Annotated in this window: 60 protein-coding genes and 4 pseudogenes (1 of these 64 only partly in view); 35 read left to right on the forward strand and 29 right to left on the reverse strand. The window is 58.7% G+C overall.

Annotated elements, in window-relative coordinates:
* Positions 1-72: 72 nt before the first annotated feature.
* The 5 genes from MUU55_RS26210 to MUU55_RS26230 all read right to left on the reverse strand — a co-directional run bounded on the left by MUU55_RS26210 (position 73) and on the right by MUU55_RS26230 (position 7,282).
* A complete protein-coding gene (locus tag MUU55_RS26210) occupies positions 73-1,188 on the reverse strand; it encodes a HEPN/Toprim-associated domain-containing protein (RefSeq protein ID WP_244763731.1) in 1,116 nt (371 codons plus the stop codon).
* A gap of 3 nt (positions 1,189-1,191) precedes the next feature.
* Positions 1,192-2,142, reverse strand: coding sequence for a nucleotidyl transferase AbiEii/AbiGii toxin family protein (locus MUU55_RS26215; protein ID WP_244763732.1), 951 nt, complete (start codon positions 2,140-2,142; stop codon positions 1,192-1,194).
* Complete coding sequence (locus tag MUU55_RS26220; protein WP_244763733.1) at positions 2,132-2,977, reverse strand: type IV toxin-antitoxin system AbiEi family antitoxin domain-containing protein; 846 nt, start codon at positions 2,975-2,977, stop codon at positions 2,132-2,134. The genes MUU55_RS26215 and MUU55_RS26220 overlap by 11 nt, the downstream gene beginning before the upstream one ends.
* Positions 2,978-3,133: 156 nt before the next feature.
* The gene (locus MUU55_RS26225; protein ID WP_244763734.1) at positions 3,134-5,869 is read right to left on the reverse strand and encodes a UvrD-helicase domain-containing protein; all 2,736 of its coding nucleotides are present in this window, start codon (positions 5,867-5,869) and stop codon (positions 3,134-3,136) included.
* Positions 5,870-5,893: 24 nt separating this feature from the next.
* Complete coding sequence (locus tag MUU55_RS26230; protein ID WP_244763735.1) at positions 5,894-7,282, reverse strand: hypothetical protein; 1,389 nt, start codon at positions 7,280-7,282, stop codon at positions 5,894-5,896.
* A gap of 206 nt (positions 7,283-7,488) precedes the next feature.
* Here MUU55_RS26230 and MUU55_RS26235 point away from each other — a divergent pair, with 206 nt between their 5' ends.
* Genes MUU55_RS26235 through MUU55_RS26245 form a run of 3 tightly spaced genes read left to right on the forward strand, consistent with a single transcriptional unit; the run spans position 7,489 to position 9,567 of the window.
* Positions 7,489-8,460: a 3'-5' exonuclease gene (locus tag MUU55_RS26235; protein WP_244763736.1), complete on the forward strand. Its 972-nt coding sequence runs from the start codon at positions 7,489-7,491 to the stop codon at positions 8,458-8,460.
* A gap of 16 nt (positions 8,461-8,476) precedes the next feature.
* Positions 8,477-9,298 (forward strand): DUF429 domain-containing protein, encoded by an 822-nt coding sequence (locus tag MUU55_RS26240; RefSeq protein WP_244763737.1) that lies wholly within the window; start codon positions 8,477-8,479, stop codon positions 9,296-9,298.
* Positions 9,295-9,567 (forward strand): hypothetical protein, encoded by a 273-nt coding sequence (locus MUU55_RS26245; protein WP_244763738.1) that lies wholly within the window; start codon positions 9,295-9,297, stop codon positions 9,565-9,567. Before MUU55_RS26240 ends, MUU55_RS26245 begins: the two co-directional genes overlap by 4 nt.
* A 214-nt stretch (positions 9,568-9,781) precedes the next feature.
* Here the strand turns inward: MUU55_RS26245 and MUU55_RS26250 are convergent, their stop codons facing one another.
* The gene (locus MUU55_RS26250; RefSeq protein WP_244763739.1) at positions 9,782-10,657 is read right to left on the reverse strand and encodes an AraC family transcriptional regulator; all 876 of its coding nucleotides are present in this window, start codon (positions 10,655-10,657) and stop codon (positions 9,782-9,784) included.
* Positions 10,658-10,820: 163 nt separating this feature from the next.
* On the opposite strand from MUU55_RS26250, the gene MUU55_RS26255 reads away from it, so the two are divergent.
* The 3 genes from MUU55_RS26255 to MUU55_RS26265 all read left to right on the forward strand — a co-directional run bounded on the left by MUU55_RS26255 (position 10,821) and on the right by MUU55_RS26265 (position 12,598).
* Complete coding sequence (locus tag MUU55_RS26255) at positions 10,821-11,552, forward strand: SDR family oxidoreductase (protein WP_244763740.1); 732 nt, start codon at positions 10,821-10,823, stop codon at positions 11,550-11,552.
* A 375-nt stretch (positions 11,553-11,927) separates the two neighbouring features.
* Positions 11,928-12,182 carry a FitA-like ribbon-helix-helix domain-containing protein gene (locus MUU55_RS26260; protein WP_244763741.1) on the forward strand — a complete coding sequence of 85 codons (255 nt, stop codon included), beginning with the start codon at positions 11,928-11,930 and terminating at the stop codon, positions 12,180-12,182.
* The gene (locus MUU55_RS26265; RefSeq protein WP_244763742.1) at positions 12,179-12,598 is read left to right on the forward strand and encodes a type II toxin-antitoxin system VapC family toxin; all 420 of its coding nucleotides are present in this window, start codon (positions 12,179-12,181) and stop codon (positions 12,596-12,598) included. Before MUU55_RS26260 ends, MUU55_RS26265 begins: the two co-directional genes overlap by 4 nt.
* 107 nt (positions 12,599-12,705) lie before the next feature.
* On the opposite strand, the gene MUU55_RS26270 is transcribed toward MUU55_RS26265, so the two are convergent.
* From MUU55_RS26270 to MUU55_RS26310, 9 genes are all read right to left on the reverse strand, one after another.
* Positions 12,706-13,581, reverse strand: a complete 876-nt coding sequence (locus MUU55_RS26270; protein WP_244763743.1) for a transglutaminase family protein — start codon at positions 13,579-13,581, stop codon at positions 12,706-12,708.
* A gap of 85 nt (positions 13,582-13,666) precedes the next feature.
* Complete coding sequence (locus MUU55_RS26275; RefSeq protein ID WP_244763744.1) at positions 13,667-14,767, reverse strand: extracellular catalytic domain type 1 short-chain-length polyhydroxyalkanoate depolymerase; 1,101 nt, start codon at positions 14,765-14,767, stop codon at positions 13,667-13,669.
* Between the two features lie 112 nt (positions 14,768-14,879).
* The gene (locus MUU55_RS26280) at positions 14,880-15,917 is read right to left on the reverse strand and encodes a fatty acid desaturase (protein ID WP_244763745.1); all 1,038 of its coding nucleotides are present in this window, start codon (positions 15,915-15,917) and stop codon (positions 14,880-14,882) included.
* Complete coding sequence (locus MUU55_RS29420; protein ID WP_425314236.1) at positions 15,914-16,117, reverse strand: DUF4167 domain-containing protein; 204 nt, start codon at positions 16,115-16,117, stop codon at positions 15,914-15,916. The genes MUU55_RS26280 and MUU55_RS29420 overlap by 4 nt, the downstream gene beginning before the upstream one ends.
* Positions 16,041-16,364, reverse strand: coding sequence for a hypothetical protein (locus MUU55_RS26290; protein ID WP_244763896.1), 324 nt, complete (start codon positions 16,362-16,364; stop codon positions 16,041-16,043). The genes MUU55_RS29420 and MUU55_RS26290 overlap by 77 nt, the downstream gene beginning before the upstream one ends.
* A gap of 139 nt (positions 16,365-16,503) precedes the next feature.
* Positions 16,504-18,651, reverse strand: a complete 2,148-nt coding sequence (katE, locus tag MUU55_RS26295) for a catalase (RefSeq protein ID WP_244763746.1) — start codon at positions 18,649-18,651, stop codon at positions 16,504-16,506.
* An 88-nt stretch (positions 18,652-18,739) separates the two neighbouring features.
* The gene (locus MUU55_RS26300; protein WP_244763747.1) at positions 18,740-19,276 is read right to left on the reverse strand and encodes a YciE/YciF ferroxidase family protein; all 537 of its coding nucleotides are present in this window, start codon (positions 19,274-19,276) and stop codon (positions 18,740-18,742) included.
* Between the two features lie 68 nt (positions 19,277-19,344).
* Positions 19,345-19,947, reverse strand: coding sequence for a general stress protein (locus MUU55_RS26305; protein WP_244763748.1), 603 nt, complete (start codon positions 19,945-19,947; stop codon positions 19,345-19,347).
* Positions 19,948-19,977: 30 nt separating this feature from the next.
* A complete protein-coding gene (locus MUU55_RS26310; RefSeq protein ID WP_244763749.1) occupies positions 19,978-20,295 on the reverse strand; it encodes a PepSY domain-containing protein in 318 nt (105 codons plus the stop codon).
* Positions 20,296-20,505: 210 nt separating this feature from the next.
* On the opposite strand from MUU55_RS26310, the gene MUU55_RS26315 reads away from it, so the two are divergent.
* From MUU55_RS26315 to MUU55_RS26335, 5 genes are all read left to right on the forward strand, one after another.
* Positions 20,506-20,871: a response regulator gene (locus tag MUU55_RS26315; protein ID WP_244763750.1), complete on the forward strand. Its 366-nt coding sequence runs from the start codon at positions 20,506-20,508 to the stop codon at positions 20,869-20,871.
* Between the two features lie 49 nt (positions 20,872-20,920).
* The gene (locus tag MUU55_RS26320) at positions 20,921-22,651 is read left to right on the forward strand and encodes an FAD/NAD(P)-binding protein (protein WP_244763751.1); all 1,731 of its coding nucleotides are present in this window, start codon (positions 20,921-20,923) and stop codon (positions 22,649-22,651) included.
* A gap of 220 nt (positions 22,652-22,871) precedes the next feature.
* On the forward strand, positions 22,872-23,432 hold the full coding sequence (locus tag MUU55_RS26325; RefSeq protein WP_244763752.1) for a hypothetical protein: 561 nt from the start codon (positions 22,872-22,874) through the stop codon (positions 23,430-23,432).
* A 244-nt stretch (positions 23,433-23,676) separates the two neighbouring features.
* Positions 23,677-23,886, forward strand: a complete 210-nt coding sequence (locus MUU55_RS26330; RefSeq protein WP_244763753.1) for a cold-shock protein — start codon at positions 23,677-23,679, stop codon at positions 23,884-23,886.
* A gap of 347 nt (positions 23,887-24,233) precedes the next feature.
* Positions 24,234-24,491 carry a hypothetical protein gene (locus tag MUU55_RS26335; protein ID WP_244763754.1) on the forward strand — a complete coding sequence of 86 codons (258 nt, stop codon included), beginning with the start codon at positions 24,234-24,236 and terminating at the stop codon, positions 24,489-24,491.
* A 56-nt stretch (positions 24,492-24,547) separates the two neighbouring features.
* On the opposite strand, the pseudogene MUU55_RS26340 reads toward MUU55_RS26335, so the two are convergent.
* Positions 24,548-25,074, reverse strand: a pseudogene (locus MUU55_RS26340) (plasmid pRiA4b ORF-3 family protein).
* A 264-nt stretch (positions 25,075-25,338) separates the two neighbouring features.
* Positions 25,339-25,701 (reverse strand): response regulator, encoded by a 363-nt coding sequence (locus MUU55_RS26350; RefSeq protein ID WP_244763756.1) that lies wholly within the window; start codon positions 25,699-25,701, stop codon positions 25,339-25,341.
* Positions 25,702-25,851: 150 nt separating this feature from the next.
* On the opposite strand from MUU55_RS26350, the gene MUU55_RS26355 reads away from it, so the two are divergent.
* Positions 25,852-26,640, forward strand: a complete 789-nt coding sequence (locus MUU55_RS26355) for an alpha/beta fold hydrolase (protein ID WP_244763757.1) — start codon at positions 25,852-25,854, stop codon at positions 26,638-26,640.
* Entirely contained in the window at positions 26,633-27,802 is a 1,170-nt protein-coding gene (locus tag MUU55_RS26360) for a PAS domain-containing sensor histidine kinase (protein ID WP_280519136.1), read from the forward strand. Before MUU55_RS26355 ends, MUU55_RS26360 begins: the two co-directional genes overlap by 8 nt.
* Before the next feature lie 246 nt (positions 27,803-28,048).
* Here the strand turns inward: MUU55_RS26360 and MUU55_RS26365 are convergent.
* From MUU55_RS26365 to groES, 3 genes and pseudogenes are all read right to left on the reverse strand, one after another.
* A pseudogene (locus tag MUU55_RS26365) lies at positions 28,049-28,909 on the reverse strand (LysR family transcriptional regulator).
* 253 nt (positions 28,910-29,162) lie between these two features.
* Positions 29,163-30,791 (reverse strand): chaperonin GroEL, encoded by a 1,629-nt coding sequence (gene groL, locus MUU55_RS26370; RefSeq protein ID WP_244763758.1) that lies wholly within the window; start codon positions 30,789-30,791, stop codon positions 29,163-29,165.
* 61 nt (positions 30,792-30,852) lie between these two features.
* The gene (groES, locus tag MUU55_RS26375; RefSeq protein WP_244763759.1) at positions 30,853-31,167 is read right to left on the reverse strand and encodes a co-chaperone GroES; all 315 of its coding nucleotides are present in this window, start codon (positions 31,165-31,167) and stop codon (positions 30,853-30,855) included.
* A 276-nt stretch (positions 31,168-31,443) separates the two neighbouring features.
* Between groES and MUU55_RS26380 the strand changes: the two genes are divergently transcribed.
* The 10 genes and pseudogenes from MUU55_RS26380 to MUU55_RS29220 all read left to right on the forward strand — a co-directional run bounded on the left by MUU55_RS26380 (position 31,444) and on the right by MUU55_RS29220 (position 35,602).
* Positions 31,444-31,716 (forward strand): usg protein, encoded by a 273-nt coding sequence (locus tag MUU55_RS26380; RefSeq protein WP_244763760.1) that lies wholly within the window; start codon positions 31,444-31,446, stop codon positions 31,714-31,716.
* Between the two features lie 92 nt (positions 31,717-31,808).
* Positions 31,809-32,099 (forward strand): hypothetical protein, encoded by a 291-nt coding sequence (locus tag MUU55_RS26385; RefSeq protein WP_244763761.1) that lies wholly within the window; start codon positions 31,809-31,811, stop codon positions 32,097-32,099.
* A 247-nt stretch (positions 32,100-32,346) separates the two neighbouring features.
* Entirely contained in the window at positions 32,347-32,820 is a 474-nt protein-coding gene (locus MUU55_RS26390; protein ID WP_244763762.1) for an Hsp20 family protein, read from the forward strand.
* 77 nt (positions 32,821-32,897) lie between these two features.
* Entirely contained in the window at positions 32,898-33,197 is a 300-nt protein-coding gene (locus tag MUU55_RS26395) for a DUF982 domain-containing protein (protein WP_244763763.1), read from the forward strand.
* A 9-nt stretch (positions 33,198-33,206) separates the two neighbouring features.
* Positions 33,207-33,484: pseudogene (locus MUU55_RS26400) on the forward strand (hypothetical protein).
* A 476-nt stretch (positions 33,485-33,960) separates the two neighbouring features.
* Positions 33,961-34,170: a cold-shock protein gene (locus MUU55_RS26405; RefSeq protein WP_003588915.1), complete on the forward strand. Its 210-nt coding sequence runs from the start codon at positions 33,961-33,963 to the stop codon at positions 34,168-34,170.
* Positions 34,171-34,296: 126 nt separating this feature from the next.
* Complete coding sequence (locus MUU55_RS26410; RefSeq protein ID WP_244763764.1) at positions 34,297-34,521, forward strand: hypothetical protein; 225 nt, start codon at positions 34,297-34,299, stop codon at positions 34,519-34,521.
* Between the two features lie 31 nt (positions 34,522-34,552).
* Positions 34,553-34,933, forward strand: coding sequence for a DUF6481 family protein (locus MUU55_RS26415; protein WP_244763765.1), 381 nt, complete (start codon positions 34,553-34,555; stop codon positions 34,931-34,933).
* Between the two features lie 96 nt (positions 34,934-35,029).
* The gene (locus MUU55_RS26420) at positions 35,030-35,305 is read left to right on the forward strand and encodes a hypothetical protein (protein WP_244763766.1); all 276 of its coding nucleotides are present in this window, start codon (positions 35,030-35,032) and stop codon (positions 35,303-35,305) included.
* Between the two features lie 171 nt (positions 35,306-35,476).
* The gene (locus tag MUU55_RS29220; protein WP_303278587.1) at positions 35,477-35,602 is read left to right on the forward strand and encodes a PAS domain S-box protein; all 126 of its coding nucleotides are present in this window, start codon (positions 35,477-35,479) and stop codon (positions 35,600-35,602) included.
* A gap of 135 nt (positions 35,603-35,737) precedes the next feature.
* On the opposite strand, the gene MUU55_RS26430 is transcribed toward MUU55_RS29220, so the two are convergent.
* Genes MUU55_RS26430 through MUU55_RS26445 form a run of 4 tightly spaced genes read right to left on the reverse strand, consistent with a single transcriptional unit; the run spans position 35,738 to position 40,297 of the window.
* Positions 35,738-36,577: an alpha/beta hydrolase gene (locus tag MUU55_RS26430; RefSeq protein ID WP_244763767.1), complete on the reverse strand. Its 840-nt coding sequence runs from the start codon at positions 36,575-36,577 to the stop codon at positions 35,738-35,740.
* Between the two features lie 17 nt (positions 36,578-36,594).
* Positions 36,595-38,058, reverse strand: a complete 1,464-nt coding sequence (locus MUU55_RS26435) for an NAD-dependent succinate-semialdehyde dehydrogenase (protein ID WP_244763768.1) — start codon at positions 38,056-38,058, stop codon at positions 36,595-36,597.
* Positions 38,059-38,072: 14 nt separating this feature from the next.
* Positions 38,073-39,272 (reverse strand): iron-containing alcohol dehydrogenase, encoded by a 1,200-nt coding sequence (locus tag MUU55_RS26440; protein WP_244763769.1) that lies wholly within the window; start codon positions 39,270-39,272, stop codon positions 38,073-38,075.
* A 20-nt stretch (positions 39,273-39,292) separates the two neighbouring features.
* Positions 39,293-40,297, reverse strand: a complete 1,005-nt coding sequence (locus MUU55_RS26445; protein WP_244763770.1) for an Ldh family oxidoreductase — start codon at positions 40,295-40,297, stop codon at positions 39,293-39,295.
* 100 nt (positions 40,298-40,397) lie between these two features.
* On the opposite strand from MUU55_RS26445, the gene MUU55_RS26450 reads away from it, so the two are divergent.
* From MUU55_RS26450 to MUU55_RS26470, 5 genes are read left to right on the forward strand one after another with little or no spacing between them, the layout of a single operon-like run.
* Positions 40,398-41,084 (forward strand): GntR family transcriptional regulator, encoded by a 687-nt coding sequence (locus MUU55_RS26450; protein ID WP_244763771.1) that lies wholly within the window; start codon positions 40,398-40,400, stop codon positions 41,082-41,084.
* Complete coding sequence (locus MUU55_RS26455; protein WP_244763772.1) at positions 41,081-42,673, forward strand: sugar ABC transporter ATP-binding protein; 1,593 nt, start codon at positions 41,081-41,083, stop codon at positions 42,671-42,673. Before MUU55_RS26450 ends, MUU55_RS26455 begins: the two co-directional genes overlap by 4 nt.
* A complete protein-coding gene (locus MUU55_RS26460) occupies positions 42,639-43,634 on the forward strand; it encodes an ABC transporter permease (RefSeq protein ID WP_244763773.1) in 996 nt (331 codons plus the stop codon). The genes MUU55_RS26455 and MUU55_RS26460 overlap by 35 nt, the downstream gene beginning before the upstream one ends.
* 29 nt (positions 43,635-43,663) lie before the next feature.
* Positions 43,664-44,632, forward strand: coding sequence for a substrate-binding domain-containing protein (locus tag MUU55_RS26465; RefSeq protein WP_244763774.1), 969 nt, complete (start codon positions 43,664-43,666; stop codon positions 44,630-44,632).
* 60 nt (positions 44,633-44,692) lie between these two features.
* On the forward strand, positions 44,693-45,280 hold the full coding sequence (locus MUU55_RS26470; protein WP_244763775.1) for a DJ-1/PfpI family protein: 588 nt from the start codon (positions 44,693-44,695) through the stop codon (positions 45,278-45,280).
* Positions 45,281-45,450: 170 nt separating this feature from the next.
* Here the strand turns inward: MUU55_RS26470 and MUU55_RS26475 are convergent, their stop codons facing one another.
* Positions 45,451-46,230: an SDR family oxidoreductase gene (locus MUU55_RS26475; protein WP_244763776.1), complete on the reverse strand. Its 780-nt coding sequence runs from the start codon at positions 46,228-46,230 to the stop codon at positions 45,451-45,453.
* On the reverse strand, positions 46,227-46,556 hold the full coding sequence (locus MUU55_RS26480) for a nuclear transport factor 2 family protein (RefSeq protein WP_244763777.1): 330 nt from the start codon (positions 46,554-46,556) through the stop codon (positions 46,227-46,229). The genes MUU55_RS26475 and MUU55_RS26480 overlap by 4 nt, the downstream gene beginning before the upstream one ends.
* Positions 46,557-46,694: 138 nt before the next feature.
* Here MUU55_RS26480 and MUU55_RS26485 point away from each other — a divergent pair, with 138 nt between their 5' ends.
* On the forward strand, positions 46,695-47,591 hold the full coding sequence (locus MUU55_RS26485; protein ID WP_244763778.1) for a LysR family transcriptional regulator: 897 nt from the start codon (positions 46,695-46,697) through the stop codon (positions 47,589-47,591).
* 353 nt (positions 47,592-47,944) lie between these two features.
* On the opposite strand, the gene chrA is transcribed toward MUU55_RS26485, so the two are convergent.
* The 3 genes from chrA to MUU55_RS26500 form a co-directional block, all read right to left on the reverse strand.
* The gene (gene chrA, locus MUU55_RS26490) at positions 47,945-49,354 is read right to left on the reverse strand and encodes a chromate efflux transporter (RefSeq protein WP_244763779.1); all 1,410 of its coding nucleotides are present in this window, start codon (positions 49,352-49,354) and stop codon (positions 47,945-47,947) included.
* 4 nt (positions 49,355-49,358) lie between these two features.
* Positions 49,359-50,171: a chromate resistance protein ChrB domain-containing protein gene (locus MUU55_RS26495; RefSeq protein ID WP_244763780.1), complete on the reverse strand. Its 813-nt coding sequence runs from the start codon at positions 50,169-50,171 to the stop codon at positions 49,359-49,361.
* A gap of 328 nt (positions 50,172-50,499) precedes the next feature.
* Entirely contained in the window at positions 50,500-51,042 is a 543-nt protein-coding gene (locus MUU55_RS26500; RefSeq protein WP_244763781.1) for a hypothetical protein, read from the reverse strand.
* 830 nt (positions 51,043-51,872) lie between these two features.
* Between MUU55_RS26500 and MUU55_RS26505 the strand changes: the two genes are divergently transcribed.
* The 6 genes and pseudogenes from MUU55_RS26505 to MUU55_RS26530 all read left to right on the forward strand — a co-directional run.
* Entirely contained in the window at positions 51,873-52,175 is a 303-nt protein-coding gene (locus tag MUU55_RS26505; RefSeq protein ID WP_244763887.1) for a DUF982 domain-containing protein, read from the forward strand.
* Between the two features lie 839 nt (positions 52,176-53,014).
* Positions 53,015-53,248 (forward strand): annotated as a pseudogene (locus tag MUU55_RS26510) (transposase); the annotation flags it as partial.
* Positions 53,249-53,433: 185 nt separating this feature from the next.
* A complete protein-coding gene (locus MUU55_RS26515; protein WP_244763782.1) occupies positions 53,434-53,706 on the forward strand; it encodes an HWE histidine kinase domain-containing protein in 273 nt (90 codons plus the stop codon).
* Positions 53,595-54,122 carry a hypothetical protein gene (locus MUU55_RS26520; protein WP_425314237.1) on the forward strand — a complete coding sequence of 176 codons (528 nt, stop codon included), beginning with the start codon at positions 53,595-53,597 and terminating at the stop codon, positions 54,120-54,122. The genes MUU55_RS26515 and MUU55_RS26520 overlap by 112 nt, the downstream gene beginning before the upstream one ends.
* Before the next feature lie 106 nt (positions 54,123-54,228).
* Entirely contained in the window at positions 54,229-55,470 is a 1,242-nt protein-coding gene (locus MUU55_RS26525) for an MFS transporter (RefSeq protein ID WP_244763783.1), read from the forward strand.
* Between the two features lie 45 nt (positions 55,471-55,515).
* Positions 55,516-55,746 carry the 5' portion of an arsenic transporter gene (locus MUU55_RS26530; protein WP_244763784.1) on the forward strand. 1,026 nt of this gene lie beyond the right edge of the window, so the window shows 231 of its 1,257 coding nt (coding positions 1-231); its start codon is at positions 55,516-55,518; its stop codon lies off the right edge, out of view.

Below are 55,746 nucleotides of genomic sequence, written 5' to 3' on the forward strand. Positions count from 1 at the left end.
CCCACCCCGCCATTTGGCGTATCAAAAACCACCGAGGCTCTAATCGCAGCCGGATGAAAATTCAGTGGCAGGTCAATTGCTCCAGATCACCTGCGCCGGCGGATAGCCGGGAAGATTGAGGTCGAGATAGCATTCAATCGCCGCGGCGCGGCCATTGATGTCGCAGTTGCTGAGCCCCTCCGGGCCAAGTGCCGGAAAGCTCCGCAGTTCCTCAACATTCGGCAAAACCATGCTGCGCAGGTTCGCCGGCATATTCAGATCCTTGAGCTTGCGGTACGCATCCACCCCTTCCGCATCGTTGTCGAGAAGGAACAGCACCTGGTTCTGGATGTCGATCCGCACCAGTCCCTCGGCAAACCGGACCAGATTGCCGGTGCCCCAAAAGTGATGCCGCTCATCGCCGTCAATAAAGCGGAAGAAATCCGCGATGTCGGGCCGAAGGAGGTCGAGCGCACGACGCAGGATCCGAGCATCCGACGCACCTCCAGTCGCGACCAAGATCGTCTGCTTTCGGTCCGCGCCGGCGACAAAGTCCCCCCGTGCGGCCCAACCTGCATTCACGATATCGCCGAACTGCCATATCACCTCCGCCTCCGCATTCCGCGGATCCTGAGCGAAGATTAAGAGCATCGAAGCAGCGCTCAGGATGCAGATTTTTGACGACAGGTAGCTCGCCTCGGACCAATAGGAATTGGAGTTCTCGGTCCAGGGGACACGGGCAAATCTCTCCGCAAGGACGGCAAAGCGCCCTTGCGAAACGATGTCGCGGTCGTCGGTCTCGTACTCCACATACTCCTGCGCAAGGCTTGTCAGGGGGAAGTGGTTGGCAAGAGCGCAGAATTCCTCGAAGGCTAAGTGCTCTGGCCTCCGTCCGTTCGCGACCATCCCTGAAATGTCTGCCGACTCGGCCGCGAGAGCCTCGTACTCCGACTTGGCGGTCTTCAGGGTGTGGCCGAGAATCTGCAGTCTCGGAACGACCCGCGACAGCGGGCGAACGAAGGAAAGCTCGCTCTCAGCGAGCTCGTCTTCCTCCTCAGGGTGATCGGCATAGTAGTCGTAGTCTATGCCGGTGCATGGCCGACGCGCCAAATCCTGGCTTTGAAAAAAGTAGCCGTAATCGTGCCCCATATTGTTTTTGGCATAGTCGAGGCAGACGCCACCCACCGTCAGTTCAATCGAAGTGCCCATAGGTCAGGTCTTGTCGCCTCCGGAATCCTTGTGAGTCTCCGAGGTAATCTCCTCGATCTCCCGCCGCTGCTCGGCGTGTTTCGTAGGGTTTTGCTCCTTCAACTTCTGCAAATTTAGGAGCTTCCAGCGGACGGCCGGCAGCTCCGCGGCTTTTGGCAGCCCGATAGCTTCAAAATCCGGTTCGCCGTCGTGGAGCGACAGCAGGAAGCGCATCGCATTGTCGTCCAGCTTTGCGAGAATATCCGCCGTCATCCGGCTTCTCGCGGCTTTCAGGTCGTCGAGGCCGACGGGCTCGATCGTCATCCCCTCGAATTCCTTCACGAAGGCCTCGTCGAGGTCTGCAAGCGACGGACGCACAAGCTCGTGCGGCGGGCGTCCGGAGCTGGCGACGTAAATCAGGAATGTCCGGAACAGGGCGTCGGTCAGGCCCTCGTTTTCGTAGAGCAGCTTTACGTCGAACAGATCACGCGGATGCTGACGGTCTACCGCCGCATGGAGCTTTCCGCCAAACAGGTCCTCGAACGAAACGACCTGCATTTCGGCGAAGCCGAATTTGTCCTCTACGGCCGCGCTCACGCGTCGGCGTTCAGGTGGATGGACAGTTCCGCGCGCAACGGGAGATGTCTCGACCTTGATTTCGGCAATGCCCTGCCGGACGAGGAGCCGGGTATCGTTGTTACCGCCGCCGACGATCCTCTGGACGTTCACGCCGCGCAGGTTGCCCATCAAGTCTTCACGGATGTGCTCCAGTGTCGTGTCGATATTTTTCAGCGTCGTTTCGCGATCCTCGATCGGCAGATAGGTCAAGTCGATATCGACCGAGAGCCGCGGCATGTCGCGATAGAAGAGGTTGATCGCCGTTCCACCCTTCAGGGCGAAGGCCCCGTGGCGGGCGATGAATGGAAGGGTCCGCACCAAGAGGTCGACTTGGCGCATGTATTGGTCACGGGCCATAGGGGGCCTCCTTTGGCATCAAGTCATTCGGGACTGTGATGCGATAGATGGGGTGCAGCCGGCCGCCCGGTGTCAGCGCTCGGTCGCCCTTGCCGAGATCGACGGAGGAGACGTCGATGTGCCGGCGCCAGGCATGATTGTGCTTGTCAGCAAACGCGAAGAAAAGGCGCTTGGTTTTGACGCTTCGGCACAGGGTAAGGAGCGTCGTCAATAATCTCGGGCGCAGATTGGCAAGGCTCTCGAACGCCACGTCCACCTTATGGAAGCTTTCGCCCTTCGGAACTTCGTCTATCATTTCGAGGATCGCGCGTTCGGGTGAGGACATCGGCATTGGCCAGCGCCATGGGCTTTGTGCCAGCTCGGGATCATCGTCGTTGGAAAGGTCAAAATCCGCGTCATCGATGCCGGTCGCCCCTTCGCCGAACAGAACGTTACTCCTGGTCTTCACATCAGCGTCCGTCCGCAGCTTCGATAGCCATGTCGGAATATCGGATCCGTAGAGATAGAGGACAAATTCGCTGCCGAACGAGAGGTAATGAGCATGTCCCCGCAATGTGAGGGAGCTCGCCCCGCCGACATGGAACTCATGCCGCATGAGCCAGACGGCTGAGAGCAGGGGTATCTTCCAGCCCCGGACAGCTTCTGGATTGGTATCGGAGGAGAATGGGCGGCGGTACACACCAGACATGACCGGCTCGAGCCAGCCCCGCTTGAGATAGCCTGACACGGATTGTCGCGAGATGGCATGGCGGGCCATCCATCTCGAGTCCACCAGGAAGCCGGGCGGGACTTGCTGGAGAAGGTGCTTTAACTTTGTCTCTGATTGTCCATTCATGTTTGACCTTATGCCACAAAATTAAAGCAGGCGCGAACGAAACTTTATAAGAAGGTCAATTTGTCAATTCTGAATTGACTATCTGCGCCAATTTAAAAGTGACGTGCGCGGTTCGATGCTCCCTCGGCGTAATGGACTCGCATCGCCTTAAACGGTTCAGCGCAACTGTGCGGTGTGCTCGCATTCTGGATACTGATTGCACCCCAGAAACCGACTGTTGCCGCGACCATTCCTTTCGACCAACTGGCCAACCCGGCATTTGGGACATTGATGCAGGGGATCGCCATCGATTGATTCAAATCGCAGATCGTCGCCGGCAATGTCGGAAAGTTCGCGGATATACCGTGAAGGCTCCCGGCTATTTGTAAGCAAGAACACGCCGCGGCTTGCCCGAGTCAATGCGACATAGAAAAGGCGACGCTCTTCGGCAAACTCGAAGGTTTCTGGTCGTGGCATGACCAGATTGAGAAGTTCGTCGTCCTCGATCCGGCTCGGCACACCGTAATCGCCTTCGCTGACATCGAGCAGGATTATGTAGTCGGCCTCGAGCCCTTTGGCGCGATGGAACGACAGTCCCGAAACCTCGATATGTTCAAACTTTGGGGGTGCTCCCCTGAACGGATCGAGCTGATTATAGCGCCACAGCACCATAACCTTGAGCTTTCCGCGTTCATCGCTCTTCCACTGCCCTGAAATCCCGCCGAGGAACGTATCGAGACGTCGCAATAACTGGTGACACGCCTTGCTAAAATCCGGGTTGCTTCCTTCACCACTGATCGGAATGACCCTTATCGAGCGTGGAATGGCCGCTCTCGTTGACCGCACCGACTTCTTCAGCTGAGCGGCATTGCGCTGCACAAAGTTGGCGGCCGTCTCCGCGATCAACTGGTTGCAACGGTACGTCTGCTCCAGGCGCCCTTGCCAGCTTGCGCCGAAATTCGCCTCGAACTGCGTGAAGATGGTGATGTCCGAACCAGCAAAGCGATAGATCGACTGCCAGTCGTCACCAACGGCAAAGATTTTGGTGAACGGCTTCTGATGTTTCAGCGCCTTGATCAGGTTCGCGCGGGGCTCCGAGATATCCTGGAACTCATCGACAAGGATCAGGGAGTAGGGGCTCTGATACTTGCCCGTCTCAACGAATTGCGTGGCGTTGGCGATCATCGAGTCGAAATCGATGCGTTTGGCCTGGTCGAGCCTCCGTGAATAGGATTGCGTGATCTTCCAGATCGCCTGCGCAAATTCTCGGGCGCGGGTCTGGTCATGGAGCGATTTGGCACGTTCAAGCAGCATGTCGAGCGTCAGATGGCTGGCGCGGATGTGCTTGATGCAGACTGCAACCAGCTTGTGATAATGCTTGATGACCACAGGCTCGAGAGCCTTGACGATTGCCGTGTAGCTCTTTTGTTCGAGCGGAATGCCTCGTTTCGTGATTTCTGCCTGCAGGACTGTGAGCAGCGATCCGTCGCGCGCTTGCGCTGATGTTGTCTGGAATACGTCGATGCCGGCGTTGCGGTAGGCGGTCATCTTCTGTTCGGCATGGGTGATGTAGTTGTCGAACGGGGAGGAACCATCCGCATTGATGGCGAGGTGCTCATGGATGGTGTTGCTGGCAGGGTAGTGGAAGTCCGGATGCACATGCCGGATCCCACCATTGTCCTCTTCAATGGGGATCTGACGCTCGTATTCGAATTCGACGGAGTACAGCCAGAGCCAGTTGACGATCGTCTGTTCCTGAAGCGATTTCACATAGATGCCAGCCATCGTGCCAACAGTTGCATTGCCCTTCCGACGGCGTGCAGAGAGGTAGCGGTCGTAGTCTGCCTTGGAATCAAACGTCTCTGCCGGAATATCCGCCTTGGGATGAAGGACGAGGAGGTTGACCCACAGCCGGGCGAATTCCGGATCCGATCGCAGCAGCTCGTCAATGATCTGTTCGATGACCTTCGCCTCGCCGGCGGGATGCTCCACCCAGTCGGCTAGCTGTGGCGGGCGACCTTCGACTTCTTCGATAATGCCGCGACCAAGCGCATGAAACGTAGTCACCTTGCTTTCCAGATCGCTCGGATCGACCGTCAGCTGCCGCGCAATTCGCTCCTTCAGCTCGTCGGCTGCGCTCTTGTTGAAAGCGAGCACGAGGATCTCTTCCGGGCGGCAAAGCTGCTTGTCGAGGACGTAGGCGACCTTGCCGACCATGGTGGCGGACTTGCCCGATCCGGCAGAGGCAACGAGAAGATTGTTGTCTTCCAGCCGAATGCAGGCTTCGCGCTGCTGATCGGACAAGGACCGGCCGTCCAGATCATCGAAGAACGATTGGTATCTCGCCAGCTCGGCCGAGACAAACGCATCGTTATATCTGTCGCGGACAGCCGGATCGGTAATGAAGGCGAGCGATCGTGGAAGCGTCGCTTTCAAGGTAGCCGTCATCAACTCCGGATCAAACAGCGGGTGCGAAAGCGCGATTGCGGCTTCGCCATCTACACTGGCAATAGCCCGTGCAAGGTCGGCATGGGCGAGATATTGGCGTTGTCCCTCCACGATAGCCATCAGTTTCGTATCCACGGCGTTCAGATGCTCGGGATCAGAGCCGATCAGCTCGAAAAGGTGGCTATTGATGAAACTGTAGAGATCGGCCGCCAGCCGCGTTGCTGCCTCTTCTCCAAGGCAGGACAGCCTGTAGACCTTGTTGCGAGACCGGACTTCGACCGAATGCCATAGCAGCGTCTTGCCAACGGAAATGGCTGCAATATCCAGGCAAGCAAGGTTATCGGCGCCGATTTGATTAATTTGTACGGTCGCCAGTGAGGATAGGCGCAACGTCAGCTTCCATTTTCCCTGCGGAAGGAAGCGCGCAAAGAAACCAGGCCGGTATGTTCGAACACGATCAGACATCAGGGTTAAGCTCTACCAGAACGTTCAGTCCGGAAGCCATGCGGAATTGATCCAATGTTGTTCGTACCGTTTCGCGAATTCCGTCATCTCCCGGACGTTGGCCCGAGGAGTCAGGCAGGCTCTGGCGCAGGTGGTGATCACGTCGCGGTAAAACGCAGGCGAAACCGGCCGGATGCCTTCGTAGTTTAGAAGCAGGTCGGGAAGTCGTTCCGTGATCGCATCGCCTCGAGAGGCCATGACAATGGTCGGCGGTGTGCTATGCGCGTTGATCAAGGCGTATCTCCAGCTCGGATCAGCCTGTCCTTGAGCCGGAACGAGTTCGCAGGGGCAGGCATCGCCGCCTCCGGAAATCTCATGATAGATCGCCTCGATGGCTTGGGCTTTCCTGGCGATCAGAACATAAGGTCCTGCGGGCGCATAGCCGCCCATCCGCTCATCGTACTCGATCCCCAGTAGATGCCGCAGGTCGTAGTGGGTCGATTTGTCGAGAGTTGCACGTTCCGAGGTAAACCACTGAAGTTGGCGCAGGGTGATTCCGGCCGCGGCTGCAATCTCTTTCGGTGGATTGGGCCAGCAAGCTACCAGATGCTTGGCGATTTCAGCGGTATTGTCGTGCTCTTCGTAGGCTGGGAATTCGTCATCGTCGTCATCGGTATCCTCCGACCGGTCCTCTCCCAGGAGCAGCCAAGTCCTACGACCATGGCCGTTATGGCTAAAATGACGCGGCTGGTCGGGCGGGAGCGCCGTCTCCCAGGATGACAGCCATGAACCCGCTTCCCATTCCAGATTTTCGAGGCGAACAGATGGCGGTTGGCGCATCGGCAAGTTCAGCCATTGCGCGATGCTGTGTTCCAGTTTTCGATTGCTCAGGCCACGAGGACTGCGGCTCGCTCGCCAATCATGATCTGCATGTGCATCCAGACAAAGCGCTTCCACGGATGCGGCCAGCGACAAATCGACCGGGTCGTGCCGTCGCGACAGCCATCGGGAGGCGTCATGAGCCGAGCGTAGCGATGCGGGAACCGCCTTATCCTTGGCGTCGACAACCTCAAGGCGGACGCCGATCCTGGCTAGATCCGCCACCAATTCTGGATCTGCCTGTGCCACATAGCGGTTGACGCGAAGAACATCCGGCATGCCACGCAACCCCTCCGCTTCTTTCCAAGCCGTCAGCAGGACCTTTCTCAACGATTTGCGCTGGATGATAGTGGAGAATGTCAGCCAGCGGATCGGCAGCCCAGCGACGGTGACGCCGTAGAGCATGATAGGATCCAGCCCGCGCTGCTTGGCATCGGCCAGCCTTATGGGATCGCGGACAACCACAATGCCGTATTGAGGATGGTGAAACAGAGACTTGGCGATCGAAACGTAGAAATGATGTTCCCGGCTCGGCTGGTGCGTCTGATCGTTCATGGATGCTCTCAAAATGATCAAATCAACGCCGGCATCCTACGATTTCGATGCTCAAGGCCAAAGTAATTCCTTGCTTGAAATGGCGGTTGCGTGTGCATTCTTGGCACTACGCTTGAGGCGCACTGGTAGAGCGGGGGTGGTCATTGCTCGCACGGATGCCAATACGTATTGTGCGCTCGACGACGCTGCAATCGGATTGGACTGGAATGGCCTCGCAACTCGACTTCTTCGCAGCTCCTGTTACGCCGACCGCAGCCCGAGACGCCCGACCGTCGGTTACAGCGAACGACATTGGAGGCACTGATGATGAAGCCATGGCCCATCATCTGGAAGCGACCGGCAATTATCGCATCTTGCGCAAACTTCAGCCGCGTCCGATCGTCGATTGGCCTCGTCCGGAATTTCCGCGCCGGGGCATCATTCTCGATACCGAGACCACAGGATTGAACCACAGCACCGACGAAATCATCGAAATTGGCGTGATTGCCTTCACCTTCAACGACGAGGGAGCGCTTGGCGACGTGACGGGTGTCTATGGCGGACTTCAGCAGCCGACGATCACGATCCCGGCCGACATTACTCTCCTCACTGGGATCACAGATGACATGGTCGCGGGACACGTTATCGACGCCGCTCGACTGAACGCCTTGATCGAGCCAGCCGATCTCGTCATCGCCCACAACGCCGGTTTCGACCGTCCATTCTGCGAGGCATTTTCGCCGATCTTCGTCCACAAGGCGTGGGCTTGTTCTGTTTCGGAAGTTGACTGGTCCGCGCGCGGCTTCGAGGGCAGCAAGCTCGGCTATCTGATCGGCCAATCCGGATATTTCCATGACGGCCACCGTGCGGTCGATGATTGTTTCGCCCTTCTGGAGGTCCTTGGGCAGGTCCGGCCTGGCGCAACCAGCGCGCCGTTCGCTGAACTTTATCAGGTCAGCCAGCGGTCGCGGGTTCGCATTTATGCCGAAAACAGCCCCTTCGACATGAAGGATCACCTGAAAGCGCGGGGTTACCGCTGGTCGGACGGTTCCGACGGCCGCCCGAAGTCTTGGTGGATTGAGCTTCCCGAAGAGACATTGGAGGAGGAGCTGCACTTTCTGCGCACGGAAATTTATCGATGGGATGCTGATCCGCCGGTCAAATATCTGACCGCATTCGATCGCTTCAGGGCTGCCTGAATGGCCGGGAGAGGCTATGACGACCATTCTGGGTATTGACGCGGCCTGGACCGCGAGTCAGCCGAGCGGCGTCGCTCTGATTTCCTCCACGTCTAGCAATTGGCGCCTTATCTTTGCTGGATCGTCCTATCGTTATCTTTTGGATTACGGCAAAGCGGATCTCATCTCGAATTCACGCCCTTTTGGCTGCGTCGCCGAACCCACCGCTCTGCTCGCTGCTGCGGAGAGGATAGCTGAAACTCCGGTCGATCTTGTTGCCGTGGATATGCCCCTTTCTCTTGAGCCAATCACCACGAGGCGCGTTTCGGATAATCTGGTTTCGGCGGCTTACGGCGCCCGTCATTGCAGTACGCACACTCCGAGCGCGATTAGGCCCGGGAAGATCAGTGACGATCTGAAAGCTGGCTTCGGGCGTTGCGGATATCGTTTGCTGACGAAGGAAGTTGGCGCGCCGGGCCTTATGGAAGTCTACCCGCATCCGGCCTTGGTTGAATTGATGAGCGCCGAAAGGCGGCTGCCTTACAAGCAGGGCAAGGTCCGCAATTACTGGCCATCGGAAACCCCTGCCGGCCGACGTATCAAACTCTTCGAAACTTGGCTGTCCATCATCAATGCGCTGGAACAGGAAATCGCCGGCGTCTCTGAGATCTTACTGCTGCCTTCCGCTGAGGCTCCGGCATGGCAGCTGAAAGCGTTTGAGGACATGCTTGACGCGGTCATCTGCGCCTGGATTGGGATATGTGTCTACGAAGGAACCGCCATACCGTTCGGCGATGACAGCTCTGCGATCTGGATTCCTCAATCTGGACTCTTGTCATCGCGGTGGGGCCGGCCATGATCGGATTTCTGAGGCAGTGGATTGAAAATCGCCGGATTATACGCCGCCGTTGGCAGGAGGACGCTAGGCGGCTTGCCGCCGCGGACCCAGTCAACGCCTATTACGAGGCGCAGCGAAGAGCCGCGCGCAGTCGCGCGCGAGGGCATGCCAACGAATACTGGCATTGGGCTAAGGTCGCCAGCGAAGTCGCTCGAATTGAGTCGTGTGCCGAAATGGACTTCGAGGTCGTCAAGGCGATCGCCGATCAGGAAAACGCTGATCGGCGCTGAATACGTGGGTGGCGCTTCACGGGCAGTAAGTCATCGAGTGTTTTCAAGTGCTTGATGAGTTTAACAGATGGGACATTGGTTCGATTCCTTTCAAGGCGAAGACGCTGGCAAGGCATCTTGATCGAGCCATCTCCGGGTCACTCGTAACGACGGCTTTGCGCCAGAAGTGGACATAGCTACCGCTGCAAATGGCGCGGTGGTGTGCGACAACGCATCAGTTCTGCCGGAGGCTTTTGACATCGCGGGCTGGAGGTATACCGAACATCCTAGTGTATTCACGGGTGAACTGCGAGAGGCTCTGGTAGCCTACCGTAAGAGCGACAACGCTCACGTTTCCAGGGGATGCGAACAGCATCCGGCGGCCTTCGTAAAGCCGGATGTGCTTCTGATACTGGAGCGCCGAGAGACCGACGCTGGCTTTGAAAGCCCGATGAAACGCGGAAACACTCATTCCTGCCATCTTTGCGAGCTGTTCGGCTCGGAACGGCGCGGTGTAGTTTTTTCTGATCCAGGCAAGGACCGCTCTGATCCGGGAGAAGCGGCTATCAACGCTCGCCACCTGTCGAAGGATCGCTCCTTGCGGGCCGAGAAGCAGTCTGAACAGGATTTCGCGTTCCAACATCGGAGCCATCACGCCGATCTCATGGGGCCTGTCTGCCAGATGTAGCAATCGGGTCCAAGCATTGAGCAGGTCTTCACTCGCGCGATAGACGTTAAAGGTACGCGTCTGATTCATCTCAACCTGTTCACCCGCGTCCTTCATTAGCTCCGCAACTGCCGCACTTTTGAATGTCAAACTCAGAGCAAGGTAAGGCGCAGACGGACTAGCCTGAACCACTTCCCCGACAACAGGAAGCTCCACGGATGCGATGAACGTGTCCCCCGGCCCGTACTCCAAAACCTCGCTGCCAATCGAGAGCCGTTTCCTCCCCTGCAGGATCAGGCTAACCAAGGGCTGGTATATCTCCGGAAAAAGTTCGGTGGGCTCACGAACGTTGAGGATGTCCACGCGCGGGACGGCCGTTTGAGTGACAGCGCCTGTGGACCTCTCCAGCGCGAAGTTCTTCAGGTTTTCCAAGGTCTGGCTCATAAATCGTCCATCGCACGATGAGGTTGGCAGATCAACTCGGAAAGCTGGATTGTGCAAATAACAGGTCGGATCGGACACGCGAAAAGGTCGTTGTCGGTCTAATCCTTGTGAATGCCGGACCCATATCGGGGACCCTGCGTTGCAGCGAATAAGGATGCTTCGAATGGAATTGAAAGACGCAATCGTCATGATCACGGGAGCTTCGTCCGGTATAGGCGAGGCCACAGCACGCGCGGCTTCTGCGGCCGGAGCGAAGCTTGTCCTGCTAGCCCGTCGAAAGGACCGTCTCGCTTCACTCGCCGAAGAACTCGGGAACGCGCTAGCAATCGAATGCGATGTCACAAGGCCTGAACGGGTGGAAGCCGCAGTTCGAATTGCGGTCGAGGAGTTTGGCCATATAGACGTTCTCGTCAACAATGCGGGACAAGGGCTCCACGCTGACATCGGCGATATCGCCGCGGATGACTTCCGGGCATTGCTCGACCTGAACACGGTCGCACCGCTGGTCACGATGCAAGCCGTCATCCCAGGGATGCGTGAACGTGGTCGCGGAAGCATCATCAACGTGAGTTCTGGCGCAACGCTTGCGGTCTATGCAGGCTCGGCGGCGTACACGAGCTCGAAAGCAGCGCTCAACATGCTCTCAAGTGTAGCTCGCCTGGAGCTAGCCGACCTCGGCATCCTAGTCTCCACGATCCATCCCTCGATCACCAGCACGGAGTTTTACGGTTCGGTAAGGTCTGGCGTCGGTAAGGCGAAAACGCAGGAAATGCAAACCCGGTCGATAGCTCACTCCCCCGATCTCGTGGCCAATGCGATCATCTCACTTGTTCGCAGCGGCGAGGCCGAACGAGACCTCGTCCCTGAATTATACGGTGGGACTTTCAAAGGCTAAGCCGTAAGGGCAAATAGCGGCTTCGGCCCGCGCCAGTTGCCGATGATGGGCCACGATCAGACGGAATGACCGCTAAGGGCCAATGGCGGAAGTCGGCGAGGCATCGGTTCGTCCGCGTTTGTTGACCTTTTTCGGTAAGCGGACCGTATGGAGACGGTGCCATATCAGCCGTTCCGCAGAGGGCAGGCCGCCGCACGCCGCTGAGAAATTTCAGTGCGTTAGGTCTAGTCAAACCAGTGGGGCGAGCGTTCGAATCCATTCAAGAGCGGGACATCTTACAGGTCGGATGCCCACCTCGTTAATGAGTGGCTTGCAGTTTTGCAGCGCCCTGTATATTTTGATATCAAAGAAATCACTTGTTTGGAGGTGATATCAATGCCCGCGGTAACCATTCGAAACCTCTCTGACGAAACACATCGTGCTCTGCGGGTGCGAGCCGCTCATCATGGTCGGAGCACCGAAGCTGAAATCCGTGACATTCTCGAGGCCGCTGTTCGTCCTCATGAACGAGTTAAGCTTGGCTCGTTGCTGACCGCTATTGGTCGAGACGCCGAGCTTTCCGAAAGCGACATTGAAGCCCTGCAGAAAAGTCGCGATAAGACACCAGCTGAACCGATGACCTTTGAATGATCTTGCTGGACACCAATCTTATATCCGAACCTTGGAAGCCAGTTCCTGATCAGGCAGTGATCGCTTGGTTGGACGACCAAGCTATCGAAACGCTGTTCCTCTCGGCAATAACGATTGCTGAACTTCGTTTCGGTATCGCTGCTATGCCCTCAGGGAAACGGCAAACCATCCTTCGCGACCGCCTTGAGGACGAAGTGCTGCCCCACTTTTCCGAGCGGATCGTGTCCTTTGACCTCGCTGCTTCTCAGTCTTATTCCGAACTGATGGCGCGCGCTCGAATAGCTGGGAAAGCGATCGGCACGGCTGATGGTTACATTGCAGCCACCGCGGCAGCAAACGGCCTCGCGATTGCAACTCGCGACACAAGCCCTTTTGAGGCTGCTGGGCTCAAAGTGATTAATCCTTGGTCCAGATAATCAGAGAATGTATTTAGGTGTCGTGAGTTCGCATCTCATCAAGGTGTAAGAACTCGGAAGCGCTAGCATTGAGTGCTCCAATTTGCTCAGGCCTGAAGCCAACTGGCTTAGGTCGAGCCGATTGCTTTGACTTCTACGGCCACGTCCATTGACGGGAAGGCATCCGTCGCGCCGTTGAAACTACCTGAAACCGGAACCGCCTGGGCGATGTCGCGGCTCACAGCTACCGGGATCAGGTTAGCGCCGCCCACACTGCGGTTTGTAGGATCGAATGTGATCCAGCCAGCGCCCGGAACGAAGACTTCTGCCCAGGCGTGCGTTGATCCTTGGTCCGTCGACCCGGTGAGCGAACTGTCCGGATTGAACAGATAGCCTGAGACGATCCGGGCGCCAAAGCCCAGGCTGCGCGCCGTTTCGGCGAATAACACAGCGAAGTCCCTACAGGAGCCCCAACCCCGATCAAGAGTGATTAGCGGCGCCTGCGTGCCTTGCTCTTCCCGACTTTGGTAAGAGATACAGGAAGTAATACCAAGGCTGATATCCTTGAGGAGAGACAGCGTATCCGTCGGTCTTCCGGCGACGAAGCCGCGCGCCCATGTCTCAAGCCGCTGCTGGACATCGTCATACTGCTGAACGGTTAGCGCGCCGAGGTCAGTCCAATCGTTGTCGGGGTAGAGGAAAGGATAGTTTATTGCCGACGCCGCAACGTCGAAGACGGGCCATGCAGACGCCGTCAGATCCACAGTCGCCGAGCTCTCAACAACAAGGCTGTCACTGCGGGTTTGGAATGTCGCTGAAGCGATCGTGTTGCCGAATACGTCGTTCGACCAGTTCAGCACAGCCTCGGGGAAAATGGAAATCTCATGGCTCAGCAGCCTGAGCTCGCGTCCTTCACGTGGCCTGAGCATAAGGCGGTGCGGCGACAGCGACACGGTCTCTCGAAAGCTGTAGGTCGTACGATGATGAATGTTGAGCACCGGCATGGAAACGGACCCTAAAAGCTGATGGGGAGGCCGCTGCCCCTGAGGGCAGGGCAAAGGCCTAACTTCCGCGCGCCGCACCGGCTCCTCAACGCATCAGTCCGGCAGCCCGAAGAGCGTCGTTGATCGCCTTGCCGATGCCTTGTTCGTCTCGACCTCCCGCTTTTCGAACCAAGCCTGGTTTTGCATACGCCATTGCCTTGGCAATGACAGCTTCAATGCCTGAGGGCGCGGCGGTGTGCTGCGGGCTGGGCTCGTATGCGCCTTCGGCAATGGCGACATCAGCATCATCGGCAAGCCCCCAACCCCTGGCGATACGCGCGGTCGAGGAGATGCCTGCCTCCAGCATGAACGGCCCGGAATTTCCCAGTGGAGTTTCAGCCGAAAATGACAAAGGAACACCATGGGCCATGCCCTTGATAAGATAGACTTCGATGACCTGTTTGCCGCTTTCGTCGAGCCAGACCTTCCGAGTATGGCCATTGATGGACTCGATCACATCCGGCGTGTCGGAGATATGGGACACGCCAGCCCACTGATGGACGATCTGCGCGGCATTGACCGCCTTAACCGTGTGATCGTGTGTTCCATGCCACACTGAGATGCGTGGGCAGGACCCCGAGCCAGATGCTGCGGTCCTCAATGCCGACTGCATCTGGCTGACGCTCGGGGCCTTTTGACCCCGCATCCGTTCGAAAGCCTGGGCCACCCCTGAGGCCGTGCCATAAGGCAGCCCGCCGATGATTGCTCCACCCGCAAACAATTCGGGATATGTCGCCAGCATGACGTTCGCCATCGCACCTCCGGCCGACAGCCCAGTAACAAAGATTTTGCCAGTATCCATGCCGTGTGACTCGACCACATGTGCGATCATTTGCCGGATCGAAAGAGCTTCGCCCGCGTTACGCCGGATATCGTCAGGCTCAAACCAGTTGAAACATAGGTTGGCGTTGTTGGCGCGCTGTTGCTCCGGGAAGAGGACCGCAAATCCCTTCTCTTCCGCCAGCTTCGACCAACCTGACCCGTGATCATACGTGGCTGCGTTCTGCGTGCATCCGTGCAGGACGACCACAAGCGGCGTATTGGGAGCGAAAATGGTCGGCAGATAAAGCCAGCACTTCAGCATGCCGGGGTTCGAACCGAAGTTCTTCAGCTCGATCAGCTCGCGTGCGTTCCTGCGTTGCGTCACATCCGTCTCCTTTGCCCAAATTGGGCTCTAGCACTACAAATGGTTACGAATGCTGCGCTGCACAAATTTATTTACGAGAATTTTTGGTCGGACAAGTTTTCGAAACACACGACTATGCTTTTGATGCGACACCAGCGGCTTCACGAAACGAAATCAGCCTCCGGCTTCTTTCGTCCCACAGGACCAGCTTCACGCATTGGAGGCTCTGCCAAAGGGTAATCCTGCCTAACTCCCCGAGCTCGGGATGGTTTCGAAGGACATCTGGCAAGCGATAATAGGGGACTTTGCTGGAGAGATGATGCACGTGGTGAATGCCAATGTTGCCGGTCAGCCAACGCAGCGGACGCGGCAGATCATAATGCGATGCACCGTGCAGAGCGGCTTTTGGAAACTGCCATTCCGGCTTTTTCGACCAGTGTGTCTCCTCGAATTGATGCTGCACATAAAAAAGCCAAACGCCGATCGATCCTGCCAGGAGAACAATCGGGAGGTGGACAAGAAGGAAAGAGACCGGGCCGATCGCCCAGACCAGAAGCGCAGCGATCCCCATCACCGCAGCGTTCGTAGCCATGGTCGACATCCAAGGAAGTAAGCCGTCGCGCATCATTCCGACCGGCAGGCGTTGCTGGAACAGGAACAGCCAGGCCGGACCGATGCCGAACATGACGAGGGGATGCCGGTAGAGGCGGTATCGAAGCCGTCCCCACCACGACCGTTCGAAGTATTCGGTTACGGTCAAAGTGGTGATGTCACCAACGCCGCGCTCATCGAGATTTCCCGCCGAGGCGTGGTGGCTGGCGTGCGCTCTGCGCCAGTAGTCGTAAGGGGTCAGGGTGAGAACACCGAGAACACGTCCTGTCCAATCGTCCAAGCGCCTGCGAGCAAAGAAGGAGCCATGGCCGCAGTCGTGCTGGATCATGAACAGCCGCAACAGAAACCCCGCCGCCGGAACGATCAGGATCAATCCTGCCCAGATGCCGTAATGAACCGCCAACCACGTCAGTGTCCAGAAGGCGGCAAAAGGTAGAGCTGTAACTGCCAGCTCGAAGATGCTGCGGCCGGCATGCGGCGTGCGATATTGGGCAAGGATCTTCAACCAGGCCTTTTCGTCTGCAATCTCAGGGTTGGGAATACTTGATATTGCGTTCATTGTTGCTGGCCAGCCTTCTGCAGAGCTGCTGCCCGATAGAAATGCTCAGCGTGCTGATAGAGGTTTTCTGCCTGGACGCGATCGCCGGTTTGGGCAGCTTCGCGGGCCAGAACGATATATTGCTCATACCGCCTCGTCAGGTTCTGCCAATTCGGCGTCGCGGCAGCCGCCGCGCTGGCAGGTGATGGCCTTTTGGTCAAAGAGCGGGCGTTTTGGCGTGGTGGATTCAGAAGAACAATTCAAGCCGCTATCAGGCTTGCTCCATGAACGATGTGATTTCAGGAATAATCGATCGTGACTTCTGCTGGCCTGCAGGCCAGTAACGTTGCGTTTGGCTCTGCGTCGCAGTCCAGCTCGTATGAGCCTGCATTGCGGTTGTTTGATGTCGCAACCGGTGAATGGTTGTAGCGATGCTTCGCAGATTATCGTCGCCAGCCACCAATCCATGCGTGGCGAATGCGCTTCCGCACCGCTCGATAGCAGCAATGAACACGCGTCCGTCCGCTGGCGACGTTGCGTCGAGATACTTTCCTAGAGGCATGCGTGCATCGAGGGAGTGGCGCGGTACGACACCGCGCCCTCCATATTATTTGCTCGGCGGCGATGCCTTGCCCAGTTTGAAGGACGGCTCGCGCCCCCAGACGCGCAATTTGCCGAGTTCGACGACAAAGGCGGAAAGACCGTCTTCTCCGGGCAGCGCCAGAACACCCTCATCGAGCGCATCTGCAATGCCGGCCTTTTCGAGCAGCGGCAATGCTGACTGGTCATAACCGATGAACTTGCAATGCTGGAACGCGTCGGCCACAAAATCGCGAGCCGCAGCTTCGTTGACAAGATCGTCCATTGCAGCGGCCGAGGTCAACAAGGCGACCGCGTCGAACAGGACCGAAGGGCCGCCATCGATCATGTGATGCGCTTCGATCAGCGTGCCGTCGGATGCCTCCACGCCGCCGACCTTGGGGGCGATCAGCTCGACCACACCCTTCTCCTTGACTATAGCATCCGTCAGACCTTTCAGAAGCTTCGCATCGACGCCGTCGGTCACAAGGATGCCGAGCTTGCGTCCTTCGAACTTCTTTGGTCCGCGCCCGGCGATGCTGAGCGCAGGCGATGGCTCAAGATCGTGGCGGGTCGGCATAGCTGCATCGGCAGGCTTTGGCATCGTTTTCATACCAAGTTTCTGGGCGACAGTCGTGGCCAGCGTCTCATCGATATTGAGGAGATGGGACACCATGCGCTCCCGGATCGCCGGCATCTCGACCTTGCTCAGTTCGAAGGTCAGCGCGGATGCGATATGACGCTGCTCGGCACCAGTCTGGCTGATGTAGAACTGCCGGGCCTGGCTGTAATGGTCGGCAAAGCTTTCAGGGCGCAACCGTGCCTTGGTCCCCTGCTCTTCGGCGGGAAAGTGGCGGTAGCCGCGCGTCGGTGACTCGCGCGGGCCTTCGCCATGCGAGTTCGGTTGATAATTCGTGCGGCCAACCGGATTGCGCATCGCCATGTGGCCGTCCTGCTGAAAATTGTGCATGGGACACTTCGGAGCATTGATCGGCAAATGGGTGAAGTTCGGACCGCCGAGACGCTTCAGCTGTGTATCGAGGTAGGAGAAATTCCGACCCTGCAGCAGCGGGTCGTTGGAGAAGTCGATGCCCGGCGGCACGTTCTGGGTCATGAATGCGACCTGCTCGGTTTCGGCAAAAAAGTTGTCCGGCATGCGATCGAGCACCAGGCGGCCGATTGGCTGAGGTTTGAGGATCTCTTCGGGAATGATCTTGGTCGGATCCAGCACGTCGAAGTCGAAACTGTCTGCGAACGCCTGGTCGAAGAGCTGGACCTGCAGTTCCCACTCCGGGAAATTGCCGGACTGGATCGCATGCCACAGATCGCGGCGATGAAAATCCGGATCGGCGCCGTTGATCTTAACCGCCTCATTCCAGGCAACCGATTGGAGGCCAAGCTTCGGCTTCCAATGGAACTTGACGAAGGTCGACTCGTCCTTGGCGTTGACGAAGCGGAAGGTGTGGACGCCAAAGCCCTCCATGAAGCGAAGCGAGCGCGGTATCGTCCGGTCCGACATGATCCACATGATCATGTTCATGCTTTCCGGCGTCAGGCTGATGAAGTCCCAGAAATTGTCATGGGCGGTCTGTGCCTGCGGGAAGGCGCGATCCGGCTCCTGCTTGGCGGCATGGATCAGATCGGGGAATTTGATGGCGTCCTGAATGAAGAACACCGGGATGTTGTTGCCGACGACATCCCAGTTCCCTTCCTGGGTATAGATCTTGACCGCGAAACCACGAACGTCGCGGGCGAGATCAGCCGAGCCCTTGTTGCCGGCAACCGTCGAAAATCGCACGAAGGCGGGCGTCTTCTCTCCCGCACGCTGAAGAAAATCGGCACGCGTGTATTTCGCGAAGGATTCATAGGTCTCGAAGTAACCGTGAGCACCATAACCCCGGGCGTGCACCACGCGTTCGGGAATGCGCTCATGGTCGAAATGGAACATTTTTTCGCGGAAATGGAAGTCGTCGACGACGAGCGGCCCACGCGGCCCAATGCGAAGCGAGTTCTGGTCATCGGCAACCGGCCCTCCTTGAGCAGTTGTCATAACCGGCGTATCGCCTTCTGCAAATTGATGAAGCTCACCGCCGGCGCCGCGCTGGAGCGTCTGGTCGTGGATGGTAGCAGTCGCGAGTTTGGAAGGGTGCGACGCTTGGGCGGTTTTCTTGGCCATGTGTGGCTCCTGTGAATAGAAAAGGTCGGCAGACCCGAAAAGCAAAAAGGCCGCCTTGGAGGGCGGCCTGATGAAGATCAGTTCAAGCTTAGCTGGCTTTTTTCATCGAGCCCTTGGTGCTGGCAGAAGCTTCGCCCGTGCCTTTGGCATTGGCCGAACTTTCACCCAGCGCCGTCAGCTTCTGGTCTGTAGCGATTTCTTCCTGCAGGGTGGCATCCAATAGCGTAACCGCCTCCTTCATGCCGAGCTGCTTTGCCCATGACTTCAGGGTGCCGTAGCGGGCAATCTCGTAGTGCTCTACGGCCTGGGCCGACGAGATAAGACCGGCATCGAGCGCTGCGGTTCCCTTATACTCTTCCATGATCTCCTCGCCTTCAGCAAGAATGCCCTGGATGGCTTCACACGTCTTACCGCGAGCCGGCTTGCCGAGAAGTTCGAAGATCTGTTCGAGACGTTCGATCTGGCCCTGAGTTTCGTCGCGGTGCTGCAGGAAGCCAGCCTTGCCTTCTTCCGATTGGGCGGCGCGCGCCATTTTCGGCAGAGCCTTCAGGATCTGCTTTTCGGCGAAGTAGATGTCCTTGAGCGTATCAAGGAAGAGATCGTTCAATGTCTTTTCGGTGGCCATATGCGTATCCTCGTGGTTGGGAACTGGTAATAGCGAGACAACGCGCCCTTGAAAGGGCGCGCCATGGATCAAAGGGCGTTACTGCGATAGCGATTGCGTTCCTGCTCGACTTCGCTCGCCTTGTAGGGATCGCGCGTATCGTCGAAGCGGGTCCAGCCCTGCTCGGCATAGGACGTGCGACGCTCGGCCGGGTCGACCCAGTTGGAGCGTTTCAGGATTGCTTCGGCTTCGAGAACAAGAGTGTCGTCTACCTTGGCGGTTACCAGCGAGCCGCCGCGGCGCACACCTTCCGCGTAGACATGCGCATCCCCTTCAGACACGCCCGAGCTTGTCATCGCACCGATGATGCCGCCGGTGGCTCCGCCTGCTACAGCACCCGCAACCGCGCCTGCGGCAGTCGCCGCCAGCCAGCCCGCTGCGACGACCGGACCGACCCCCGGAATGGCCATTAGACCAAGGCCCGTCAACAAACCGCCGGCGCCACCGACGGCTGCACCGATCCCGGCGCCAGTGCCGGCACCTTCGGCCGCGGTCGACTTATCGGCATGGCGATTGTCGGCATTGTTGGAGACGATGCTTATGTCCTTAGACGCGACACCGGCCGATTCAAGCGCGCTGACGGCGGCACTGGCGTCCGAATAGTCGTCGAAAAGTCCTGTAACGGTTTTCATGATCAAAATGTCCTGTTGAGAGTGCTGCAATTACTTGGCGACGACATTGCCCTGGTAGTCGAGCGCGATGTTGACGGTTTTGCCGTCCTTCATGCCGGCCCCCATCCAGATGCCCTTGTCGTCCTTCATCAGGTTCTTGACGTCAGAAAATCCTGCCTCCTCGATCCGGGATTTTGCCTGATCCTGGGTAAAGCTGTTGGCACCCTCGACCGGGGCCGTCGCGGTCTTCGACTCGGGCGTTGCCACTGCAGGCGTGCTGCCGTCCGAGTTCGCGGCAGGTGTCGTCTGGGCGAATGCAGATAATGCGGACGCGCTGATGAGCGCCGCGGCGAGAATTAAATTTTTCACTGAGGTTTCCTCTCTTATCAGACCTGTGTTCACAGATCCGTGAGCATCAAACCCGCTTGAAGCATAATCGTTCCATCCGCAGACAAAAGTAAAATCACAATCAACGGTGATTTACCGGACCGAATTCCTAAGTTGCGGACGGATAATTTGTTTTCGGAACACAACTGTCAACCGAAGATTAACGTAGCTGGATAGAGGAGCCTGAACGCAATGCCGGACCCAATTGCCCTCGTCGTCGATGATGAACCACTTATTCTTATGGATACTGCTGATATCGTTGCGTCAGCCGGTTATCATGTGATTGAGGCTCGTAGCGCTGATGAAGCCTGCGCACTCCTCGAAAAACACGGATCCCTCAAATTGCTGATGACGGACATCCAGATGCCAGGCGACATGGATGGCCTCGCGTTGGCGCGGTACGTGGGAGACCACTGGCCGGATGTCCTCGTCGTCGTCGCATCCGGTGCAGTCATCCCAAAAGATGGCGAACTTCCGCAAGGTGCGCGGTTTCTCGGGAAGCCGCTCAATCAAGCTCTCGTCATCGAGACTTTGCGCGAGCTTGAGATCGATAAGTAGAAGTCGACATACAGCTCTTATGCGCGGGCCGGCCGGCCCTCTTTGGGACATGACGCACCACACCATGCCGACCGTCCCGCATCTGGTGCCAAGCCGCAAATATGAAATGGAAACTAAATTGATAAATGTCGCAATCATCGGCTCCGGACCTACCGGCATCTATACTTTGAAGGGCTTGATCGCCAGCGATACGCCGCTTTCGATCACCATCTATGAAGCCCATGCAGACCCAGGAAAAGGCACGCCCTACCATCCCGGTGCCAACGATCGGGCAATGCTGGCCAACATCGCCAGTATCGAACTTCCACCGGTGTGCGAAACACTCAGTGAATGGTTGCTGGCGAAGACCCCGGCCGAGCTCGCGCTAATGGGCGTTGCGGTCGAGACAATCGGCGAGCGAGAATTCTATCCCCGAATCGTGCTGGGAGACTATTTTGAGGCGCAACTGAAGGCTTTGACGACGCACGCTATCGGGCGAGGGCACGTCGTCCAAATCAGGGCGAGTTCAAGAGTCATGGATGTCAAACTTCGTCGAGACGATATCGGCGTTGTGGTGAGGCTGGACCACGAGACCATAGAGGAGCAGGCCTTCAACCATGTCGTCATTGCGACCGGCCACGATTGGCCTGAGACGACCGAGACGAAACCCGGATTTTTCGTATCACCTTGGCCGGCTGCAAACCTTACGACTATCGGCGACGGCGCGATCGGTGTGCTCGGCACATCGCTGAGCGGGATAGATGCCGTCGTTTCGGTTGCCACCGCGCGCGGCACGTTTCTTCATGACGATGCCGGAAATCTGCAATATCATACCACCGCAAACGCGCTCTTCAAGATCACCATGATGTCCCGTAAGGGTCTCTTACCTGAAGCCGATTTTTACTGCCCCGTTCCCTATGCGCCGACCACCATATTTACGAGAGCGGCTATCGACGCCCTGATCGAAACCGTCCCAAATGGACTTCTCGATGCGGTGTTCAACCTGTTTCGTCGCCAACTTTTCGCTGACGACCCTGACTATGCCGAGCGCATTGGCCTTGGCATGCTGACGGTTGAAACGGTGGCGGACGCTTATTTCGCCGACCGCGAATCTTACGATCCATTTACCTGGGCGGCCCTCAATCTCGGCGAAGCCAAGGCCAATAAAATCACCAGAACGACGGTCGCTTGGCGCTATTCTATTCTGCGGATGCACGAGGTGATTTTACGGGCCGTGCCACGCTTTAGGGAGAATGACCTCAAACGGTTTCATCGATACTTCAAGACATTGTTCGTGGATGACTACGCAACCGTGCCGCATCAGTCCATCGAGAGGTTGCTGGCATTGCATCGGGCGGGCCGCCTCGCTGTTCTGAAGCTCGGTCCCGACTATGAACTTGACAGCGCCAGCATCGAGCGCGGCGCGATTGTTACCGTCGGGAGCGACCGGTACGCCTTCGAGGCCTTCATCGATGCCACGGGGCAGCAGGCTGTTTCCGCCTGGGACGTGCCATTCCCTACACTGATTTCGCAGGGCGCCGTGCGCGAAGCTCTGACCGAAAAGACCGCGACACCCCTTGCGGTCAGGGAAGATACGGCAAAGATTGCGACGGGCGGGATCGATCTCGACGAATATTTCCGGCCTCGCTTCGACAAGCAATTATGTCGGAATCTGTACTGTGTCTCGATCCCTTTCCTGTTGCATAAGCTACCCTTTGTTCAGGGTATCACCAGTGCGGCGGATCTGGGCGAGGTGGTAGCGGCGGCGATTATCAATCACGCCGAAGGTCGGATAATATGAGGCAGCCGATGCATTAGGTCATTCGATAATGCTGCTCTCGTCAAAACGGGTCTGCACGACAAGGATCACTGTCACGTCAAAGGCAGGCAGGTCGCGCGAGATCCGCGACGTCCCCAGAGCATTCATCCAGAAGCGATGCGGTTTACCAGGGCTTCAGTAGGTTTCCAACACTCATCGAGAACGCTATGACAAAGACCGGTCCGGCACTCGGGAGAGGGCGTTGAATAATTTTCCTGTCATAGCGACGGTTCTTTCGATGGTCCTTGGGCTGTCTGTCACGCGCCTTCTGCTCGGCCTCGTGACGATTTTCCGGATCCGCCGAACATCGTCGATTGACTGGGTTCCGCTCGTGTGGGCACTGGTGCTGTTCATCACTCAGCTCGAATACTGGTGGTCAATCAACCAACTGCCTTCGATCAAGCCGACCTATTCCTTCCCGGAGTTTGCATTTCTGGTCCTTCTTACGCTGATGCTGTTCTTGTCGACGGCATTGCTGCTGCCCAGCCGGGGTGAGGACGAGCAGGAGGGGCTTCGGAGCTATTTCGAGAAAGACGGCAGGTTTGGCCTCTTGGCCTTCGCCGCGTTCCTGACGCTGGGCTTCGTGGTCAACATCTTCTTTTTGAACAGCCCGATTGCGTCGGGGTGGGCATATAGCGACGTCGTCATGATCGTCGTGCCGATTGCCACGTTCGTTATCAGATCCCGGCGTGTGTATGCCGCGCTCACAATGCTCTATCTGCCCTTCGCCATGTTCGATACGGCGATATCTCTCGCCTCCTGATCAGCACGAGGAATGGTTTGATAATTACACTCCGAGGGATGTGGTAGAGCATGCCCAAACTAAAAAGTTGACATTTATCCGCATCGCACTATCTCTGGTTTATCGATCTTTTGCTTGTTGAGCTTTGCTTGTTGCGCGTCTAGCACCGCGTCCTGAACGATCTTCCCTCTCAAAACATCGCTACAGACATCCCGCGAAGCCGTCGGCTCCGCGGTCGATCAACAATGCTTTGAAGGGGTTCATCATGAACACAGGCACAGTAAAATGGTTCAATTCCACAAAAGGCTTCGGCTTCATCCAGCCTGACAATGGCGGCGCCGATGCGTTCGTCCATATCTCCGCTGTCGAGCGCGCCGGTATGCGCGAAATCGTCGAAGGCCAGAAGCTTGGCTACGACATGGAGCGCGACATGAAGTCGGGCAAAATGTCGGCCTGCAATCTGCAGGCTGCTTAATCGAACAAGCTTCTGCCTGCCGGTGACCACGGATGTACTGGCACCAGGCAAGCGGGGGCGTGCAAGGCCGGACACGCGTCCGGCCTTTTGTCTTTCTTCGAGAGATCTGGAGGCCAAAAATGGCTCAGACATATTCAAAGCTTCGCCAGCAGGCGGAGATCGCGTTCCAGAAAACACAGGCAACAGTTCCTGCCGATGATCAATTTTCCAAGAATGACACCGAGGCAGACAGATTGCGTGCCAAGACGGCGAGGCTCCGTTATGCTCGGCTTGGGCGGAGCGGCGTTGATTCTGGCCAGCCTTCGTTTCACTGATTTTGGCTCCCATAGGGGCAGAACGGATCTTTCATGCAAAATCTTCAACAGTTCGCTATGAGCTCCAATGGAGATCGCTGGTTTCTGGGCAAACGCGCTGGCGACGGCGAGGCGATCGTTCTTCACCGCGCCAATCCATCTTCAGGCGGCCATGAAACGGAAACGCTTGTCGCAGACTTCCTTAACATTCGGCCGTTCGGTCCGGAGCGGGAAGCGCTCATCGAACTGCTCGGTGTCGGTGACGATGCGGGTGATCCCAAGCAGGAGAGCTACACGTCCTCGTCACAGTAGGTATTCCGCTTTCTCAAGCGGGCAGGTTTAACAAGCCACCACAATGTACCCGTCGGTCATGTCTTCGGCCCGGATTTCGGCTTTGGTTGGTAGAGACGCCGTTTCACGTTCGCGCGCAGAGCGCTGCGGACATCCTTGTCCGTCATCGACTGGTCGAACCATTCCGGATCGAAGTAGCCACCGCACCACCGGAGTGTTTCGGCATATTCGGGATTTCCACGGTCCGCGATGATTTCCAGAAACCGATCATATCCCGACACGCCACCAACATCCTCGGGCGGTCGCGCCCTGGCGCCGGCAATGCAGCTACCGTGTTTGGGCGCAGAAGCGAGCGTCAAGAAATCCTCGATCGCGACGGTATGCCGCCAGCCATCCCCGAAATCATAGTGGTAGCTGAAGACCGCACCTTGCTCGAAGTCCAGCAAGCGAACCTTGTCTGATCGAAGACGCGAGGATCGTCATCGGTAGCATCCTCCGTGAGGACCTCGACATCGCCATACCGCAGGCCGCCGAGCCGGAATTCATAAAGATGATAGTTCCACCAGTTGAGAGCGGCCTGAATCCCAAGATGCAGATGCTCCAGTTTCCAATGAACCTGGCAGGACCAGACGGCGCCAGACGTCCGGCTCGATCTCGTCTACGGAAACTCTGATCTGCACAGCGTTTGCGGGCTTGAACATCGCCCAAAAAACAAGATTGGCGGAAGGCCGTCAAGATAGACAGCTGCACTCGAAGGCGTAGTCGATCTTTCGATCGACGGTAGGCGGGCAAGGTTTCTGGCCTAGCTCGGCTGATGAATTAAACTAAAGCGACGTGCAAACGTCCAGCTTCCAACGCCGCAAATCCGCTAAGCCACCATATCCAACACTGCCGCCGAGACCGCGTTCGGCTGATGGGGTTTGCCCATGAAACGGCTCCCTGGGGGAATCTCGTCTGATCTCACGCTGTGCAGGCCGGATGTCACGATGATCTTCACCGCCGGCCATCGAAGATGTGTTTCTGCCGCAAGCATGAGGCCGTTCATTTTCCCCGGCATGTCGATATCGGTGAACAGCAACTGGATGTCTGAGTGGCTTTCCAAGAGCAGCATCGCCTCGTGCGCATTCGGCGCCTCAAGTACGTGAAAGCCCTTCTCGGAAAGGTCGTCGGCGATTTCCATACGGATCAGGGGCTCGTCTTCAACGATCAAGATAATGATGGGGATGTTCATCAGTCGCCTTCAACATGTGCGAGGCCAGCTACAGTGACTGACAACATCGAAATGGCGTGAGAGAACAATCGTTCCATCACCATGAATTAAATGTCGAAACTCGACTGGACAATGCATGCCACGACACGAGAACGTGCTAAAGGGTTAGTCATGTCAGTCGTCGAACGCAACAACATTCGTCTTCACGGAGCCGGCGACCGCACTATGGTGTTCGCTCACGGGTTTGGCTGCGACCAGAACATGTGGCGATACGTCGAGCCTGCCTTTCGGCATCGGTTCAGGACAGTCCTCTTCGATCACGTGGGAGCCGGCCATTCTGATCTGGCCGCCTACGATGCAGCAAAATACGCCTCTCTGTCAGGATACGCCGACGACGTTGTCCAGATCGGGCGTGAGCTCGATCTTCAGAATGCGGTGTTCGTCGGCCATTCCGTCAGTGCGATGATCGGTACGCTTGCATCGATTGAGGCGCCGGAGATGTTCGCCGACCTGATCATGGTCTGCCCGTCCCCGCGATACATCGATGACGGCGACTATGTCGGCGGTTTCGCCGCCGACGACATCGAAGAACTGCTGGCATCGCTGGCTGACAACCATATGGGCTGGTCCGCAGCGATGGCCCCGGCCATCATGGGCAATCCTGACCGGCCGGAACTCGGCGAGGAGTTGACGAACAGCTTTTGCCGCACCGATCCTGAAATCGCCCGGCAATTTGCGCGGGCGACTTTCACGTCCGACAATCGGGCCGACTTGCCGAAAGTGAAAGCCAGAACGCTTATCCTGCAATCGAGCGACGACATCATCGCGTCCGAGCAGGTCGGCGAGTACGTACACAAATCGATACCGGGCAGCAGGATCGTCTATCTGAAGGCGAGCGGCCACTGCCCGAATTTGAGCGCACCTGATGAAGTCATATCCGCGGTGGCCAAGTTTGTGTGACGCCGAACCCTCCGAAGATCTGGAAGACCTCTTCGAGAATGCGCCCTGCGGCTACCTCTCCATGCGTCCGGACGGACGGGTCGCCAAGGTCAATCGCACCTTGTGCGGATGGCTCGACAAACAGCCGGAAGAAATCGTCGGGAAGCGTTTTCGCGATCTCCTCAACGTTCCCGGCCGGATCTTCTACGAAACCCACTTCGCCCCTCTGCTCCGCATGCAGGGATTTTTTAACGAAGTTGCCCTCGACCTGAAAACATCGGATGGGAGCACGATTGCGACCATTGCAAATGCGTCCGAGCGCCGAGGGGATAAGGATGAACTCCTCTTCACCCGTCTGACGATCTTCAAGGCGACGGAAAGACGACGGTACGAACGCGATCTCGTCGATGCCCAGTCTACGGAACGCGAGGCGCGGCTGCGGCTTGAGGAAAACAACGCTGATCTGACGGCCGATGTTGCTGAGCAGGTTGCCAATCGTCTTCTCGAAAAGCAGAACGCCGATTTACGAGAGCAGTTTATCGCCGTGCTTGGCCACGACCTGCGCAACCCATTGGCGGCAATCAATGCCGGCAGGCGGATGATCGAAAAGTCGCATCCGGACGCAAAAACCGCGCGGATTACCCGCCTCATGGGTGAGAGTGTCACGCGGATGAGCGGGCTCATCGACAATCTGATGGATTTTGCACGCGGTCGTCTGGGGGGCGGCATTGGGGTGGAAATCAGACACGGCGATCGGATAGAGCCCACCCTTGCCCAGGTCGTGAACGAGATCAGATCTAGCCATCCGGACACAGAGATCGAGCTGCGCTTCGATATCCCCCAAACCGTGGACGTCGACCACGCAAGGGTCGCCCAGATGTTTTCCAACCTACTTGGCAATGCGATCGCGCACGGATCGAAGGCACGTCCCATTGTTGTCGACGCCGGCATCGTCGATGGCGTATTCCATCTGGCAGTTTCCAATGGCGGTGAGGCCATACCGCCTGCGGCCATAGAGCGCCTGTTCCAGCCCTTTTATCGTGGCGACGTCAGCCCTAGCTCACAAGGATTGGGGCTTGGGCTCTACATTGCCTCGCAGATCGCGGAAGCTCACGGAGGTCAGCTCGATGTGAATTCTGACGAAATCGAAACTAAGTTCAGCTTCAAGCTGCCGATTACGTGAGTTTACCTGACATTCACACTGCCAATTAGCGCAGAAGACTCAGTCGGTCGCGCCAAACCAGCGATCCGGCCTGGGCGAGAATGTCCGTTCGGGCGACGTGCCGGGCTGATAGGCTGCGACGACAGCGCGACCAGTAGTAGCGATGGGGGTGCCTATATTTCAGGAGGTTAGCTCCATTTGCAGAGCAACGCAGCGGTTCGATTCCACTCAAGGCGTTCACGACCGGCACTTGAGAATACAGGCCTGTCAGGCAAACTGCTCTGCCATCAGGTCGATGAGCACCCGAACCTTGCGAACAGCCTTCTGGCCCGAAGGCCGGACCATGTAAATCCCGACGGGCGGGAGCTGGTATTCCTTCATGATAGGCACAATCGCACCGGACGCTACATACGGTTCAGCAATGAGCTCGCCCATCGCGACGATGCCGATGCCTGCCACCGCCGCCTCTACTAAGACATGAGCACTGTCGGCCTTGAAGCGGCCCTGTGGGTGCACGGTGACGGACTGGTCGTCTTTCTTGAAGGTCCACGCATCCGTCGCAGGGGTTATGGCGGAGTGCTTCAAGATGTCGGCGGGGACTTCGGGTGCGCCGTTCTCCGGGACATAGGTAGGACTTGCATAGAGGCCCACACCAAGCGATCCGATCTTGCGCGCGACGAGGTTCGAATCCGGTAGATAGCCGACACGAATGCCACAGTCGGAACCTTCGCCCACAAGATCGACATAGCGGTCGTTGAAGCGAACGTGCACGTGCAGAGAGGGATGCCGCCCCCCGAACTCGGCAAGAGGCTTCGCCAGTTGCGCGGCAAACGACGCCGGCGCCGCAACGCGCAGCAGACCCTTCAGCTCGCCTTCGGGAGACATCTCTTCGCGGGCCGCGTCGATGGACGAGCAGATGTCGGCGGCTCGGTCCCGGAACATTGTTCCCGCTTCCGTCAACGCGGCGCCGCGTGTCTAGCGCGTGAGCAACTGGACGCCGAGTTTCTCCTCCAGTCTGAGAACACGCCGGCTGACGATCGACTTCGCCACGCCGAGCCGACGGGCCGCCGAGTTCACTCCGCCGGCGTCGGCGACCTCCACGAACGTCCTCAGATCGTCGATCTCCATGCCTCTCCTCCGTCCCTGATACTGCGACATCGAATAGCATTATCCGCGGCTACTGTGCCAGGGGAGGGGACAGTAATCTTGGGAGCGATGCGCGCCCTCAAGCGGCCGCCAGACTGCAAGAGTAAGCGATCGCATGGAAACTAGAAAGATCAAGCCGGACAGACGCGCATCGTCCTTCGAAATGGCTTCTATCATTTCCTTCGTCTCTGGAGGCCCCGCCCCGGCGGAAGGGGCGGGCCGTATCGATCGATTCTCAGAAGTCCATTCCGGCACCTGCCGGCAGGGCCGGTGCGGCGTCCTTCTTCGGCTTTTCAGCGATCATGGCTTCCGTGGTCACCAAAAGACCAGCCACGGATGCGGCGTCCTGGAGGGCGGTGCGTACGACCTTGGCGGGGTCGATGACGCCCTGCGCGTAGAGATCACCATACTCGCCGGTCTGCGCATTCCAGCCGTAGGAGAACTCGGCTTTCTCGCGCAGCTTCCCGACGATCACCGAACCCTCCGCACCGGCGTTCTCGGCGATCTGGCGAACAGGCGCTTCGATGGCGCGCCGGACAATCTCGATGCCGACCTTCTGATCCTGGTTGGCCGTCTGCAGATTGTCGAGCGCCTTGACCGCGCGAAGCAGGGCGACACCGCCGCCCGGCAGGATGCCTTCCTCGACGGCCGCACGGGTTGCATGCAGCGCATCGTCGACGCGGTCCTTCTTCTCCTTGACCTCGACTTCGGTCGAGCCGCCGACACGAATGACGGCGACGCCGCCGGCTAGCTTGGCCAGCCGCTCCTGCAGCTTTTCTCGGTCGTAGTCGGAGGTGGTTTCCTCGATCTGGGCGCGGATCTGGGCAACACGGCCGTCGATCTCGGCTTTCGAGCCGACACCATCGATGATGGTCGTATTCTCCTTCTCGATCGCTACCTTTTTGGCACGGCCGAGCATGTTCAGCGTGACATTCTCGAGCTTGATGCCGAGGTCTTCGGAGATGACAGTACCGCCCGTCAGGATGGCGATGTCTTCCAGCATGGCTTTGCGGCGGTCGCCGAAGCCAGGCGCCTTGACGGCGGCGATCTTCAGGCCGCCGCGTAGCTTGTTGACGACAAGCGTAGCAAGAGCTTCGCCTTCGACGTCTTCGGCGATGATCAGCAGCGGCTTGCCGGACTGGACGACGGCTTCCAGAACTGGGAGCATCGCCTGCAGGTTCGACAGCTTATTCTCGTGGATCAGGATGTAGGGATCGTCGAGTTCAACCCGCATCTTGTCCTGGTTGGTGACGAAGTAGGGTGACAGGTAGCCACGGTCGAACTGCATGCCTTCGACGACCTCAAGCTCCGTCTCCGCAGTCTTGGCTTCCTCGACGGTGATGACACCTTCGTTGCCAACTTTTTCCATGGCTTCGGCAAGATAGCGGCCGATCTCGGAATCACCATTCGCCGAGATCGTACCGACCTGGGCGATTTCGGAATTGCTGGTAATGTTGCGGGCGTTGGTCTTCAGTTCCTTGACGACGGCGTCTACGGCGAGATCGATGCCGCGCTTCAGGTCCATCGGGTTCATACCGGAAGCAACCGCCTTGGCCCCCTCCTTGACGATCGCCTGAGCGAGTACGGTTGCGGTGGTGGTACCGTCGCCGGCCAAGTCGTTGGTCTTAGACGCCACTTCGCGCAGCATCTGAGCCCCCATGTTCTCGAACTTGTCTTCCAGTTCGATTTCCTTGGCGACCGATACGCCGTCCTTGGTGATTCGCGGGGCGCCGAAGGACTTGTCGATGACGACGTTGCGACCCTTCGGACCGAGCGTGACCTTTACCGCATTGGCAAGTACATCGACCCCACGCAGCATGCGTTCACGGGCGTCGCTGTTAAATTTGACTTCTTTCGCAGCCATTTGTCTAACTCCTCTATAGGCAGCTATTTTGACTGATAGGTTGATTTGAAAGGAGAGCGCCTCAGGCGGCGATCTTCTGCTCGGATTGGGCCTCGATGATGCCCAGGACGTCGCTTTCCTTCATGATCAGCAGGTCTTCGCCGTTGATCTTGATCTCGGTGCCCGACCATTTGCCGAACAGGATGCGGTCGCCGGCCTTGACGTCGAGCGCTTGGATCTGGCCGGCCTCGTTACGCGCGCCAGTGCCAACTGCGACAACCTCGCCTTCGGAAGGCTTTTCCTTGGCAGTATCGGGAATGATGATGCCGCCTTTGGTCTTTTCCTGGGATTCGACCCGGCGGACGAGAATTCGATCGTGAAGCGGTCGGAACGACATGTTTTCCTCCATTGGACAAAAAAGATGACGCAAAATCCCTACCGGACCGGGTGACCAATCCGGGCGGGTGCGAACCTCAATCGAGCGTTCGCGGGCAAAATTTATTTTCGAGATTCTTCGATTTCAAGAGTTTCGGCGACAAAAATTAGCACTCGATGTCGTTGGCTGCTAACATACTGGAAAGGAACAATAAACAGTATCGCCGCGTTCAGAAATCCGTTGAAGAATGCAAGGTTTTGCGCCACCTTTGGCAGTGTCATGAAACGGAGACGAAGCATGCAATTCTCGTCGGATCTAGAGCGTCAACTCAACGGTTATGGGCTGACCACCGCGCATATCCTCTACCGCATTCCCGATTTCGAATCCGTCCTGCAAACCTACGTCTGGCAGGACTATGATCTCGCACCGGATTTTCCGGAGATGCACAAGTTCCTTGGCTTCTGGCAGGCGAAGCTTGACGGGCCGCTCCACTCCGTCCGCTATTCCCACCAGCGGCTCATCGGTCCGAACGAATGGGGACGTGTCGAGGGCGAGTTCAAGCTTCACTGAACTCTTGAATTTGATTTTTCTGCTTCCTAGCTCATCGACCGCCCGAGACGTTCAACTCGGTGTGCGTCGATTGTGTATGGAGTGACACCTGCGTGGAAGAGAACATCAGCATCATCAAGAGTGTTGGCATCGATGAACGCGAAGAGATCATCGTGGACTTTGCCAGATGGCTTGAGACCGCCTCAAAAGAAGCGCTGGTCTACGGAGAAGGGAAGTTCGCGATGATGTCCGCCAGCATGGCAGAAGCAATGCGCGTTAATGCCGACGAACTCGCCAGAGATAATCCTGAAAAGACCGAACGTGTGCTGCAGCAGGCCAGCGCTATGATGGCGCATTTCAAGGCTGCCTATCCATATCGAGTTATAAGTCGCTCCGTCCAGTGAAGGGGCGATGAGGCAGAGTTGTCGGCGCGTGGACGGGCGGGGCATTCCCCGGCAACGATGCGAGCGGACGAAGCCGAAAATCATCTCATCTCACAGGGATGAATTATTTTTGCGTCACGGATCTTGAATCCGAAATTCTCAAAAACCAAATCGGTTTCCGCCAGCTGCTGAACATAGAGCTGGCCTTGCTGGAAGCGCTGTCTTTCGGCGCTTCTGTACCCATGTTGCTTCCAAGGAGGATATGGCTATGGCAACATCTTACGACTACGCACCGCTTTTCCGCTCGACCGTCGGCTTCGATCGGGTCTTCAATCTTCTCGAAAACGCCCAGCGCGCCCGCTCGATCAGCGACTGGCCGCCCTATGACATTATCAAGACCGGCGATGACAGCTACCGGATCTCGATCGCGGCCGCAGGCTTTGCCCAGGATGATCTCGACATCACCTTCCAGTCAAACCTGCTGACCGTCACCGGCAAGAAGCAGGAGGCCACCAATGAAGGCTATCTGCATCGTGGCATCGCCGGCCGTCCGTTCGAACACCGCTTCGAGCTTGCCGACCACGTGCGTGTGAATGGCGCGGACCTGAGCAATGGCCTTCTCTCCATCGATCTTGTCCGCGAGATCCCGGAAGCGCTCAAGCCTCGAAAGATTTCGATCCAGAGCGCGCCGGCTTTGACCTCATCTGGCCCCGCGCAGATCGAAGCGCAAAAGGCTGCTTGAGTTCCCGATGGAATCACAAGGCGAGGGCGCCATAGCGGTGGCGCCCGTCAACATCCCGGGTTGGGAAGGAGAGAGCGATGAAACCCGATATGTTTAGACACCCTATCACCATTCTTGTCGGCCTGGGCTTTCCTGCGGAGGTTCGCACCGTGATCGACGCTTACCGGCACCTGAGCGAGTGGCCGACCTCTCTCAGGGATACGGCGCACTCTGTTGCCCTGAAGGCGTGTCAGGCGGCGCTTCGAGGAGACATCGAGGCAGAGACGGCGCGCGGCTTATTTGCAGCATTCGCCGCCAAGCATGATCTTCTGGCTCACGACACTCCTGCGATTGCCGCCTTTCGCGGGCGAGGCGACCGCGATCCCCACGTGCGATGAGGTGATGTGATGGAAAACGCCATATTGCAGCAGGCGGTCGACCGGGCAGTCACCATGGGGCCGGAGGTATTGATGCAGGGCATGCGGCTCAGGCGGCCGAGCGATGTCGTGAGAGCGGCATCACTCTCCAGGACGATAAACGCGCGATCCTTGCGGCTTGGGCCTCAGATTTCCACGCCGTAGACTCGAAGCCGGCTCTTCGTAAGTTGCCCGGAGTGATCGAGCCGGTCTCGATCGATGAAGTTCAGGCAGCGCTCAGAGAACTCGATCGACGGAGTCGATCGTAGCGGTGCAGGTGCGGGGGGCTGGATCGTCGATTTGCAATCATGTCTTGCTTCGAGCGACTCGCGTACGCCCACTTGCTCGTCCTTGGCGGGGTTCGTGGCAGAGAGCGCACATCCAGCGTTCCGTATTTCGGTTCCGTCAGGACCGCCCTTATCAGTCAAGACCCCTGAGCGGCGTGACTTTTCTTGCATGGCGCACCCTTTGGCTCCGCTGTTCCGGTTCGATAGCGATAGGAAGTTTCCGATTGTGCTCAGGAAATCACAACCAGAAGATACGATTTTGAAAACCTCAAAACTAACCGTTGACCTCTGGCTGTCATTCCACTATGAATAGCTCATCGATCTTTTGCTTGCCGAGCTTTGTCTACCGCGTGATTGGCACCGCGCTCTAAGCGAACTTCTCTTTCAAAAATAGTCGGTTTTCGTCTGCGGAGCGCCTGCTTCGCGGTTCTTCACTCTATGCTTTGAAAGGGTTCATCATGACCACTGGCACAGTAAAATGGTTCAATTCCACCAAGGGCTTCGGCTTCATTCAGCCTGACAACGGCGGCGCTGACGCTTTCGTCCACATCTCTGCCGTCGAGCGCGCCGGCATGCGCGAGCTCGTTGAAGGCCAGAAGATCGGCTTCGATCTCGAGCGCGACAACAAGTCGGGCAAGATGTCGGCCTGCAATCTGCAGAACGCTTAATATCGATATCTGCTTCCCTTTGACCACGGATGTACTGGCACTGCCGGAAGCAATTATCAGTTTGAGGCCAGGCGTCATGCCTGGCCTTTTTCGTTTCAGCCTCATGGCCATTATCGAGGACGTTTAATGACAGAGATATATAGCAAATCCCGCCAGCGGGCCGAAACCGCCTTCGGCAATCTCCAAACAGAGTTCTTCGCGAAAAACAATGCGGCGGGAGAGCTTGTTTCCGAAGCTCAGGCACGCGACGCGAAAACTATCAGGCTGCGTGAAGCGCGGCTCGCCAAGGAGCAAGCCGACCGGATGTCTGCAACATCTGCGCTGCTCGCCAAACGATCCAAGGCCGGCTGATCACCGCAACTACGAACATCAGGGTAAAAATTTGAGACACGCCAGAAACAACGAACTTACCGACCGACGCTCCGCTGCTGCAGACGCCAAAGCTGCTCTCCTCACCGAATACCGAGCAGCAAAGACCGCGGCAAAGCCATTGCAAGCCGCCAGACAGGCCGAGCGCATCTCCCTTGTAGAAGCTCGTGAAGCGCGCCGTGCGGAACGGGAACGACTGAAGCATGAGGAACGCACCCGGATCGAGACACTTGCGGCTCAAGAACAGGCGGCCATAGAGGCAGCAGCCGTAGCCGAGATCGAGGCACGACAGTTGGCCGAGAATGCCCGGATATCACGGGTTGTTCAAGACGAGGCGGCCCGTAAAGCTGAACGCGACAGACGTTATGCCGCGCGAAAGGCCCGGCAGGCTTAGTAGCCCGGGACCTACCTTCTACTGGATGGGTCCGTGGAATAGACCAGGGCGTGACGCCGTCATGCCCGAACTTTACTCAGTTTCGAGGAGCCATTGATGGCACCGAACACGAACGAGCTGCAGGCCATCAATACTGCTTGGCAGATAGCGATCCAGGAAATCCTGCGCATGGTCATCCGTGACATGTATCATGCCGGCGGCGAGGCGTCATTTAAGACGCATATCAAGCGGATCGAAGAAGCTGCCGTCGACAGTATCTACACGGATCTGAGGCTTCGCGGCACTGACGAGTGGACCGAGGTGCTGGTCAAGGAAAAGGCCAGCAATTTCGTGACGACGTTGCTAACTTCATTCACCTACGACCGGGCCTGACCGCGACAGAGGTCAGCGGAGCCGCTAGCTTCAGAAAAATGCGAGCGCCTCGAACTTTCTAACAGTGTGCCGGGTTGATCTGTCAATCGCCTGCCTAGATCACTCCAGCGTAAGCATCAATAAGCCAAGCGGTCGTACATCGAAGAGCACAGCGCATAACGCCTCGCAGCCATTGTAGAGTCTTCGTTCGACGCGATCATCAGCAAGGATCTTTCAGGCACCATCATCAGCTGGAACAGGGCGGCCCAGCGCATGTTCGGCTATTCTGAAAGCGAGGCGGTCGGAAAGCCGATCTAATTAATCATTCCTGATGACAAACCGGATGAGGAGGCGGACATCCTGCGCCGGCTGAACCTTGGGGCTCAGGTCACTTGCCGAAATTATAGGCGAGGCTGGCTATAGAGCGTTGATCTCACGCAAAGGCCCTCATCATCAAAGCGATGCGATCATGTTCGCGACATGCCCGCCCAAAATCCCTGCGGGATCTGCGAGATCCAATACGACGTTCATGTGGTTCAGGTCAGGAACGGGGAGGAGTTTGGCGGCGCTGCCCTGAGTGTGGAGCCGTGTGTGCAGAGCCGCGGCCTGTTGGTGGAAGGGGAGTGTTTCCTCTGCGCCGAACGCGATGATCCGTTGAGGGCAAGGAAGCTGGCTTGAAGTCAGAGGCGACCATGCCGCCGCTTCCGCCGGCGTCATTTTGGCCTCGTCGCGCAGAAAGCTGTCCGGAATTCCCGAAAGATCATAAATGCCGCTCACCAGGAGGAGTCTGCTGATGGCTGGCAAGGCAGGCTTCGCCGTCTCCTCTACGCCTGTCGCCGCAAGAAAAGACGCCAGGTGGGCGCCTGCCGAATGGCCGCTGACCGTGAGCCTGCGAGCGTCTGCACCAAAATCGCCGGCGTGTTTCTCGAGCCAAAGCACGGATCGCCGCACCTGGTCGACCAGCACTTCGAGGCGCTGGCCGGGCATCAGGTCGTATTCAACGATGGCGGCGATGCCGCCGGCCGCAAGGACCGGCGCAGCGACGAGGTGATAGTTTTCCTTTTCACCGGAACGCCAGTAACCGCCGTGGACGAACACATGCAGGGGCGCGCCGGCCCTGAGGCGCGGAGGCAGAATGATGTCCAGGACCTCCCTGTCACGCGCGCCGTATCGTATATCGGCCAAAACCTCCGCCGTTTCCGCAAGCCTCCGGCTGCGTTCTGCAAATTCGGCGGCAATGGCATCGAAGTCGGGAACGAAGTCACGAATCCGATAGAGGTCCTGAGACGTCATGGTGGTTTCCCTCACAGTTAGTAATCCACTGCGTAATACTTGGCCTCCATGAATTCCAGTATGCCGGTGACGCCCCCTTCACGGCCGAGGCCGCTCTGCTTGACGCCGCCGAAGGGAGCTGCCGGGTCCGACATCAGCCCCCTGTTGATGCCGAGCATGCCTGTTTCGAGCTGTTTTCCAACCCTCATGGCCCGCTTCAGGTCCTGGCTGTAGATGTAGGCGGCGAGGCCATATTCGGTGTCGTTGGCAAGCCGAATGGCGTCTTCTTCACTTTCGAACCGATAGACCGGCGCGACGGGCCCGAAGATTTCCTCACGCGCGATCGCCGCGTCGGTGGGCACGTTTTCGAGGACTGTCGGTGGGTAAAAATAGCCGTTCTCTGCCAGAGGCTTGCCGCCGGTGGTCACGCGTGCGCCCAGTGCGATCGCATCGGTGACGAGCCTGTCGATCTTGCGGACGGCGTTCGTGGTGATCATGGGCCCGCATTGCGTGGCGGGATCATATCCCGGCCCCACCTTCAGCGCGGCCATGCGTGCCGTCAGGCCCGCGACGAAAGCGCCGTGTATGCCTGCCTGGACGTAGAAGCGGTTGGCAGCGGTGCATGCTTCGCCGGCGTTGCGCATCTTGGCAATCATCGCGCCGTCGAGAGCGGCCTCCAGATCGGCGTCGTCGAAAACGAGGAAGGGAGCGTTGCCGCCAAGTTCCATCGAGCAACTGACGACCGATTTTGCGGCTTCGGCCAGAAGCGTCCTGCCGACACCCGTCGAGCCCGTGAAGGAAAGCTTGCGCACACGTGGATCGGCGAGCATGGCGTTTGTGACCGCACCCGGTTTGCTCGTCGTGAGTACGTTGACGACGCCCGGCGGCACGCCCGCCTCCTCGCCGAGGCGTGCCATGGCGTAGGCCGTCAGCGGCGTTTCGGATGCCGGCTTAAGGATCACCGTGCAGCCGGCTGCCAGCGCAGGGCCGATCTTGCGGGTGGCCATGGCGGCCGGAAAATTCCAGGGCGTGATCAAGACGGCGATACCGATCGGCTCGTGATCGACGAGGATGTGGTGCGAGCCGGAGGGCGTGTGGCGGTATTCGCCGGGCACACGGACTGCCTCTTCCGCATACCAGCGGAAGAACTCGGCGGCATAGGCGACTTCGCCGCGTGCGTCGGGCAGCGCCTTGCCGTTCTCTAGCGCGATAAGCGTGGCCAGCTCCTCGGCGTGCTGCGTCATAAGCTGGAACCAGCGACGCAGGATTTCCGAACGTTGCCGGGCCGGCGTGGCCCGCCACCCGGAGGCTGCGGCCTCTGCGGCATCGACGGCGCGCATCGCATCCTCGACGGAGGCATCCGCAACCTCGGCCAGTTTTTCACCCGTGGACGGATTCATGACCGCTATTCCGTCGCCCTTGCGCCATTTGCCGCCGATATAAAGGCCGGCGGCGTGCAGGGCTGGATCGGCATAGCCTGTGATCTTGGCATGGAGGGTCATCGTGGGAATCCTTTTCAATTCAGGCGCGAACGGTCGCCATGGTAGGCGGCGGTGACAAGGTTTCGCATTTCGTCGAGGTTCAACGGACGGGGATTGTTCTGGATGAGGCGCGCGATGCCGATGCTCTGTTCAGCCACCCAGGGAAGCCGGCTTTCTTCAAGCCCAAGGTCTTGCAGCGTCGACGGGATGCCGATCCGGGCGAAGAGGGAAGCGAGCGCGGGAATGACATCGTCAGGTCCTGACAGCTCCGCGGCCTGCGCTATCCTGGCAAGCTCGTCGCGGATGACGGGTGCGTTCCATGTCATGACATAGGGCATGAGGCAGGCGACGCCGAGACCATGCGCGGTATGGGTGAGGGCGCCGACAGGATACTGGATGGCATGGGCCGCGGCGGTTCCCGCAACGCCGAAGGCCAGCCCTGCCATTGTCGCACCAAGCATGACCTTTTCGCGCGCCGCACGGTCGCCGCCATTCGTGCACGCCGCTTCCAGGGCCTGCCAGAGCAGTGAGATGGCGCTAAGCGCGAACTGATCGGACAGCTCATTCTTGCCGACGAAGACGCGCTGTTGTGCGATGCCGGGAACGGGGTCGCGGCGGATTGCGGTGAGGGCCTCGAGCGCATGCGTCAATGCATCGGCTCCGGCGATTGCGGTCAGTGCGGGTGGGCAGGAGAGGGTAAGCTCCGGGTCGCAGATGGAGACGGTCGGAATGAGATGCGGGCTTGAAATGCCGACCTTCAAGCTTCGTTCGGCATCGGAAAGCACGGCGACGGGTGTTACTTCCGAACCGGTACCTGCGGTGGTGGGAATAGCGATCAGCGGCATGACCGGGCCGGGCACGGTATGCTCGCCGTAATAGTCCTGCGGTCGCCCGCCATGCGTGAGAAGCAGCGCCACGCATTTGGCCATGTCGAGGCAGGAGCCCCCGCCGATACCGATGACGAGGTCGGGCGAGAAGTTTTGGGCATTTTCCGCGCTTTGTACGGCGGATTCGACGGGAACGTCCGGTAGGGTGGAGCTATCGACGGCAACCGCAATGTCGGCTTCCTCGAGCTGCCTGACGAGCATGAGGAAATCGGCATCCGCGGCAAGGCGTGTATCTGTGATGACAAGCGCACGCCGGCCGAGCCTTGCAGCGATGCTGCCGAGAGCATGTCGCTGCCCCGCGCCAAACAGCAGTTCGCGCGGCGCTCTCAATGTGCCGAAAAGGTTCATTAGGTTTCTCCTCCGATAATTCAGGCAGCTTCAAGGGCCAAAAGGTGTTCCAAAAGCGGTTGGGGCAGCTCTATTCCCGAGCGTTCCGTCGCGGCGCGGCGCTGGCGCGCGCCATCGCCGGGAACGGCCACTGGGCTTGCGGGATCGGACGGGTGAGAGCCGCGCAGATGGTCGAGATAGGATGCAAGCGACCGGACACTGCCGTCTCCCGCTGCCGCATCGATGAGAATGAGGAGATCGCCCTTGTTGGCGGCGTGGATATCGTCGAGCGTGCCGCGGACATCAGGTGCGAGGTCTGAGCCGGTCAAGGCGGAGACCAGAAGCTCGATCGCAAGGCCCAGCCCATATCCTTTGGCGCCGCCGAACGGGGCGATGGCACCCGTCCTCGCAGCGTTCGCATCCGTTGTCGGCCGGCCCTCTGCGTCCACGGCCCAGCCGAGCGGAATGGGCATTCCACGCATTGCGTGATGGTTGATCTTGCCCATGGAGACAATGCTCGTTGCAAGATCGAGAACAAAGGGCTGATCGCCAGAGGGGACGCCGATGGCTACGGGGTTGGTGCCCAGCATCGCCTGCGTTCCGCCGAAGGGGTAAACGAGCGCTTCGCTGGTCGACATGATGATGCCGATCAGACCACTCTTCGCCGCCGCTTCCGCATAGTATGCGAGCATACCGATATGGTTGGCATTACGGATCGCAGCGATGGCGATCCCTGTCTCGCACACGATGGGACGCATGGCCTCCAAGGCGTGCATCAGTACCACCGGCCCAAGCCCGCGTTCGCCATCGACACTGAGAAATGAGCGCCTGCGCCATGTTCCGCTTCCGCGCGCCTGCCCATCGGCCAAGCCCTTGTCCAGCCGTGAAAGGATGAGCGGCAGCCGTTGCAGGCCATGGGAAGGCAGGCCGCGCAACTCGGCTTCCAGAAGAAGATCAGCCTGAAGGCGAGCATGGGCGGAAGGGACGTTGCGTGCTTCGAGGAGCGCGCTCGCCATTCCCCGGAGTCGTTCCGGCGCGAGGTTCATTTTTAAATCCTATATCAGATCATATACGATATTGTATTTGACATGCGATATCTTATTTGCAACAAATGCCGGCATGTCAAGAAGCAGCCGGAGAACGTAAGTGGCATTTGCAGCGGAACGGGAAGCCCGAGGGGCAAGCCTTCGACCGAGCAGTGTGGTCGATGGCGTCTATGACAACATCTACCACCGGCTGATGTCTCTGGAGATTGCGCCCGGCGCCCGGATTCCGATCGACGTGCTCGCCCGTGAAATCGGTGTTTCCCAGACGCCGATACGCGAGGCCTTGAGCCGTCTGGAGCGCGAAGGTCTTGTACGCAAAGAGCACCTTGTCGGTTATAGCGCGGCGCCGCAGTGGACCAGGAAGCAGTTCGAGGATCTCTACGTTTTCCGTCTGCTGGTCGAGCCGGAGGCCGCAAGACTGGCAGCGGTCAACATGACTCCCGATGCACTGCGGCAGCTTGAAAGCTCTGCTGCGGACATGGGCAATGGTGCGGCACCCGTCGATCGCAACACGCGGTACTCGCGCTTTGCCCGCGCCGACGCGCATTTTCATGATGCGATCCTCAAGATCGCTGGAAATGAGGTCATTCGCAACACGCTGTCGAACCAGCATGTTCACTTGCACATCTTCCGGCTGATGTTCCACACGCGGGTGACGCAGGAGGCTCTCGAGGAGCACGAAAACCTGCTCGCAGCATTTCGATCGGGTGATCCGCAGGCGGCGTTTGACGCCATGCGCATTCATATCGAACGGTCGCGCGACCGGCTGCTTTCGGCTTTCGAATGAACGCGGTCCTCTCTCCTCAATCCCTCGCGCCGTCGGTGGATACGGCGGCGGCCGCCCTTCGGACCGAGAAACTGGGCAAGGCTTACGGGCAGATCACCGTCCTCTCTGATGTCACCCTTGATGTACGTACCGCAGAGGTTCACGCCATCATTGGTGAAAACGGCGCCGGCAAGTCGACGCTCATGAAGTTGTTGTCCGGCCACGTCGCACCAACAGAAGGGCGGTTGCTCCTGGACGGCAGGCCGATCGAATTTCGAAACGCGGTGGAAGCGGAACAGGCCGGTATCGTTTTGGTGCACCAGGAAATTCTGCTGGCACCAGACCTGACGGTCGCGGAAAATCTGTTTCTAGGGCGTGAAATGGGCCGCGGTCTGATGGTCGATGATCGCGGGATGAACCGCCGAACCGCCGAACTTCTTACAAAAGTCGGCTCGACGGCGCGTCCGCGCGATCGTGTCGGTGAGTTGCCGCTTGCCCAACGCCAGCTCGTGCAGATCGCACGCGCCCTCCTTGATGAGCGAAAAGTGGTCATCCTGGACGAGCCGACGGCGGTTCTGGCCAATGACGAGGTCGCGGCGCTGCTCGACATCGTGCGGATGCTGCGCGACCATGGCGTGGCTGTGCTCTATATTTCTCATCGCCTCGATGAGGTGCAGGCGCTTGCCGACCGCGTCACCGTTCTGCGTGATGGCCGGATGATCGGCACCTGGCCCGCCGCGGGCCTCAGCCAGCGTGAAATGGCCGAGCTGATGGTCGGGCGCGAACTGGAGATGCTCTATCCCCATAAACGCCCTCCGACCGAAGACGTGCCGATACTCTCCGTTACGGATTTGGCGGTCGATCATGTTTCCGATGGCGTCAGCTTCGACGTCCGACCGGGCGAGGTGCTCGGCATCGGCGGCATGATCGGCGCTGGACGCACCGAACTCATCGAAGGGTTGATGGGCCTTCGTCCCTCACAGGCGCGCAGTGTCGTTCTCAACGGCAAGGAGATCAGGCACCGCTCGGTCCGCACGATGATGGAAGCCGGTCTCGTCTATCTGACCGAAGATCGAAAGGGAAAGGGTCTGCTTCTGGAGGAGAAGCTTGGCCCGAACCTCACGCTTCAGGCGCTCGATGCCGTCAATCCGGGGTCTCTTCTGGACAAGCGGGGAGAGCTTTCCCGCCTTGAGAAAACGGGGGCGGACTACGATATCCGCGTCCGTTCTCTTCGCCTCGAAGCTGGAAAACTCTCTGGGGGGAACCAGCAGAAGCTGCTGCTCGCCAAGGTCATGCTGGCCGATCCCTCGGTGGTGATCATCGATGAACCGACGCGCGGCATCGACATCGGTAACAAGAGCCAGATCTACGACTTTATTGACGCCATGGTGCGGGCAGGCAAGGCTTGCATCGTCATCTCGTCGGAAATGCCCGAGCTGGTGGGGCTCGCCGACCGTGTCCTGGTCATGCGGGCCCGCAAGATCGTCGCCGAACTTCGCGGCGCAGAAATCAATGAGGAAAACGTCGTCTACGCAGCCACCGTTGGTGGGCACGCAGGTGACCGGGAGGACGAATATGACCGCAGCGACCGCAACCATCACCCCGACTGACGAAGGAAGCCGCATCCGCTGGGCAGACCTTGCGCCGTTCATCGCTCTGGCCGTGATCGTGTTGCTGGGAGCGATGGTGAATTCCAACTTCGTTGCGCCGGCGAACCTGATCAATGTGATCACGCGCAGCGCCTTTATCGCGATCATTGCGGTAGGAGCAACCTTCGTCATTTCGTCCGGTGGCCTCGACCTTTCGGTCGGCTCCATGATGGCCTTCGTCACGGGCATAATGATCATGGTGATGAACCATCTCGCGCCGGCGTTCGGAACATGGGCCCTTCCCATGGGGGCGGGCGTGGCGCTTATCGTCGGTGCGCTGTGCGGGCTTTTCAATGGGCTCATCGTGACCATTGGAAAAATCGAGCCCTTCATCGTGACGCTCGGCACGATGGGCATCTTCCGGGCGTTCATCACCTTCATGACGGACGGCGGATCCCTACCGATCGACCGGAGCCTGCGTGAGGCCTATCGGCCGGTCTATTTCGGTAGCCTGTTCGGCATTCCCTATCCGGTCCTGATCACCTTCGTCGTGGTGATGCTGGGCGCGTTCCTGCTGTACAAGACGAAGTTCGGTCGCCGCCTGACGTCGGCTGGCTCGAATGTCGAGGTTGCACGCTTTTCCGGCGTCAATGTCGCGGGCGTCCGCACCGTTGCCTATGTCATCCAGGGTGTCTGCGTCGCCGTCGCGGCCATCTGCTATGTGCCGCGCCTCGGCGCGGCGACGCCGACGACCGGCCAGCTTTGGGAGCTGCAGGTCATCACCGCCGTCGTGATCGGCGGCACCCTTCTGCGCGGTGGACGGGGACGCATCGGCGGCACCGTGGCCGGCGCGCTCATTCTCGAGGTCATCGCCAACGTCATGGTCCTCTCGGACATGGTTTCCGAATACCTCGTGGCCGCCGTGCAGGGCGCGATCATCATCATCGCCATGCTAGCGCATCGCTTTACCGCCAACCGCTGAAAACAGCACTGACTTCAAAGGAGGAGAAAATGAAGTCTATCATGCAGAAAGCCGGTCTGTTGTTGTCGACCGCCGCACTAATCCTGGCTCTGCCGCTTGGCAGCGCACAGGCCGAAGGTGAGAAGGTTACCATTGCCGTCTCTATTCCTGCTGCCACGCACGGATGGACCGGGGGGGTCGTGTATCACGCCGAGCAGGCCGAAAAAGAAATCGAGGCTGCATTCCCCAACATCGATGTCGTTCTGTCCACCGCTTCTTCGGCCCCCGCGCAGGTTTCCGCACTGGAAGACCTCTCGGCAAGCCGCAAGCTCGATGCGCTTGTCATTCTGCCCTTCACGTCGGAAGAATTGACCGGTCCGGTCGAGCAGATCAAGCAGAAGGGCACCTTCATCTCCGTGGTCGACCGTGGCCTCACGGATCCGTCGGTCCAGGATCTCTATGTGGCCGGCGACAACATTGCGGTCGGCGCCAACACGGCGCACTGGCTCTCCGACAAGCTCGGCGGCGAGGGGCAGATCGTCGTGTTGCGCGGCATTCCGACCGTGATCGACGACGAGCGCATCAAGGGCTTCTCGGATGTCATCGCCAAAACCAACATCAAGATCCTCGATATCCAGTATGCCAACTGGAACCAGGACGAAGCCTTCAAGCTGATGCAGGACTATCTTGCCAAGTATCCGAAGATCGATGCCGTCTGGGCAAACGACGACGATATGCTGCTCGGCGTCATCGAGGCCGTCGACAATGCTGGCCGCAAGGACATCAAATACGCTCTCGGCGGCAATGGCATGAAGCAGGTCATCGAGATGGTGAAAGAGAAGAACGAGCGCACGCCCATCTCGACGCCCTATCCGCCGTCGATGATCAAGTCCGCCATCTACATGACTGCGGCCCAGTTCAACGGGCAGGCACCGGTGCGGGGTTCCTTCCTGCTCGGAGCGCCGCTGATCACGCCTGACAACGCCGATCAGTTCTACTTCCCCAATTCCCCGTTCTGACCCTTAGCGATGCCCGGCTCTTCCGGGCATCGCCCCATCATTGACAACAGGAGATATGACATGAGCGGCAAAAAGATCCTCATGCTGACCGGCGAGTTCACCGAGGAATACGAGATTTTCGTATTCCAGCAGGGGATGGAAGCGGTGGGCCATACCGTCCACGTTATCTGCCCGGACAAGAAGGCCGGCGATCGCATCAAGACGTCCTTGCACGATTTTGAAGGCGACCAGACCTATACGGAAAAGCTCGGCCACTATGCCGACATCAACAAGACGTTCTCCGAGGTTCGGGTCGAAGAATACGACGCGGTCTATGCCGCAGGCGGTCGCGGCCCCGAATATATCCGCACCGACAAGCGCATCCAGGATATGGTCCGCCATTTCCACGAGACCGGCAAGCCGATTTTCACGATCTGCCATGGCGTGCAGATCCTCATGGCCGTTCCCGGTGTGCTCAAGGGTCGAAAGGTCGCCGGCCTCGGCGCTTGCGAACCCGAAGTGACGGTCGTTGGCGGCATCTATATCGACGTGAAACCGACGGAAGCCCATGTCGACGGCAATATGGTTTCGGCAAAGGGCTGGACGGGGCTTGCCGCCTTCATGCGCGAGTGCCTCAACGTGCTCGGAACGAAGATCACGCACGTCTGATTTTCCCGCACTACACGGTCAGCCGCCCCCGCGTTTCGACGCGGGAGCACCCGGCAGCGGGACAATGATTTGCTCGTTCGGCGTTGAACACTTCAACCGAAGCGGCACGCATATTCATGCCTGCCGCGTCGGTGATGGCCTTTTGCGATAGACCAATGAACCTTGGATATTCAAACAGTCGGAATAGTCCCGCCATCGATCACATGCTCGGTCCCCGTAATGGAGGTTGCTCGGTCCGAGGCAAGGAACGCGATCAAATCGGCGACTTCTTCAGGTGAGGCCGGCCTTCCCAGTGGGATGCCGCCGAGTGTGTTCATGATTACTTGAACCGCTTCATCGTAGCTGATGCCGGCTTCCTCGGCTATGCGCAGAGCCAGACCATTCGACCTAGGATCCGCGATCCAGCCGGGAGAAACCCGCACCACGCGCACGCCCTTCGGCGAAACCTCTTTGGAGATGCTTTTGCTGTAGGTGCTGAGAGCCGCCTTGGCCGAAGCATATCCCGTGGTCGCCTGCGGCAGAGGCAGCCGGTTCTGGATCGATGTGACGTGGATGACAACGCCGTGTCCCTGCGCGACCATCCCAGGAATAAGGGTCCGATCCAACCTGACCGCCGGAAGGAAGTTGAGGTTGAACTCCTTGTCCCATTCCTCATCGGTGAGCGCGGCAAAGCCGCCTGAAGGAGCGGAGGAGCCACCCAGCACGTTCACCAGAATATCGAGCCCACCGAGTTCTCGACCAACCGCATCGACGACGGTCTGAACCCCTGCCTTGGTCGTCAGGTCGGCTTCGACAAACGCTACACCAGAGAGGTTCGGAGGCTTCGTACGCGCCGTTGTCAGCACCCGCGCGCCCAGTTCCTTGAACAGCGCCACGGTTGCCGCACCCGCACCGGACGTGCCGCCCGTGATCAGAGCCCTACGGCCTTCGAGGGTGAGAAACTTACTCATACGGTGATCTCCAGCTCTTCCACCTTGTCGCCCGCAAGGACGAAGAAGAACTGCAGATCGATCGGGCTGCCGGGGAAAGTGCCGACGACATGGGCGGTCACCTGGGTCTTTCCGTTCTCCGCGCCGATAAAGAAGGGCTCCGCCGTGTAGGTATAGAGTTGTCCCGCTTCCACCATCCACGCCCGGATTTCGTCACGTCCGCGATGGGTCTCGCCCTTGTCTTTCACGACGCCAGTTTCAGTGAAAGCGGCGGCAATGGCGTCCGGTCTGCCTGCCCGGTCTGCCTCGAAATAGTCTTCGATGGCCTTCGGTAATTTGATCGTCACTTGGTCGCTCCAATCCTGTTTGAGCCTCTTGGACTGCGGCTTCGATCTGTGTTCGAGGCCGATGAGAAGAAACTAGATCAGGATGATTGACGCGATAAGCAGGACAAAATAGGATGAGGCATCACGAAAAGCGGGACAATGACGCGATCTGTTCTGGTCGAACTCGAGGCCGTTCTCAGCATAGCCCGCGAAGGCTCGTTTCGGGCGGCGGCGCTGGACCTTGGTATGTCCACGACCGCACTCAGCAATTCCATTGCGAAGCTCGAACAACGACTGGGAATCCGGTTGTTCAACCGCACTACTCGAAGTGTCTCCCTAACTGATGCGGGAAGGACCTTCGTAGAGCGAGTTGGGCCGGCGATAACCGATATCCACGATGCCATGGTCTCGGCTCAATCCCTCCAGGAGACGCCGATCGGGACATTGCGGATTAACGCGTTTGCGACGGCAGCCCGCGAGGTCATGGAGCCGCTCATTCTCGCGTTCCTGACGCGCTTTCCACAGGTGCACATCGACCTGGTGACGGAGGGGCGTCTCGTAGACATCGTTGCGGCTGGTTTCGACCTCGGTCTAAGACCCGCTGACTTGGTGCCGCACGACATGATTGCCGTGCCGCTAGGGTTGAGGCGCAGTAACGCCGTGGTCGCATCGCCGGAGTTCCTGCGCGCTCATGGCACACCAACAGTTCCAACCGACCTCTACAGGTTTCGGTGCATCCGGGCACGTCTGCCGAACAACGCCCTGTTTCGGTGGAGATTTGAGAAGGACGGGGAAGCTATGCAGGTCGATGTGCAGGGCGCGATCACCCTCGACGAGTCAAGCCTCGTTAGGATAGCTGCTCAGAACGGCGTTGGCCTTGGGTACGTCATGGAGGCGGATGTGCGCGAAGACATCGCGACCGGCAGACTTGTCCGCGTCCTTGAGGACTGGACACCGCCGCTGGCCCCGCTGGCGCTCTACTATCCCGGAAGGAAGAACCCACCTGCGGCCTTCAGTGCGTTCATTCGGGCCGCCCGCGATTTTTCGACTGCCTAATTGCCACATCGCATAGTCCAGACGAGGGCAACGTTCTCAAATTTTGCAATTCAGCGATAAAATCGGTGAAAATGCGGTCAGAGATTATGTCTTCCTATCGGCCGATAGCGAACGTCGGCGAGGCTCGACGGGTCGTCCGCTTTCGTCGGCCTTCTTCGGCAAGCGGACCATCCGGATATGGCCTGATATCGGTCGTTCCACATACGATGCGCCGACTTTTGTCGGTGAGCAATTTCCGGATGCTCGCTCTACTCATACAGCGGGGTTGACGGTTAGTATCGGTTCAAGAGCTAACGCCATCTCGCAGCCATTTCGATCTCCGTTTCGCCGTCGCTCCCTTAATGGACGCTTCTCTACCCCTGGCCTCGAATGACCAATTGCCAGCCGACCCCGACAGCCGCCGAAACCGCCAGCACCGTGATGACGGAGAGCTTGAAGCGGAAGATGGCGAATGCCGCCAGCAGGGTCAGGACCAGTGACGGCAGGAGCAGCGATCCGACAACAGGCACGTCCAAGGTGAGAGGACCGACAGCGACGGGCGCGACCTCTGCGAACAGCACGTGCAGCCCGAACCAGACCGCGAGGTTGAGGATAACGCCAACAACCGCTGCCGTAATCGCCGACATCGCCCCGCCTACCGCCGTATTTCCGCGCAATTTCTCGATGAAGGGCGCGCCGGCGAATATCCAGAGGAAACTCGGCAGGAAGGTCACCCAGGTCGTCAGCATCGCGCCCAGCGTCGCGGCCGCCAGTGGAGAGAGGGACCCCGGATCGCGATAGCCCGCGAGAAAGCCGACGAACTGCGTCACCATGATAAGCGGACCGGGTGTCGTCTCGGCCATGCCAAGCCCGTCGAGCATTTCACCCGGACGAAGCCAGCCGTAGTGTTCCACCGCAGCCTGGGCGACATAGGCGAGCACAGCATAGGCGCCGCCGAAGGTCACAATGGCCATCTGGCTGAAGAACAGAGCGATCTTCGAGAACACGTTGTCCCAGCCGAGCACGAGGACCAGCGCGGCGACGGGAATGAGCCAGAGCGCCGCCAGGGCGCCGGAGATCTTGAGCGACCAGGCGAGATTGGGCCTGGCGTGACGCGGGATATCCTCGCCGAGAACGGAATCCCTGTCTTCGAGTATCTTGCCCGACCCCGACTTGTGCCCACCGCCTGCCTTGAACGCGGGAAGCCCTGCCCGCCCTCCGAAGTAGCCGACAAGTCCGGCCCCGACGATGATCAGCGGGAAGGGCACGTGGAGGAAAAAGATCGCGACGAACGCTGCCGCCGCGATGGCGACCATGACGTTGTTTCTCAGAGCCCTGCTGCCGATCCGGAAGACCGCCTGGACAACGACGGCGAGGACCGCGGATTTCAGCCCGAAGAACATGCCCTCAATCGCGTCGGCATCGCCGAAGATCACATAAATGTAGCTGAGCGCCAGGATGGACAGGAAGCCGGGCAGGACGAACAGCAGGCCGGCGATCATGCCGCCCTTTGTCTTGTTGAGGAGCCAGCCGATATAGATGGCAAGCTGATGGGCCTCCGGTCCCGGCAGAAGCATGCAGTAATTAAGCGCATGCAGGAAACGGTGTTCGCCCACCCAACGCTTCTCGTCGACGACGATGCGGTGCATCACGGCGATCTGGCCTGCCGGGCCGCCAAAGCTTAGGGCCGCGACACGCGCCCAAACCTTCACGGCTTCCGAAAAGGGAACGATGTCGTCTGTGCCGGCATCCAAGGGGACATTGGTCTTTGCGAGGTCGGTCACGATTTTATCCCTTCCTCGGGTTGGGCCAGTTGTGGGTCTCTTCCCTCGCATCACGGCACCATCTGTAAAAGGCATCGTAGAGGGTCATTCCCGCCGCGAGCTGTCCGAGATCGTCGTTGAACATGCGCGACAGGCCGAGCGACGCGGCAAGCAGCCCCGGCACTTCGGGGGCAAGGTCGGGTCTCGACGTATCCGCTCCCCGCACGATCGTCGCGAGCCGGAGCATGGGGGCCGTCCCGAGACCGAATTCCTCGACCATGACATCAAAGGTGCAAAGATCGCCACGATGGCTCCAGTAGGCCTCATCGATATCGAAGGATGCGGCGTTGAAGCGATCGGCGACAGCGGCGACCTCGGCGGCAGGCACGAACAGGAAAACCGCGGCCGGATCGACGAAGCGCCGGATCAGCCATGGACAGGCGATGCGGTCGATCTTCGGCCGCGCGCGGGTCACCCAGACCGTTCGCCCGCGGCTATCGCGGGCCGGCAGTTTTTCTTCGGGGACAAGGGCCGCCTTTGATGCGCGCCAGGCTTCGAAGCCGCCTTCGAGAACCTCGGCAGCCTTGCCTACGGCACGAAGATGAGCGGCAACCCCGTGGCCGAGCTTCTGGCCTTTCTGGCACAGGACGACGGATGGCCCCGTCAGTTCTTCAGCCCAATCGGCAACGGCACGGTAATCGCGCCTCCTGGATCCCGGCAAGAGGCGGGGGTCGGCGGCAAAGTCCTCGTCGTTGCGGACGTCGATAATCATCGGCGCGTTCGGCGTGCCGACGATGCGGTTGAGTTTTTCGGGTGTGATTTCAAGAAATGACGGCATAGCGCGTCCCTCCGGTTTCTCGGGTTCAAAGGACGCGATTCTTCGGCCGTGGCCTCGTGGGGCGATCGCTACCCCATGGGCGAGAATTTGCATCGCGGCCCCGTTATGTCAAGCGCGCGCAATCGTGGTCGCGCTCACTTCAACGGTCTGAGAGGCGCAAAGACGATTGCGACCAACTCTGCGATTTGCGGCTATGCATGCCGACAAAATGCGCCAAAACCGACCATCAGTAGACAATTTGGCAGGCTCGACGGTAAGTTTTAAAGTGTGAGTTGATCCCAAGAAAAGGCGAGGCTGGCTTGTCTCTGTGCGGTTTCGCTAACTGCGTTCAGATAAACGGTGAGAGGGCCGCAGGGATACCGAGAACGATGGTGAGGCTGAGGACGATTGCCGTTGCCAGCTTCAATCGATTGCGTTTGCGTGTTGTTTCGCCAGTCCAATCGTAAGCCATGGTTGTCCCTTCATAGGCATTCAAGCCGCGTATTGATTTGCGGGAGCGCAAATCTGTCCGCGTCACCGGCGCAAGACAACCCGTTAAATCTTGGGACTCGAATGGTGAAAGGGGAAAACCCGGGAGCGCCTCGTACCGCTCAACCGGGTCCCTGCAGGGTCGATCTGATCTAGGCACCAAATCGATCCGTGCAGCTCTCGTGTTGGAAAGTATCGGGATGCGGAGCCCCACTTGATTGGAGCAGCGCGCATGGGCCTCCCTCAGAATTCGCCGAGCGCGATAGACGTCGAATGGGATCGGCTCGTTGGCGAGTCTAATTTGCTCAAGTTGTCTGTCGATATCGGCAATTGCGCGCGCCAGATCGTCGGCCGGCGCGTGTTTTGGCGCGATGCGGCGAAGGTTCCGGTGCGGCATGTTCATTCCTCGAATCAGGCTCCATCATGATCCCGGCCCAACCTATTCTTATGTCCGGTCGATCCAAGCTACCGGAGATTGCGAGCGGCCGCTTGGTCTCCAAAATCTAAATTGTCTCGAACTGCTGTAGGCATTTGTGCCGTTTCCATACGCCATCTTCGCAGGATTGAGTGCCCGCGAGGATCGACTTAGGGGGCAATCATAGAGCTGCTCGAATACCTTCAATGTCCATCCGCGGGGCTGATTTCGATCCCAGCCTTTTCATGATCGTCGCGACGACAATGCCTATCGAGGCATGCCAGTGGTTACGACGGAGGTCTTCACCTCGTAATTGAGTTTTGCTTCCGCCAGGTACGTGTCAAAGTGCTGCCAAACGGAGGAAACCAATGACCATCACCCCAGTGAAATTCACAGTGAAGCATTCTGTTGTCGTCGAGGGACACAAAGTCGATAACGGGATCTACGTCGGACAGAAGATTTCGGACACTGAGATTGAGCGACAGCAACGCCGGAAGCATTCTTTTTCTCTGCATTTAGTCGAACCGGTCTCCGGGAGGACGTCAAAACCCGCAGAACGGTTCGACCTCGACGTTACCGCCCTCGTGTCCACTGGGGCGATCTCAGTAAGTTAGGTGAGTGGTTCATCTGCAGAGTCGCCGTCATCGATGAGCGAGATCTGGAGGCGGCTCATAGGCGCACGGCGCCATCTCGCCATGTTTTTCGCCGGCGCCACTGAGATTAATCTTGAAACTTAAAACCCGTGGAAATACATCTTCGGTCGGTGCTCGATCCCGACACCACCCTTGTTGATCACCAACGTTTTCAGTGAGGTAGAGATGAACTCTAAGGTATTTGATAGACCCGTATATCTGAGGGAGCGCAGGGAGCTGATCCGAGAGATAACGTGCCTGGAGGACGCCATCGATTTTCTAGAAGAATGGCCTGAGAGAGATCGTGACATCGTTCACGACGCGGCATTGAAGACCTGCTACATGGCCTTCGATGGTCACAAACCCGTAAAGACTGGACGCAATGCCATTCGCTCTTTTGGAGAGAAGAAGGGCATTCTGGTGAAATCTCCCAGTGTCATGCCGTGGATGATCCGGTCGCGCTCTGGCGGTGGACGCCTGTCCGCATAGGAGCCCTTGCAGACGGGAGAGGCTGCCGACGCGGCCTCTCTTGCTAACAGCCCCGTCGTACCGCTGCCGCGTGTCGCGAGCATTGCAAAGTAACCGCGCACCGGCCGAGAAGAGGGCATAGGATGTCTAGCTTGTACAGCTCTATCCCATTGTCGGCGCGGTTCACGTCTTGCTTGATTTGAAAAGCGAAAAGTGATCGATCCCTGGTCCAGATAGCTACAGTGTGTAAGTCTCGTGAGTTCATATCCCATCAAGGCGAAGACGTAGGTAAAGGCTTGCGAGCGACCACATTCCATGCGCGCTGACGGAGATACGCCTCTTTGTACCCATTTCGACATCTCCGGCACATGACAACTCGAGCTAAAGACCATGTAACTCCCACGTCAGATTTTCATCAGGCCTGCATATGTCGACTATCAAGCCAAGCTTTCACTATGTCGGGCGGACAATAGGGGATGCGCGACAAGGAAGCGATCTGCGCCTCCGATCGGCCAGCAATATGGTATGACTGCTTGGCCATGGCTTAGTTCATGCGCCTCACATCCATGGCCGTTAAGTGGTCCAGATGCACACCGGGAGTGTCGCAGTAGCCTACAGCGACGTCAGGTGCGATTGGCATGAACCGAACCCTACGCGTGCCTGTCGTACCGCCACGTGAGCCTATCGAGGCATATCCGCTCATATCATCGCCGAGAATGAACGACGTCTTAGAGGGCGCTACGTAGATGGCCAATCCTAGGTTACGGAACTCTTCCAGCATCTCGTCAGGCATAGTGACCTGAGCCCCTGACCTTCCTACAGATTTTGGTAGAGTCCGTCATATCAAGGAGACGGACGGAATGAAGCGTGCACGGTTTACGGACGAGCAGATCATCGGGATGCTGAAGGAGCAGGAGAGCGGTCAGAGGACGGCCGATGTCTGCCGCAAGCACGGAATATCCGAGGCGACCTTCTATAAATACAAGGCCAAGTATGGCGGCATGGAGGTATCCGATGCCCGCAAGCTGAAGGCCTTGGAAGATGAGAATGCCAAGCTGAAGAAGCTGCTCGCCGAAGCGATGCTGGACAACGCCAGGAGGAAACTTGGGTCTCAGGTCAAACCGTTCCAGACGACACGTCACCATCGAGATGGGCGTATAATCCCAATCTCGATCACTATCTCCCCCATCAAAAGCCGCGCCGGCGAGCTCGCCGGTGCATCCAGCATCGCCCGGAACATCTGGAGACACGCGACAGCGACCGCCGGCTTCGCCTTTTGATGCGAGAAATCAGTCATCGCGTTAGAAATCAATACGCCATTGTGCTGGCCGTCATCCGGCAGACGGCGACCCGCTCCCGCTCAGTTGAAGAGTTCGAGAGGCGGATCCGCGAACGGATCATGGCGCTGTCTCATTCGCATGATCTTCTCTCGCAGGTCGATTGGGCCGGCGTCAGCCTCGCCGATCCTGTGGCGCATCAACTCCAACCCTTCGGGGCTCTACAGCCGGTGCAAAGCCACATCCGCCGCACAAGAAAAGGACGAGTCATTTAGCGGCGTTCGGCGTCACGGCGTTCGCGATTCTAGCGCTTGGCGCGGCCGCCGGCGCCGGTGCGATGAAACTGGCGCGTCCCGGCCTGGAACTCGCCCCCACAACGCCGGTTGCGATTTCGGCGATGCAGGACTGGAGCCTCGTGACCGTCAAGGGAAAGGTGGCCGAAGTCTTCGGCAATAAGTTCATTGTCCAGGACAATAGTGGACGCGCGCTGGTGGAGACTGGGCCTGCCGGCGACAGCGGAAAGCTCGTCGCGCTCGACGAACCCGTCAGCGTCCAGGGCCGCTTCGAGCACGGCTTCCTGCACGCGACCTACATCATCCGTCAGGACGGCAGCGTCGAAGCGCTAGGGCCGGCCGGTGGTCCCCCGCGCCACGGCCTGATCGAAAACATGCTGCGCCATGGCAAACCCTAACGATATCAGCAGTTCTGCAGCAATCGGCCGCCTGGAACTTTTGTATTCATCGTCCGTTCCAAGCGGCCATCACATCCCTTAACGCTAGGCGTACGACGAGGCCTGTATGCAAACCACTTCACGGACAGGCCTGAGCGATCGGTCCCTGTTGGCGCTCGCCTTCCTCAATTTCTTCCTTGCCGATGCGCGCGACGGCTTGGGGCCCTTCCTCGACGGCTTTCTGGCGACCCAAGGCTGGTCACCAATGACGCTGGGTATCGTCGCCACGCTCGGCGGTGTGCTGGGCATGGTAGCAACGCCGTTGTTCGGGGCTTGGGTCGATGCGTCTCACCGCAAACGCACACTTATCATCGTTCCCGTGGTCCTGGTCAACGCAGCAGCACTGTGGACGCTTGCGAGCCCCGGCAACGCATCGGTTTTCGGTGGCCAATCGGCAACGGCGATCGTCGGCGCCATCGTCGGCCCGGCGCTGATGGGCCTGACGCTGGGGCTGGTCGGGGAGAAGCGCTTTTCGCATCAGGTGGCCAGAAACGAATTCTGGAACCATCTCGGCAACGTCGCTTCCCTTGCCGGCATCTATGCGGCGACCGTCGCTTTCGGCCTGAACGGCATCATCGGGCTGATGGTCCTGACGGCGGTGGCCGCCGTTGTGGCGACGCTCGCCATCGACCCGAAGAAGATCAATCATGACGTCGCGCGTGGCCTTGCCCATGACGACGGCGCCCCCGGTCCGTCCGGCTATTCCGTTCTGGTCAGCACCAAGGGGCTCATCCTGCTTGCCGTAACGCTGATGATCTTCCACTTCGGCAATGCGCCGATCAGCCGCCTGATCGCCCAGGATTTTTCCATCCAGCTCGGCACCCCGTTCCGCACCACGGCGGTGACCACGGGCGTTTCGCAGCTTGCCATGATCGTCATGGCGCTCGCGGCGCCGTTTCTCATCCGCCGTTTTGGCCTGGCGAGCATCTTCCTCATCGGCCTGCTGGCGCTGCCGGTTCGCGGCGCGATTGTCGGTTCATTCACAAATTTTTCCGTCATCTTTCCCGTGCAGATCCTCGATGGCATCGGTGCCGGACTGATCGGTATCGCCACCCCAGTCGCGGTGGAAAGGATCCTGGCCGGCACGGGGCGGTTCAATGTCGGGCTTGCCGCGGTGATGACCGTGCAGGGGGTCGGGGCGTCGCTCAGCAATGTGGTTGCCGGCTGGCTGACGGACATGGGCGGCTACGGGCTTGCCTACTGGGTCCATGGCGGCGTTGCCGCATTCGCTGTCGCAGCCTTCGTGATCGGCCGGGAAAGTATTGCTCCGCCGCATAATGGCGATATGGATGCCACGGCCGGTCGCTGATGACGATGGGCCGTCGCCGGTTCCGAAATTCGGTTTGGACGTACGATGAATGCACTCACCATGACCTGGGGTATAGCCGGCCTGACCGCGCTCGGTGTCATCACCCGGCCCTTTGCCTGGCCGGAAGCGGTATGGGCGGTCGTCGGCGCGCTCCTGCTCGTGGGGCTCGGGCTGATTGGCCCGGCCGAGGCCTGGACCGGCGTCGCCAAGGGGATCGACGTTTACCTGTTCCTCGTCGGCATGATGCTGCTGTCCGAACTAGCACGCCAGGAAGGG

Origin of the sequence: Shinella curvata (assembly GCF_022899935.1) — a bacterium.
Lineage (GTDB): Bacteria > Pseudomonadota > Alphaproteobacteria > Rhizobiales > Rhizobiaceae > Shinella > Shinella curvata.

Bases quoted from the DNA above. Each gene is read 5' to 3' on its own strand.
- MUU55_RS26210 (WP_244763731.1), bottom strand. From the start codon at position 1,188: ATGGGCACTTCGATTGAACTGACGGTGGGTGGCGTCTGCCTCGACTAT.
- MUU55_RS26215 (WP_244763732.1), bottom strand. From the start codon at position 2,142: ATGGCCCGTGACCAATACATGCGCCAAGTCGACCTCTTGGTGCGGACC.
- MUU55_RS26220 (WP_244763733.1), bottom strand. From the start codon at position 2,977: ATGAATGGACAATCAGAGACAAAGTTAAAGCACCTTCTCCAGCAAGTC.
- MUU55_RS26225 (WP_244763734.1), bottom strand. From the start codon at position 5,869: ATGTCTGATCGTGTTCGAACATACCGGCCTGGTTTCTTTGCGCGCTTC.
- MUU55_RS26230 (WP_244763735.1), bottom strand. From the start codon at position 7,282: ATGAACGATCAGACGCACCAGCCGAGCCGGGAACATCATTTCTACGTT.
- MUU55_RS26235 (WP_244763736.1), top strand. From the start codon at position 7,489: ATGGCCTCGCAACTCGACTTCTTCGCAGCTCCTGTTACGCCGACCGCA.
- MUU55_RS26240 (WP_244763737.1), top strand. From the start codon at position 8,477: ATGACGACCATTCTGGGTATTGACGCGGCCTGGACCGCGAGTCAGCCG.
- MUU55_RS26245 (WP_244763738.1), top strand. From the start codon at position 9,295: ATGATCGGATTTCTGAGGCAGTGGATTGAAAATCGCCGGATTATACGC.
- MUU55_RS26250 (WP_244763739.1), bottom strand. From the start codon at position 10,657: ATGAGCCAGACCTTGGAAAACCTGAAGAACTTCGCGCTGGAGAGGTCC.
- MUU55_RS26255 (WP_244763740.1), top strand. From the start codon at position 10,821: ATGGAATTGAAAGACGCAATCGTCATGATCACGGGAGCTTCGTCCGGT.
- MUU55_RS26260 (WP_244763741.1), top strand. From the start codon at position 11,928: ATGCCCGCGGTAACCATTCGAAACCTCTCTGACGAAACACATCGTGCT.
- MUU55_RS26265 (WP_244763742.1), top strand. From the start codon at position 12,179: ATGATCTTGCTGGACACCAATCTTATATCCGAACCTTGGAAGCCAGTT.
- MUU55_RS26270 (WP_244763743.1), bottom strand. From the start codon at position 13,581: ATGCCGGTGCTCAACATTCATCATCGTACGACCTACAGCTTTCGAGAG.
- MUU55_RS26280 (WP_244763745.1), bottom strand. From the start codon at position 15,917: ATGAACGCAATATCAAGTATTCCCAACCCTGAGATTGCAGACGAAAAG.
- MUU55_RS26290 (WP_244763896.1), bottom strand. From the start codon at position 16,364: ATGGATTGGTGGCTGGCGACGATAATCTGCGAAGCATCGCTACAACCA.
- katE (WP_244763746.1), bottom strand. From the start codon at position 18,651: ATGGCCAAGAAAACCGCCCAAGCGTCGCACCCTTCCAAACTCGCGACT.
- MUU55_RS26300 (WP_244763747.1), bottom strand. From the start codon at position 19,276: ATGGCCACCGAAAAGACATTGAACGATCTCTTCCTTGATACGCTCAAG.
- MUU55_RS26305 (WP_244763748.1), bottom strand. From the start codon at position 19,947: ATGAAAACCGTTACAGGACTTTTCGACGACTATTCGGACGCCAGTGCC.
- MUU55_RS26315 (WP_244763750.1), top strand. From the start codon at position 20,506: ATGCCGGACCCAATTGCCCTCGTCGTCGATGATGAACCACTTATTCTT.
- MUU55_RS26320 (WP_244763751.1), top strand. From the start codon at position 20,921: ATGACGCACCACACCATGCCGACCGTCCCGCATCTGGTGCCAAGCCGC.
- MUU55_RS26330 (WP_244763753.1), top strand. From the start codon at position 23,677: ATGAACACAGGCACAGTAAAATGGTTCAATTCCACAAAAGGCTTCGGC.
- MUU55_RS26335 (WP_244763754.1), top strand. From the start codon at position 24,234: ATGCAAAATCTTCAACAGTTCGCTATGAGCTCCAATGGAGATCGCTGG.
- MUU55_RS26350 (WP_244763756.1), bottom strand. From the start codon at position 25,701: ATGAACATCCCCATCATTATCTTGATCGTTGAAGACGAGCCCCTGATC.
- MUU55_RS26355 (WP_244763757.1), top strand. From the start codon at position 25,852: ATGTCAGTCGTCGAACGCAACAACATTCGTCTTCACGGAGCCGGCGAC.
- groL (WP_244763758.1), bottom strand. From the start codon at position 30,791: ATGGCTGCGAAAGAAGTCAAATTTAACAGCGACGCCCGTGAACGCATG.
- groES (WP_244763759.1), bottom strand. From the start codon at position 31,167: ATGTCGTTCCGACCGCTTCACGATCGAATTCTCGTCCGCCGGGTCGAA.
- MUU55_RS26380 (WP_244763760.1), top strand. From the start codon at position 31,444: ATGCAATTCTCGTCGGATCTAGAGCGTCAACTCAACGGTTATGGGCTG.
- MUU55_RS26390 (WP_244763762.1), top strand. From the start codon at position 32,347: ATGGCAACATCTTACGACTACGCACCGCTTTTCCGCTCGACCGTCGGC.
- MUU55_RS26395 (WP_244763763.1), top strand. From the start codon at position 32,898: ATGAAACCCGATATGTTTAGACACCCTATCACCATTCTTGTCGGCCTG.
- MUU55_RS26405 (WP_003588915.1), top strand. From the start codon at position 33,961: ATGACCACTGGCACAGTAAAATGGTTCAATTCCACCAAGGGCTTCGGC.
- MUU55_RS26410 (WP_244763764.1), top strand. From the start codon at position 34,297: ATGACAGAGATATATAGCAAATCCCGCCAGCGGGCCGAAACCGCCTTC.
- MUU55_RS26420 (WP_244763766.1), top strand. From the start codon at position 35,030: ATGGCACCGAACACGAACGAGCTGCAGGCCATCAATACTGCTTGGCAG.
- MUU55_RS26430 (WP_244763767.1), bottom strand. From the start codon at position 36,577: ATGACGTCTCAGGACCTCTATCGGATTCGTGACTTCGTTCCCGACTTC.
- MUU55_RS26435 (WP_244763768.1), bottom strand. From the start codon at position 38,058: ATGACCCTCCATGCCAAGATCACAGGCTATGCCGATCCAGCCCTGCAC.
- MUU55_RS26440 (WP_244763769.1), bottom strand. From the start codon at position 39,272: ATGAACCTTTTCGGCACATTGAGAGCGCCGCGCGAACTGCTGTTTGGC.
- MUU55_RS26445 (WP_244763770.1), bottom strand. From the start codon at position 40,297: ATGAACCTCGCGCCGGAACGACTCCGGGGAATGGCGAGCGCGCTCCTC.
- MUU55_RS26455 (WP_244763772.1), top strand. From the start codon at position 41,081: ATGAACGCGGTCCTCTCTCCTCAATCCCTCGCGCCGTCGGTGGATACG.
- MUU55_RS26460 (WP_244763773.1), top strand. From the start codon at position 42,639: ATGACCGCAGCGACCGCAACCATCACCCCGACTGACGAAGGAAGCCGC.
- MUU55_RS26465 (WP_244763774.1), top strand. From the start codon at position 43,664: ATGAAGTCTATCATGCAGAAAGCCGGTCTGTTGTTGTCGACCGCCGCA.
- MUU55_RS26470 (WP_244763775.1), top strand. From the start codon at position 44,693: ATGAGCGGCAAAAAGATCCTCATGCTGACCGGCGAGTTCACCGAGGAA.
- MUU55_RS26475 (WP_244763776.1), bottom strand. From the start codon at position 46,230: ATGAGTAAGTTTCTCACCCTCGAAGGCCGTAGGGCTCTGATCACGGGC.
- MUU55_RS26485 (WP_244763778.1), top strand. From the start codon at position 46,695: ATGACGCGATCTGTTCTGGTCGAACTCGAGGCCGTTCTCAGCATAGCC.
- MUU55_RS26495 (WP_244763780.1), bottom strand. From the start codon at position 50,171: ATGCCGTCATTTCTTGAAATCACACCCGAAAAACTCAACCGCATCGTC.
- MUU55_RS26500 (WP_244763781.1), bottom strand. From the start codon at position 51,042: ATGAACATGCCGCACCGGAACCTTCGCCGCATCGCGCCAAAACACGCG.
- MUU55_RS26505 (WP_244763887.1), top strand. From the start codon at position 51,873: ATGAACTCTAAGGTATTTGATAGACCCGTATATCTGAGGGAGCGCAGG.
- MUU55_RS26515 (WP_244763782.1), top strand. From the start codon at position 53,434: ATGCGAGAAATCAGTCATCGCGTTAGAAATCAATACGCCATTGTGCTG.
- MUU55_RS26525 (WP_244763783.1), top strand. From the start codon at position 54,229: ATGCAAACCACTTCACGGACAGGCCTGAGCGATCGGTCCCTGTTGGCG.